Origin of the sequence: Planotetraspora phitsanulokensis (genome assembly GCF_016863295.1) — a bacterium.
GTDB classification, from domain to species: domain Bacteria; phylum Actinomycetota; class Actinomycetes; order Streptosporangiales; family Streptosporangiaceae; genus Planotetraspora; species Planotetraspora phitsanulokensis.
In genome coordinates this window covers 1-56,362 of the sequence record NZ_BOOP01000055.1, presented here as the reverse complement: position 1 = coordinate 56,362, position 56,362 = coordinate 1, and the positions used below count along the sequence as shown (strand labels likewise).

51 protein-coding genes (1 of these 51 cut by a window edge) are annotated in these 56,362 nt (G+C 70.5%); 22 read left to right on the top strand and 29 right to left on the bottom strand.

Features of this window, described 5'->3' with window-relative positions:
- From Pph01_RS41125 to Pph01_RS41095, 7 genes are all read left to right on the top strand, one after another.
- Positions 1-833, top strand: partial view of a helix-turn-helix transcriptional regulator gene (locus tag Pph01_RS41125; protein WP_204078689.1) — the 3' portion only. The gene continues 136 nt to the left of window position 1, outside the view; the window shows 833 of its 969 coding nt (coding positions 137-969); its start codon lies off the left edge, out of view; it ends in the stop codon at positions 831-833.
- 7 nt (positions 834-840) lie between these two features.
- Positions 841-1,794 (top strand): helix-turn-helix transcriptional regulator, encoded by a 954-nt coding sequence (locus tag Pph01_RS41120; RefSeq protein ID WP_204078688.1) that lies wholly within the window; start codon positions 841-843, stop codon positions 1,792-1,794.
- Between the two features lie 85 nt (positions 1,795-1,879).
- Positions 1,880-2,035, top strand: coding sequence for a hypothetical protein (locus Pph01_RS41115; RefSeq protein ID WP_204078687.1), 156 nt, complete (start codon positions 1,880-1,882; stop codon positions 2,033-2,035).
- 106 nt (positions 2,036-2,141) lie between these two features.
- On the top strand, positions 2,142-2,471 hold the full coding sequence (gene tatA / locus Pph01_RS41110) for a Sec-independent protein translocase subunit TatA (protein ID WP_204078686.1): 330 nt from the start codon (positions 2,142-2,144) through the stop codon (positions 2,469-2,471).
- 49 nt (positions 2,472-2,520) lie between these two features.
- Entirely contained in the window at positions 2,521-3,396 is an 876-nt protein-coding gene (tatC, locus tag Pph01_RS41105; RefSeq protein ID WP_204078685.1) for a twin-arginine translocase subunit TatC, read from the top strand.
- An 80-nt stretch (positions 3,397-3,476) separates the two neighbouring features.
- Complete coding sequence (locus Pph01_RS41100) at positions 3,477-4,397, top strand: diacylglycerol/lipid kinase family protein (RefSeq protein WP_204078684.1); 921 nt, start codon at positions 3,477-3,479, stop codon at positions 4,395-4,397.
- A gap of 320 nt (positions 4,398-4,717) precedes the next feature.
- Positions 4,718-7,432 (top strand): DEAD/DEAH box helicase, encoded by a 2,715-nt coding sequence (locus Pph01_RS41095; protein WP_204078683.1) that lies wholly within the window; start codon positions 4,718-4,720, stop codon positions 7,430-7,432.
- Positions 7,433-7,492: 60 nt separating this feature from the next.
- Here the strand turns inward: Pph01_RS41095 and Pph01_RS41090 are convergent, their stop codons facing one another.
- Genes Pph01_RS41090 through Pph01_RS41080 form a run of 3 tightly spaced genes read right to left on the bottom strand, consistent with a single transcriptional unit; the run spans position 7,493 to position 11,266 of the window.
- Positions 7,493-8,947, bottom strand: a complete 1,455-nt coding sequence (locus Pph01_RS41090; RefSeq protein ID WP_239117390.1) for an RNB domain-containing ribonuclease — start codon at positions 8,945-8,947, stop codon at positions 7,493-7,495.
- A gap of 46 nt (positions 8,948-8,993) precedes the next feature.
- Positions 8,994-9,890: a 5'-3' exonuclease gene (locus Pph01_RS41085; protein ID WP_204078696.1), complete on the bottom strand. Its 897-nt coding sequence runs from the start codon at positions 9,888-9,890 to the stop codon at positions 8,994-8,996.
- Positions 9,891-9,937: 47 nt separating this feature from the next.
- Entirely contained in the window at positions 9,938-11,266 is a 1,329-nt protein-coding gene (locus Pph01_RS41080; RefSeq protein ID WP_204078681.1) for a PP2C family protein-serine/threonine phosphatase, read from the bottom strand.
- Between the two features lie 300 nt (positions 11,267-11,566).
- On the opposite strand from Pph01_RS41080, the gene Pph01_RS41075 reads away from it, so the two are divergent.
- Together Pph01_RS41075 and Pph01_RS41070 are read left to right on the top strand one after the other, a co-directional pair.
- Positions 11,567-12,673: a M24 family metallopeptidase gene (locus Pph01_RS41075; RefSeq protein WP_204078695.1), complete on the top strand. Its 1,107-nt coding sequence runs from the start codon at positions 11,567-11,569 to the stop codon at positions 12,671-12,673.
- Positions 12,674-12,817: 144 nt separating this feature from the next.
- Positions 12,818-13,969 (top strand): acyl-CoA dehydrogenase family protein, encoded by a 1,152-nt coding sequence (locus Pph01_RS41070; protein ID WP_204078680.1) that lies wholly within the window; start codon positions 12,818-12,820, stop codon positions 13,967-13,969.
- Positions 13,970-13,999: 30 nt separating this feature from the next.
- On the opposite strand, the gene Pph01_RS41065 is transcribed toward Pph01_RS41070, so the two are convergent.
- On the bottom strand, positions 14,000-14,680 hold the full coding sequence (locus Pph01_RS41065) for an alpha/beta fold hydrolase (RefSeq protein ID WP_239117393.1): 681 nt from the start codon (positions 14,678-14,680) through the stop codon (positions 14,000-14,002).
- 154 nt (positions 14,681-14,834) lie between these two features.
- Between Pph01_RS41065 and Pph01_RS41060 the strand changes: the two genes are divergently transcribed.
- On the top strand, positions 14,835-15,308 hold the full coding sequence (locus Pph01_RS41060; RefSeq protein WP_204078678.1) for an Lrp/AsnC family transcriptional regulator: 474 nt from the start codon (positions 14,835-14,837) through the stop codon (positions 15,306-15,308).
- Positions 15,309-15,336: 28 nt separating this feature from the next.
- On the opposite strand, the gene Pph01_RS41055 is transcribed toward Pph01_RS41060, so the two are convergent.
- From Pph01_RS41055 to Pph01_RS41030, 6 genes are all read right to left on the bottom strand, one after another.
- On the bottom strand, positions 15,337-16,389 hold the full coding sequence (locus tag Pph01_RS41055) for an N-acetylglucosamine kinase (protein ID WP_204078677.1): 1,053 nt from the start codon (positions 16,387-16,389) through the stop codon (positions 15,337-15,339).
- Positions 16,386-17,648 carry a 6-phospho-beta-glucosidase gene (locus Pph01_RS41050; protein WP_204078676.1) on the bottom strand — a complete coding sequence of 421 codons (1,263 nt, stop codon included), beginning with the start codon at positions 17,646-17,648 and terminating at the stop codon, positions 16,386-16,388. The genes Pph01_RS41055 and Pph01_RS41050 overlap by 4 nt, the downstream gene beginning before the upstream one ends.
- An 86-nt stretch (positions 17,649-17,734) precedes the next feature.
- The gene (locus Pph01_RS41045) at positions 17,735-18,619 is read right to left on the bottom strand and encodes a carbohydrate ABC transporter permease (protein WP_204078675.1); all 885 of its coding nucleotides are present in this window, start codon (positions 18,617-18,619) and stop codon (positions 17,735-17,737) included.
- Positions 18,616-19,581 (bottom strand): carbohydrate ABC transporter permease, encoded by a 966-nt coding sequence (locus Pph01_RS41040; RefSeq protein ID WP_204078674.1) that lies wholly within the window; start codon positions 19,579-19,581, stop codon positions 18,616-18,618. Before Pph01_RS41040 ends, Pph01_RS41045 begins: the two co-directional genes overlap by 4 nt.
- Before the next feature lie 3 nt (positions 19,582-19,584).
- Positions 19,585-20,910: an extracellular solute-binding protein gene (locus Pph01_RS41035; RefSeq protein ID WP_239117389.1), complete on the bottom strand. Its 1,326-nt coding sequence runs from the start codon at positions 20,908-20,910 to the stop codon at positions 19,585-19,587.
- Between the two features lie 29 nt (positions 20,911-20,939).
- On the bottom strand, positions 20,940-22,220 hold the full coding sequence (locus tag Pph01_RS41030) for an ROK family transcriptional regulator (RefSeq protein ID WP_204078673.1): 1,281 nt from the start codon (positions 22,218-22,220) through the stop codon (positions 20,940-20,942).
- Positions 22,221-22,714: 494 nt separating this feature from the next.
- On the opposite strand from Pph01_RS41030, the gene Pph01_RS41025 reads away from it, so the two are divergent.
- From Pph01_RS41025 to Pph01_RS41010, 4 genes are all read left to right on the top strand, one after another.
- Complete coding sequence (locus tag Pph01_RS41025; RefSeq protein WP_204078672.1) at positions 22,715-24,961, top strand: HelD family protein; 2,247 nt, start codon at positions 22,715-22,717, stop codon at positions 24,959-24,961.
- 673 nt (positions 24,962-25,634) lie between these two features.
- On the top strand, positions 25,635-27,197 hold the full coding sequence (gene lnt, locus Pph01_RS41020) for an apolipoprotein N-acyltransferase (protein ID WP_204078671.1): 1,563 nt from the start codon (positions 25,635-25,637) through the stop codon (positions 27,195-27,197).
- The gene (locus Pph01_RS41015) at positions 27,197-27,943 is read left to right on the top strand and encodes a polyprenol monophosphomannose synthase (protein ID WP_204078670.1); all 747 of its coding nucleotides are present in this window, start codon (positions 27,197-27,199) and stop codon (positions 27,941-27,943) included. Before lnt ends, Pph01_RS41015 begins: the two co-directional genes overlap by 1 nt.
- A 104-nt stretch (positions 27,944-28,047) precedes the next feature.
- Entirely contained in the window at positions 28,048-28,566 is a 519-nt protein-coding gene (locus Pph01_RS41010) for an FxsA family protein (RefSeq protein ID WP_239117392.1), read from the top strand.
- A 213-nt stretch (positions 28,567-28,779) separates the two neighbouring features.
- On the opposite strand, the gene Pph01_RS41005 is transcribed toward Pph01_RS41010, so the two are convergent.
- From Pph01_RS41005 to Pph01_RS40970, 8 genes are all read right to left on the bottom strand, one after another.
- Complete coding sequence (locus Pph01_RS41005; RefSeq protein ID WP_203882305.1) at positions 28,780-29,124, bottom strand: RNA polymerase-binding protein RbpA; 345 nt, start codon at positions 29,122-29,124, stop codon at positions 28,780-28,782.
- Between the two features lie 124 nt (positions 29,125-29,248).
- Positions 29,249-30,670 (bottom strand): MFS transporter, encoded by a 1,422-nt coding sequence (locus tag Pph01_RS41000; protein ID WP_204078669.1) that lies wholly within the window; start codon positions 30,668-30,670, stop codon positions 29,249-29,251.
- A gap of 13 nt (positions 30,671-30,683) precedes the next feature.
- The gene (locus tag Pph01_RS40995; RefSeq protein ID WP_204078668.1) at positions 30,684-31,481 is read right to left on the bottom strand and encodes a glycerophosphodiester phosphodiesterase family protein; all 798 of its coding nucleotides are present in this window, start codon (positions 31,479-31,481) and stop codon (positions 30,684-30,686) included.
- A gap of 59 nt (positions 31,482-31,540) precedes the next feature.
- Entirely contained in the window at positions 31,541-32,095 is a 555-nt protein-coding gene (locus tag Pph01_RS40990) for a TrmH family RNA methyltransferase (protein ID WP_204078667.1), read from the bottom strand.
- Positions 32,092-32,685: a class I SAM-dependent methyltransferase gene (locus tag Pph01_RS40985; protein ID WP_204078666.1), complete on the bottom strand. Its 594-nt coding sequence runs from the start codon at positions 32,683-32,685 to the stop codon at positions 32,092-32,094. The genes Pph01_RS40990 and Pph01_RS40985 overlap by 4 nt, the downstream gene beginning before the upstream one ends.
- A 91-nt stretch (positions 32,686-32,776) precedes the next feature.
- Positions 32,777-33,724, bottom strand: coding sequence for a VWA domain-containing protein (locus Pph01_RS40980; RefSeq protein ID WP_204078665.1), 948 nt, complete (start codon positions 33,722-33,724; stop codon positions 32,777-32,779).
- A complete protein-coding gene (locus Pph01_RS40975; RefSeq protein ID WP_204078664.1) occupies positions 33,721-34,644 on the bottom strand; it encodes a DUF58 domain-containing protein in 924 nt (307 codons plus the stop codon). The genes Pph01_RS40980 and Pph01_RS40975 overlap by 4 nt, the downstream gene beginning before the upstream one ends.
- 7 nt (positions 34,645-34,651) lie before the next feature.
- A complete protein-coding gene (locus Pph01_RS40970; RefSeq protein WP_204078663.1) occupies positions 34,652-35,701 on the bottom strand; it encodes an AAA family ATPase in 1,050 nt (349 codons plus the stop codon).
- A 361-nt stretch (positions 35,702-36,062) separates the two neighbouring features.
- Here Pph01_RS40970 and Pph01_RS40965 point away from each other — a divergent pair, with 361 nt between their 5' ends.
- The 3 genes from Pph01_RS40965 to Pph01_RS40955 all read left to right on the top strand — a co-directional run bounded on the left by Pph01_RS40965 (position 36,063) and on the right by Pph01_RS40955 (position 38,739).
- Positions 36,063-36,965 carry an SDR family oxidoreductase gene (locus Pph01_RS40965; protein WP_204078662.1) on the top strand — a complete coding sequence of 301 codons (903 nt, stop codon included), beginning with the start codon at positions 36,063-36,065 and terminating at the stop codon, positions 36,963-36,965.
- Positions 36,966-37,129: 164 nt separating this feature from the next.
- On the top strand, positions 37,130-37,894 hold the full coding sequence (locus Pph01_RS40960; RefSeq protein ID WP_204078661.1) for a hypothetical protein: 765 nt from the start codon (positions 37,130-37,132) through the stop codon (positions 37,892-37,894).
- Between the two features lie 83 nt (positions 37,895-37,977).
- On the top strand, positions 37,978-38,739 hold the full coding sequence (locus Pph01_RS40955) for a sulfite exporter TauE/SafE family protein (protein ID WP_204078660.1): 762 nt from the start codon (positions 37,978-37,980) through the stop codon (positions 38,737-38,739).
- Here Pph01_RS40955 and Pph01_RS40950 read toward each other — a convergent pair.
- On the bottom strand, positions 38,721-39,959 hold the full coding sequence (locus Pph01_RS40950; protein ID WP_204078659.1) for an MFS transporter: 1,239 nt from the start codon (positions 39,957-39,959) through the stop codon (positions 38,721-38,723). The genes Pph01_RS40955 and Pph01_RS40950 overlap by 19 nt on opposite strands.
- Before the next feature lie 188 nt (positions 39,960-40,147).
- Positions 40,148-40,912, bottom strand: a complete 765-nt coding sequence (locus Pph01_RS40945; protein WP_239117388.1) for a DeoR/GlpR family DNA-binding transcription regulator — start codon at positions 40,910-40,912, stop codon at positions 40,148-40,150.
- Between the two features lie 71 nt (positions 40,913-40,983).
- On the opposite strand from Pph01_RS40945, the gene Pph01_RS40940 reads away from it, so the two are divergent.
- Positions 40,984-41,976: a helix-turn-helix transcriptional regulator gene (locus Pph01_RS40940; protein ID WP_204078658.1), complete on the top strand. Its 993-nt coding sequence runs from the start codon at positions 40,984-40,986 to the stop codon at positions 41,974-41,976.
- Positions 41,977-42,065: 89 nt separating this feature from the next.
- Here the strand turns inward: Pph01_RS40940 and Pph01_RS40935 are convergent, their stop codons facing one another.
- Positions 42,066-43,043 carry an aldo/keto reductase gene (locus Pph01_RS40935; protein WP_204078657.1) on the bottom strand — a complete coding sequence of 326 codons (978 nt, stop codon included), beginning with the start codon at positions 43,041-43,043 and terminating at the stop codon, positions 42,066-42,068.
- 289 nt (positions 43,044-43,332) lie between these two features.
- On the opposite strand from Pph01_RS40935, the gene Pph01_RS40930 reads away from it, so the two are divergent.
- Positions 43,333-43,812, top strand: a complete 480-nt coding sequence (locus tag Pph01_RS40930) for a pyridoxamine 5'-phosphate oxidase family protein (protein ID WP_204078656.1) — start codon at positions 43,333-43,335, stop codon at positions 43,810-43,812.
- 69 nt (positions 43,813-43,881) lie between these two features.
- On the opposite strand, the gene Pph01_RS40925 is transcribed toward Pph01_RS40930, so the two are convergent.
- Together Pph01_RS40925 and Pph01_RS40920 are read right to left on the bottom strand one after the other, a co-directional pair.
- Entirely contained in the window at positions 43,882-44,655 is a 774-nt protein-coding gene (locus tag Pph01_RS40925; protein WP_204078655.1) for an SDR family NAD(P)-dependent oxidoreductase, read from the bottom strand.
- A gap of 30 nt (positions 44,656-44,685) precedes the next feature.
- Entirely contained in the window at positions 44,686-45,219 is a 534-nt protein-coding gene (locus Pph01_RS40920) for a MarR family winged helix-turn-helix transcriptional regulator (protein WP_239117387.1), read from the bottom strand.
- A gap of 129 nt (positions 45,220-45,348) precedes the next feature.
- Between Pph01_RS40920 and Pph01_RS40915 the strand changes: the two genes are divergently transcribed.
- From Pph01_RS40915 to Pph01_RS40905, 3 genes are all read left to right on the top strand, one after another.
- Positions 45,349-48,582: an efflux RND transporter permease subunit gene (locus Pph01_RS40915; RefSeq protein ID WP_204078654.1), complete on the top strand. Its 3,234-nt coding sequence runs from the start codon at positions 45,349-45,351 to the stop codon at positions 48,580-48,582.
- A gap of 115 nt (positions 48,583-48,697) precedes the next feature.
- Complete coding sequence (gene purB / locus Pph01_RS40910; RefSeq protein ID WP_204078653.1) at positions 48,698-50,125, top strand: adenylosuccinate lyase; 1,428 nt, start codon at positions 48,698-48,700, stop codon at positions 50,123-50,125.
- Positions 50,122-50,874 (top strand): GNAT family N-acetyltransferase, encoded by a 753-nt coding sequence (locus Pph01_RS40905; RefSeq protein WP_204078652.1) that lies wholly within the window; start codon positions 50,122-50,124, stop codon positions 50,872-50,874. The genes purB and Pph01_RS40905 overlap by 4 nt, the downstream gene beginning before the upstream one ends.
- Here the strand turns inward: Pph01_RS40905 and Pph01_RS40900 are convergent.
- From Pph01_RS40900 to Pph01_RS40875, 6 genes are all read right to left on the bottom strand, one after another.
- Entirely contained in the window at positions 50,811-51,644 is an 834-nt protein-coding gene (locus tag Pph01_RS40900; protein ID WP_204078651.1) for an HAD family hydrolase, read from the bottom strand. The genes Pph01_RS40905 and Pph01_RS40900 overlap by 64 nt on opposite strands.
- Positions 51,645-51,762: 118 nt before the next feature.
- Positions 51,763-52,521, bottom strand: coding sequence for a MerR family transcriptional regulator (locus tag Pph01_RS40895; RefSeq protein ID WP_204078650.1), 759 nt, complete (start codon positions 52,519-52,521; stop codon positions 51,763-51,765).
- 74 nt (positions 52,522-52,595) lie between these two features.
- Positions 52,596-53,681 (bottom strand): hypothetical protein, encoded by a 1,086-nt coding sequence (locus Pph01_RS40890; RefSeq protein ID WP_204078649.1) that lies wholly within the window; start codon positions 53,679-53,681, stop codon positions 52,596-52,598.
- A gap of 58 nt (positions 53,682-53,739) precedes the next feature.
- Positions 53,740-54,780, bottom strand: a complete 1,041-nt coding sequence (locus Pph01_RS40885; protein WP_204078648.1) for a tyrosine-type recombinase/integrase — start codon at positions 54,778-54,780, stop codon at positions 53,740-53,742.
- A 30-nt stretch (positions 54,781-54,810) separates the two neighbouring features.
- Complete coding sequence (locus Pph01_RS40880) at positions 54,811-55,752, bottom strand: alpha/beta hydrolase (protein ID WP_204078647.1); 942 nt, start codon at positions 55,750-55,752, stop codon at positions 54,811-54,813.
- Positions 55,753-55,809: 57 nt separating this feature from the next.
- Complete coding sequence (locus Pph01_RS40875) at positions 55,810-56,247, bottom strand: hypothetical protein (protein ID WP_204078646.1); 438 nt, start codon at positions 56,245-56,247, stop codon at positions 55,810-55,812.
- Positions 56,248-56,362 lie beyond the last annotated feature (115 nt).

Here is a 56,362-nt window from a genome sequence, read left to right as displayed (position 1 = left end):
TGTTCGAGCGGGACAAGACCGAGCTGCGCGAGATCGGCATCCCCATCGAGGTCCACAGGGACCCGTGGGAGGACGATCCCGGCTACCGGATCGTACGGCAGGCCTACGAGCTTCCCGAGATCACCCTGGAGGCGGACGAGGCCGCGGTGATCGGCCTGGCCGCCCAGGTGTGGCAGCGGGCCAGCCTCGCGGAGGCGGCCAGCGGCGCTCTGATCAAGCTCCAGGCGGGCGGAGCGCCGGCCGACCTGGCGGAGAGCCCGCTCGAGTTGCGGCTGGACACCCGCGACCCCGCTTTCCCCGCACTGTGGGAGGCCGTACGGGACCGCCGCGCGGTCACCTTCGCCTACCGGTCGGCGGGCAGCGAGTCCGTCCTCACCCGGGTCGTCGAGCCCTGGGGAGTGGTGAGCCGGGGCGGCCGGTGGTACGCCGTCGGCCACGATCGTGACCGCGACGCGCCCCGGGTCTTCCGGCTGAGCCGGATCGCCGGTCCGGTGTCGCCCGTGGGACGGCCGGGAGCCGTCACCGTCCCCGAGGGCGTCGACCTGCGGTCCATGGTCGGCTTCCAGGAGGCGCCCAACGAGAGGGTCGCCCTGATCAAGGTGCGGCAGGGCACCTGCGCCGGCCTCCGGCACGCCGCCCGCGAGGTGCGGACGGGGCCGGGCGAGTGGGACGAGGCGGACGTCACGTTCGCCGACCCCGAGCGGCTGGCCGGGTGGATCGCCAGCCTCGGCTCCGACGCCGAGGTCATCGACCCCCCCGACGCCCGGGAGGCCGTGATCCGCCGCCTGAAGGGCGCTTTCCAGACGGCCGGCGACCCGAACTGCGAGAGGTGAGCGTTCGATGAGTTCCGACCGGCTGCCGAGGCTGCTCGCGCTGGTGCCGTACCTGATGTCGCATCCGGGTGCGGAGGTGCCGGAGGTGGCGCGGCTGTTCGGCCTGTCCGAGAAGCAGCTCATCGACGATCTCCAGCTCGTGTGGATGTGCGGCCTGCCGGGGCACACCCCCGGCGACCTGATCGACGTGTCGTGGGACGGCGGCGAGATCACGATCGAGAACGCCGACACGATCGCCCGGCCGCTGAAGCTGGGCGTGGACGAGGCGAGCGCGTTGCTCGTCGCGCTGCGCATGCTCGACGAACTGCCCGAGTTCGAAGGCCGCGACGTGCTGGCCCGCGTGATCGCGAAGCTGGAACAGGCGGCGGGCGACGGCGCGGCCACGGTCAGCAGCCAAGTTCAGATCGAGGTGGGCGCCGCTCCCGGGGCGCACTCGGTGATCGCCGACGCGACCCGCAGGGGCAGGCGGCTGTCCCTGCGCTACTACGTGCCGGGACGTGACGAGATCACCCCCCGTGAGGTCGACCCGCTGCGGGTCGTCATGGTCGACGGCCGCCACTACATCGAGGGCTGGTGCTACCGAGCCGAGGCCATGCGGATGTTCCGGCTCGACAGGATCCTCGACGTGGAGGTCCTCGACGTGGCCGCGGACCCGCCGGCGGAGGCCGAGCCGATGGACGTCACCGAAGGCGTCTTCCGGCCCTCGGACAGCGACGAGTTGGTCGAGCTGGAGCTCACGCCCGCGGGCCGCTGGGTCGCCGAGTACTACCCCTGCGAGGAGGTCGTGGAGCTGGGCGAGGGCCGCCTGCGGGTCTCGCTCCGTGCGCGCGACCAGTCCTGGCTCGTACGGCTCGCGCTGCGGCTGGGCGACAGCGGCCGGGTGTCCTCGCCGGCGTCGCTGGCCGACCGCGTCAGGGAGACGGCAGAGCAGGCGCTCGCCAATTACGACTCCGTGGCCTGACGGCAACAACTTGGCGTCACCCGCCGGCGTCACGGTCCGGAGGCGGTGCGCCCGCGGAGGCGAAAGGCCCGTTAGCATGGCGGGCATGTTCTGGATCTTCGCGGCGGTGGGTCTCGGGATGGCGGGGCTTGTCGTGCTGGGATTCCTGTCCGTCCGGGTCCTGGTCGCCGCACGGGGGCTGACCCGGGAAATCGACCGCAGCCGGCAGCGTCTGGCATCCTCATCCGATCGTCCCCGGTGAATTCCACATGGCCATCGGCGCAATCGAGGACGGGCGCGGGTAACAGCGCCGCCAGTTGCGCGTACGATCGGTCTTGAGGAACGACCCCTGCGCTTAAGGAAACATAATGGGTGGACTAGGTGCGCCTGAGCTGATCATTATCGGCGTGGTTTTGATCTTGCTGTTCGGAGCCAAGAAGTTGCCGGACACGGCGAGAGCTCTTGGGCAGTCGCTGCGCCTGTTCAAGAAGGAGACGACCAGCATGCGGGAGGACGGCGAGCCGGTGGTCGTCAAGGCCGAGCCCGTGCCGCCGCAGCAGGTCACCGCGGCCGGCCCGTCGGTCGAGGAGCGCCTGCGCCTCCTGGAGGAGGAGAACCGCCGCCTCAAGGCCACCTCCGAGCCCACGGTGAATGGTGCGCCCGCCGCGCAGCCGCAGAACGACCAGAGGTCCAGCTGATCGTCAGGGCCCTGCCCTTGGCCCCCACCCCCGGAGCAGGATCACTGACATGGCGCTGCTGAAGCGGGCGAGCTCGAAGTCTCCCACCGACGACGACGGCCGGATGTCGCTCATGGACCATGTCCGCGAGCTGCGCAACCGGGTGGTCAAGATGCTCTTGGCCGTGATCGCGGGCACAGTGGTCGGGTTCATGTTCTTCGACCCGATCTGGCGGTTCATGACCGGGCCGTTCTGCCGGCTGCCGGCGGCCTACAGGATCACCAGTGGGGAAAGCTGCACCCTGGTGGTCAACGGCGTGCTGGATGGTTTCTTCATCAACCTCAAGGTCGCGATGATCTTCGGCGCGGTCGTGAGCGCGCCGATCTGGCTGTACCAGATCTGGGCCTTCGTCACGCCCGGGCTCTACAAGAACGAGCGGCGTTACTCGCTGGGCTTCCTCGGCCTGGCGGTTCCGCTGTTCGCGGCCGGTGCCGCGCTGGCCTATCTCACGATGGACCGAGGGCTCGCCCTCCTGTTCAGCTTCGTGCCCAGCAACGCGATCCCGCTCATCAACGTGGACGACTATCTCGGGTTCCTGATCCTGATGCTCGTCGTCTTCGGCGTCTCGTTCCTGATGCCGCTGCTCATGGTGTTCCTCAACGTCATCGGCGTGCTGCGGTACTCGGTGGTGTCCAAACACCAGCGGATGATCATCTTCCTGCTGTTCGTCTTCGCCGCGGTGGCGACGCCCAGCCAGGACCCGTTCACCATGCTGGCCCTCTCGGCTCCCATGGTGGTGCTGTTCTTTGTCGCGGAGATCTTCATGTACTTCCACGACAAGAAGAAGGACGTGGCCGAGGCGGAGCGGTTGCGGGCGCTCGAAGAGGAACTCGACGGACCGTCGGCGCCCACTGGCTCCGCGGATTCGGTCGACACGAGGGAGTAGCTCCAGGAATCCGGCGCAGACGCTGTCACAGATCGGCAGCGGGGCTGTTGCGCGCCGGATTCCTGCATTAGGTTCCGGACATGTCCGGAGAGATCGTCGTTCTCGTGAACCCCGCCGCCCGAGGCGGCCGCACGATGCGACTGCTGGACCCCGTCGTCCAGCGGTTGCGGGCGGGCGGGCGTCCCGTTTCGGTGATCGTCGGCACGTCGCCGGAGGACTCCCTCGAGCGTGCTCGTTCCATCGTCGCGGACGGTCCGGAGGCGCTCGTCGCCTTCGGGGGCGACGGGCTGGTCCACCTGGCTCTGCAGGCGGTCGCCGGAACAGACGTTCCCCTTGGCATCATCCCGGCGGGAACCGGCAACGACATCGCCGGCGCCCTGGGGATCGCCCGCCGCGATCCGATGGCCGCCGCGGACGTCGTGACCGCGGGGCACCACCGTGTGATCGACGCCGCCAGGCTCAGCACCGGCGAAGGCCACGGTGATGGTCACGGTGACGGCGGAGGAGAGTGGTTCGCCGGGGTCATGGCCTGCGGATTCGACTCCCGCGTCAACGAACGGGCCAACGAGATGACCCGCCCGCCCGGCATGGCCAAATACGTGGTCGCCCTCGTGCGGGAACTGCGCTCCTGGGCGCCGATCCCCTTCAGGATCACGCTGGACGGTGAGGTCGCCGAACAGGAGGCCGTGCTGGTCGCCGTCGCCAACACCTCCTCGTACGGCGCGGGCATGCGGGTCTGCCCCGACGCCCGTCCCGACGACGGCCTGCTCGACGTGCTGACCCTGGGGGCGATGTCCCGTGGGGAGTTCCTCCGTACGTTTCCGCGCGTCTACCGGGGCAGCCACCTCAACCACCCCGGTGTGACGGTCAAGCGCGCCCGGAGCGTGACGCTGGAGGCGCCTGACGTGGTCGCCTACGCCGACGGAGAGCGGGTGGGCTCCGCTCCGGTGTACTGCGCCGTCGTGCCCGGAGCCCTCCGTGTCCTCGTTCCCGCCGAATGATGGACCGAGTCGAAAAATACCCCCGATCAATAATTGCATTCGAACCAAATATCGACTTGGTATGATCATCGGGTGAGCGGCGGCCTGAGGGAGTGCGAGAACTCCAGGGTCATCCGCATGTCCGGCCTCCGGCCTCCGGCCTCCGGCACCGCAGCGAGCAGATGCCGCCGGCGGACGGAATCGGCGATTACGGCGCGTGGTGACGAGCGGTCCGGAATCCCGATATCGGTAGGGTTGACTCATGAACGAGCGGACCGAACGAGACGACGGAGATGGACAGTCCCTGAACACTCGGACGAGCCGCTAATCGAGGAGAGAGTATGAGCACGCCAGCGGAACGCTACGCCGCATTCCGCCAGGAGCAGACCGGGCAGGGGCCCGCTCTCGCCTCGTTCCGCGGACTGTACGACTTCGATCTGGACGAGTTCCAGATCGACGCCTGCGAGGCGCTCGAGGCGGGAGACGGCGTCCTGGTGGCGGCTCCGACGGGGTCGGGCAAGACCGTCGTCGGCGAGTTCGCCGTCCACATCGCCCTCGAGCAGGGCCGCAAGTGCTTCTACACGACGCCGATCAAGGCTCTGTCGAACCAGAAGTACAACGACCTCGTCAGGCGGTACGGCGCGGCCAAGGTCGGCCTGCTGACCGGCGACAACAGCGTCAACGGCGAGGCCCCGATCGTGGTCATGACCACCGAGGTCCTGCGCAACATGCTCTACGCGGGGTCGGCCACGCTGGCCGGCCTCGGCTACGTCGTGATGGACGAGGTGCACTACCTCGCCGACCGGTTCCGCGGCGCCGTCTGGGAAGAGGTGATCATCCACCTGCCCGAGTCGGTCCGCGTGGTCGCCCTGTCCGCCACCGTCAGCAACGCCGAGGAGTTCGGCGAGTGGCTCGGCGAGGTCAGGGGCGACACCACGGTGATCGTCGACGAGGTCCGGCCCGTGCCGCTCTGGCAGCACCTGATGGTCGGCAACCGCCTGTACGACCTGTTCGTCAACGAGGGCGACGACACGCTGCGGATCAACCCGACGGTCATGCGGATCTCCCGCGACGAGATGCGGCTCGCGCAGATGCGGGGCAAGCGGGGCTACACCCGGCCGGGTCGGGCCAACGGCTCAAGCAGGTCGGACGTGATCGAGAAGCTCGACGCCGAAGGCCTGCTGCCGGCGATCACGTTCATCTTCTCCCGGGCCGGCTGCGACGCCGCGGTCATGCAGTGCCTCACCGCCGGGCTCCGGCTGACGACCGACAGCGAGCGGCACGAGATCCGCCAGATCGTCGACGAGCGGACCGCGCACCTGCCCGACGAGGACCTGGCCGTCCTCGGTTATCTGGAGTGGCGCGACTGCCTCGAACGCGGCCTCGCCGCCCACCACGCCGGCATGCTCCCCGCGTTCAAGGAGGTCGTGGAGGAGCTGTTCACCAAGGGTCTGGTCAAGGCCGTGTTCGCGACCGAGACCCTGGCGCTGGGGATCAACATGCCCGCCAGGTCGGTCGTGATCGAGAAGCTCGACAAGTGGAACGGCGAGACGCACGCCGACCTGACCCCGGGCGAGTACACCCAGCTCACCGGCCGGGCAGGCCGGCGCGGCATCGACGTCGAGGGCCACGCGGTCGTGTTGTGGCAGCCGGGCACCGACCCGCTGAGCGTGGCCGGGCTCGCCAGCACCCGCACCTACCCGTTGCGGTCGAGCTTCCAGCCCTCGTACAACATGGCGGTCAACCTGGTCGGGCAGGTCGGCCGGGAGCGGGCCCGGACCCTCCTGGAGGACTCCTTCGCCCAATTCCAGGCAGACCGGGCCGTCGTCGGGCTGGCTCGGCAGCTCCGCAAGTCGGAGCAGGCCCTCGAAGGCTACGCCGAGGCGATGACCTGCCATCTCGGGGACTTCCAGGAGTACGCGGCGCTGCGCCGCCGCCTGTCCGACCGGGAGGCCGAGCTGTCCCGCCAGCGCGGCGCGGCAAGGAGGGCGCAGGCCGTGCAGTCGCTGGAGGCGCTGAAGCCCGGGGACGTCATCCGTGTGCCCGGAGGGCGGCGGGCGGGCCTCGCCGTCGTCCTGGACCCCGGGACGAGCATGCGCGGCGAGGGGCCGTCGCCGCTGGTGCTGACCATCGGCAAGCAGGTGAAGAAGTTATCGCCCGCGGACTTCCCTGTGCCGGTCGAGCCCGTCGACACGATCCGGATCCCGAAGAACTTCAACGCCCGGTCGCCCAAGGAGCGGGCGAACCTGGTCTCCACGCTGCACGCCAAGCTCGGTGATCGCGACCTCGGCAAGCCCGCCAGGGCGCGCGACCACACGACCGAGGACGAGGAGATCGGCCGCCTGCGGGTGGAGCTGCGCCGCCATCCGTGCCACGGCTGCGACGAGCGGGAGGACCACGCGCGCTTGGGGGAGCGCTACCACAAGCTGTACCGGGAGACCGAAGCGCTCAGGCGCCGGGTCGAGGGCCGCTCGCACGTGATCGCCCGCACCTTCGACAAGGTGTGCGGCGTGCTCGACCAGCTGGGATACCTCGAAGACGAGAGCGTCACCGAGGAGGGCAGGCGGTTGGCCAAGCTCTACACCGAGCTCGACCTGCTCACCGCGGAGTGCCTGCGCGCCGGCATCTGGGAGGCTCTCGACCCGGCCGAACTCGCCGCCTGCGTGTCGTCGCTGGTCTACGAGTCGCGGCAGTCCGACGACGCCCGCAGCCCGAAGATCCCGGCGGGGGCGGCCAAGGAGGCGCTGGCCGCGATGATCCGGCTGTGGGGCGAGCTCGAGGGCATCGAGCAGGACCACGGGCTGTCCTTCATCAGGGAGCCCGACCTCGGTTTCGCCTGGTCGGCGTTCCGCTGGGCCCGGGGGCACACCCTCGACGCGGTGCTGACCGACGGCGACATGGCGGCCGGCGACTTCGTCCGCTGGATCAAGCAGCTGCTCGACCTGCTCGCGCAGCTCAAGGACGCCGCGCCGAAGGGGAGCAAGGTCCGCGCGAACGCGGTGAAGGCGATCGACGCCATGCGCCGGGGCGTGGTCGCGTACTCCTCGGTGTCGTGAGAGTGCTCGTGAGGGTGGTCGTGACCGTGGTCGTGCCGGGCGCCCCGGCGGTGCCGGGACTCAGGCGAGCGCGAACCTGACCTCGCGGGTCGCCGGGTCGGCTCGCGTGAGCCGTACCCGGACCCGCTCGCCGAGAGGCAGACGGTCGCCGTCGCAGCGTGCGACGACGGCCGGATCGGTCACCTGCACCTGCCCGCCGGGCCTGCCCTCGTCGACGTCGATGACGACGGCGTCGAACGACTGCCCGAGACGGCGGTGCAGCACGGCCGCCTCGACGAGGTCGACGCACGCGCGCTCGACCCCGCTCGCGCGCCTGCCCGCGACCGACATCTGCTCGGGCAGCACGGAGAGGGCCTCCTGGACCTGCTCGGTCACCGGCTCGCCCGCGGCGACGGCCACGCACACCTCGGTGGCGTAGCGGTCGACCAGGCGCCGCAGCGGCGCCGTCACATGCGTGTACGGCGCGGCCACGGCGGAGTGCCCGGTGACCCGCGGCGGCGCGCCGTCGAAGGCGGTGTACGCGGCGCCCCGGAGCAGGATCGTCGACTCGCGGAGGAACGCGGCGTGGCCGGGGACCTTGGGATCGAGATCGTGGACGACGTCTCCGTACGACGCGTTCTCGGGCCAGGGGACGCCGAGCGCGGCCGCCACCCGGCGGGCCTTCACGATGTCGCGCGGCGCGGGCGGGGGCAGCACGCGCAGCACCCCGATTCCGGCGTCGAGCATCAACTGCGCCGCCGACATGCCGGTGAGCAGGGAGATCTGGGCGTTCCATGCCTCGCAGGGAAGAGTGGCGCGAAACTCCAGCGCATAGCCGTCGCCGTTGTGGACGACCTCCTGCTCGGGGGTCGGGAGGCTGACTCCACCGCGCGCCCGCTCGAGGGCGAGCCGCAGGGGACCCACCTTGGAGAGCAGCTTGAGGGTGCCCTCCGCCCTGCCCGCGTCGACGGCCGCCTGCACGGTCGCGTAATCGAGCCGCTCGCGGCTGCGCACCATCGCGCGCCGCAGGTCGACGCCGACCAGCTCTCCGTCCGAGTCGAGATCGACGCACCACAATGCCGCGGGGCGGACCTGGCCGGGCAGCAGGCTGGCCGCGCCCTCGGACAGGACCGTGGGGTGCAACGGGACGCGGGAGTCGGGCAGATACACGGTCTCGCCCCGGGTCCTCGCCTCCAGGTCCATCGCCCCACCTGGGCGGACGAACGCGGCGACGTCGGCGATGGCGTACCAGACCCGGTAGCCGCCCAGGCGCTTCTCGATGCACAGAGCCTGGTCGAGGTCCATGGATCCGGGCGGGTCGATGGTGACGAACGGCAGGTCGGTCCGGTCCTCATCGGGGACTGCCAGGCTCCGGGCGGCCTGCTGGGCCTCGTCCAGGACGGCCGGCGGGAAGTCCCCAGGCAGGCCGAACTCGTGGCGGATGCGGGCGAGTCCGGTCGCGAGGTCGTCACCGTCCGGACGGCCTGCTCGTTTTCCCGCCTGCTCGCCGGAGAGGCGGATGGTGGTGTGCGGCACGCGGGTCAACCTACTCCTGAGCGAGCCGTACGCGCAGTGGCCGGCGTCACCGGTCGGCGAGCGTGGCCAGGAGCCGGTTGAGGGGGCCGTCGAGGCCGTACCGGTCGGCCAGGGCGACCAGGCGCTCGGGATCCCGGGGTTTGGCCGGGCAGGTCAGGTCGAGATCGGGGACGGGCGCGTCGCGGGCGACCTCGACCACCCCCGGCGCCACGGAGAGATAGTCGCGGGCGGCGGCGAGCTTGGTGCGCGCGCCCGCGGGGAAGCCGTCGGTCACCCCGGAGTCGAGCGCGGCCATCAGCGCCGTGAGCGAGCCGAAGCGGGTGATCAGGGCGGCGGCCGTCTTCTCGCCGATTCCCGCGACGCCGGGGAGGCCGTCGCTGGGGTCGCCGCGCAGCGTGGCGAAGTCGGCGTAAGTCCGGCCCGGGATGCCGTATTTGTCGGCGACAAAAGCCTCATCGACCATTTGAAGGTTACGAATCCCCCTTACTGTGTAAAGGGCCCGGCACGGTTTCGCGTCGTCGACGAGCTGGAAGAGGTCGCGATCGCCGGTGACGATGTCGACCGCGCCGGACGCCTTGGTCGCCAGCGTGCCGATGACGTCGTCGGCCTCGTATCCGGGGACGCCGATCCGGGCGATGCCGAGCGCGTCGAGGACGTCCTCGATGACCGGCACCTGGGGCACAAGCGTGTCGGGCACGGACTCCTCGTTACCGGAGGCCACCCGGTGGGCCTTGTACGTCGGGATGGCGGCCACCCGGAACGCCGGGCGCCAGTCGGCGTCCATGCAGGCCACGAGCTCGGTGGGGGAATGTTGCCGGACCAGCGTGGCGATCATGTCGATGAGCCCGCGGACCGCGTTGATCGGCATGCCGTCGGGTGCGGTCATCGACTCCGGGACGCCGTAGTAGGCGCGGAAGTAGAGCGACGGGGTGTCGAGAAGCATCAGCACCCGTCCATTGTCACGCCTCCGTGACATCCCGCGCCCGGGATCTACTCGAGGACGCCGACCGCGAGGAGGCACGTGTCGTCCTCCGGGTTGGGGCCGCCGATCTCCTCGATCAGGCGGTCGAGGCCCGCGTCGAGGCCGTCGCCGTGCCGGGGGATCGCTCCGGCCGCCTTGAGGGTCAGGGCGAGCCCCTCGCTGATATCCCGCGAGCGCCGCTCGATCAGGCCGTCGGTGAACATCAGCAGCAGGTCGCCCGGCTCCAGCCGGATCTCCGCCACGCCGTACGGCTGGCCCGAGACGGCCCCGAGGACGACTCCGTGCGGCGGCGTGAGCTGCTCGGCCGCGCCGTGCCGTACGAGGATCGGGGCGAGATGGCCCGCCTGGGCCCAGGTGAACAGCCGGGTGGGCGGGTCGAAGTAGCCGCAGACCACGGTGGCCGTGGTGTCGTCGAGCCGGTTCAGGACGAGCGCGTTGAGCCACGCGAGAAGCAGATCGGGCGAGGCGGTGGTCATGGTCAGCCCGACCAGCGCGTGCCGCAGCTGCGCCATCTCCGCCATGGCGGGAAGCCCGTGGCCGGAGACGTCGCCCACCGCGAGGAACATCCGCCCGCCGGGCAGCGGGGCGGCCTCGTACCAGTCGCCGCCGAGGCTCGCGGCGTTCTCGGCGGGCACGTAACGCACCGAGATCCGCGCGTAGGGCAGGGAGATGGACGCGCCGGGCTGGGGGAGGATCGCGTCGCGCAGTGCCAGCGTCACATGGCGCTCCTCCTCCGCCCGCTCGCGTACCTCGAGCAGCTGCCGCTGGGACTCCGCCACGATCCGCTCGGCCTCGAGCCGCGCGGTGACGTCCTGGACGACGCCGTGGACCCCCGTGGCCGCGGGTTCCAGGACCGCCCGCAGATTCCGTACGCCGTCGTCGGCCCGGACGCGGAACTCCGCTTGAACAGGCTCGGAGCCTTCGGCCACCCGGGAGACCACGCCGGCGAGCGTCTGCCGGTCGGCGGGCTCTGCCAGCGTGGGCAGGTCGTGGAGGCGCACGGGACCCTGCGCCGTGTTCCTCCCGAAGATCGCGTACATGTGCTCGGACCAGGAGGTCTCACCGGTGACGAGGTCCCACTGGCTCCAGCCGATCCCGCCCAGCCGCTGGGCGTGCGCGAGCTGCTCGGGAGAGGGCTCCGCGGGAGCCGGCTCCGCCGACCGGTCGGCCTGCTGCGGCAGACGAGGCGGTTCGAGCGCGCCGCCGATCCCCGCGTCCGACAGGTCGTCCATGACGTCGCCGATGGCGCCGTCGAGTGCGGCGCAGGGTGGGGCGCCGAGGTCGCGGCCGTCCGCGGGAGGGAGGGGCGGCTGTGGGCCACCCGCTACGCCGACCATGTGACTCGCTCTCAAAGTGCTGATCAAAAGTGCTGATCAAGGTGCTGATTTAACGTGCTGATTAACGTGGTAATTCGGGACATTCTGGATGCGGACAGTAAGCGTCCTAGCGCGGAGCGTAGCAGTCCTCTCGACCGCTCGGGTGAGGTTTTCTTCTACGCGGAGGGAGAAGAGCCACGCGGCTTCGGACACGCGCCGGGCGGCGTGCCCGGTGTGCGGCGACAGGGCGGCATGTCGCTCCGGCGGACCCGGGAGACCCTGGGTGTCTCTCCGGCTCGTTAGATTGGGCCCGTGACAACGATGCCCACTGACCTGTATCCCGTGACCCGCCTTGCCGAGGTCCGCGAGGCCACCGAGCGTTCCGGGCTCGGCGCGCTGCTGCTGACGCCCGGCCCGGACCTGCGCTACGTGACCGGCTATGACGCCATGCCGCTGGAGCGGCTGACCTGCCTCGCCGTCCCGGCCTCCGGGGAGCCCTTCCTCATGGTCCCGCGCCTGGAGCTCCCGGCCGCCGAGCACTCGCCCGCGGCCCGGCTCGGGATCGAGTTCGTCCCGTGGGACGAGACCGATGATCCGTACGCCCAGGTGGCGGCTCGGCTCGGCTCGGTCGCCTCAGTGGGGCTCGCGGACCGGATGTGGGCGATGCAGTCGCTGCGGTTCCGCGACGCGATGCCGGGCGCCGAGCAGAGCCTGGCCGGCAGCGTGCTGCGTGAGCTGCGCATGCGCAAGTCCCCCGCGGAGGCGGCCGCGCTCGCCGAGGCGGGGGCGGCGATCGACTCCGTGCACAACCAGGTCGCGGGCTTCCTCAAGCCGGGCCGCACCGAGCGGGAGGTGGGCAAGGACATCGCGGAGGCCATCATCGCCGCGGGTCACGAGCGCGTCGACTTCGTGATCGTCGGCTCCGGGCCGAACGGCGCGAGCCCCCACCACGAGCTGTCCGACCGCGTCATCCAGGCGGGCGAGCCCGTCGTCGTCGACATCGGCGGGACGATGCCGACCGGCTACTGCTCCGACTCGACCCGGGTCTACTCCCTGGGCGAGCCGCCCGCCGAGTTCGCCGCCTACTACGCGGTGCTCAAGCGCGCCCAGGAGGCGGCCTGCGCCCACGTGCGCCCGGGGGTGACGTGCGAGTCCGTCGACGCGGCCGCGCGCGAGGTGATCGAGGAGGCGGGCTTCGGCGACCGCTTCATCCACCGGACCGGTCACGGGATCGGCCTGGAGACCCACGAGGAGCCCTACATCGTCTCCGGCAACACCGAGCTCATCGAGCCGGGATTCGCGTTCTCCGTCGAGCCGGGCATCTACCTGCCGGGTCAGCACGGCGCGCGGATCGAGGACATCGTGATCTGCGGCGAGACGGCGGGACAGCTGCTGAACAACACGACCCGGGAACTCGTGATCATCTGAATTCTCCGCGTGATGCTCGTATGACAGGTCTGTCCAACGGATGCGGCAAGGTGTAACAATCAGGGCGGCCGGCGACCCCGGCCGCCCTTTTTGTTTCGACCTGTTCTGCGACAGCCGTACCCCACCGGGTAGGAGAGCATTGCGATGAGCGTCGACCGTATTCTGCCCACGCCCGAGGCCCACGACCTGCTCGATCTCGTTCGTGAGCTGGCCGCCAAGGAGATCGCGCCGCGAGCCGCGGCCGATGAGGCGGCGGGGCGGTTCCCCCGTGACCTGTACACCCTGCTGGGCTCCTCCGGGCTGCTCGGCCTGCCGTACGCCGAGGAGTACGGCGGCGCCGCCCAGCCGTACGAGGTGTACCTCCAGGTGATCGAGGAACTGGCGGGCGCCTGGCTGGCCGTGGGGCTGGGCGTCTCCGTGCACACACTGTCGTGCTTCCCCGTCTCCGCGTACGGCGGCGCCGGGCAGCGGGCGGAGCTGATGCCCTCGCTGATCGGCGGGGAGCTGCTGGGGGCCTACTGCCTGTCGGAGCCCCAGTCGGGGTCTGACGCGGCCGCGCTGAGCACCCGCGCGGCGGAGGACGCCGACGGCTACCTGGTCGACGGGGTCAAGGCGTGGATCACCCATGGCGGCGTCGCCGACTTCTACACGCTGATGGCGCGGACGTCCGGGGAGGGCGCCAGGGGGGTGTCCTGCTTCCACGTCCCCGCGGGTCTGGACGGGCTGTCGTTCGGCGCCCCCGAGCGGAAGATGGGCATGCGGTCCTCCCCGACCGCCCAGGTCCGCTTCGACGGCGTACGGCTCCCGCGGGAGTCCCTCATCGGCTCTCCCGGGCAGGGGTTCCGCATCGCGCTGGCCGCACTGGACGGCGGGCGGCTCGGCATCGCGGCGTGCGCGGTCGGCGTGGCCCAGGCCGCCTTCGACGTCGCCTCCGCCTACGCGCGCGAACGCCGCCAGTTCGGCTCCCGCCTGGTGGACTTCCAGGGCCTCGGCTTCATGCTGGCGGACATGGCCACCTCGATCGCCGCGGCGCGGTCCCTGTACCTGGAGGCGGCGCGGCTGCGCGACGCCGGCCGTCCGTACGGCACGCGCGCGGCGATGGCCAAGCTGTTCGCCACCGACATGTGCATGAAGGTCACCACGGACGCGGTCCAGGTGCTCGGCGGCTACGGGTACGTGGAGGACTTCCCGGTGGAGCGGCACATGCGGGAGGCCAAGGTCCTGCAGATCGTCGAGGGCACCAACCAGATCCAGCGCCTGGTCATCAGCCGGGCCGTCGCCCGGGGCAGCGCCTGATAGGCGCCCGGCAGAAGCGGGGCAAGTCGCTCAGCCGCCCAGGAAGCCGGTGACGGCCGCGAGGAACTCCTCCGGCCGGTTGCCGTGGATCTCGTGCCCGCCGCCGACGGTGACGAGCCTGGCGCCGGGGATCCGCGCGGCCAGCTCCGTGACATCGGTCTGGGGGATGTGGCTCTCCGGGCCTCCGGCCAGGGCCAGAGCCGGCGAGGTGATCGCGGCGAGGCCGTCCAGCCAGGCGGGGTCGGGATCGCGCCGCTGCAGGGTGGTCTGCTCGACCATCTCCCAGTCGTACGGCAGGGCGCCCGCGGGCCGGTCGGGCACCTGGACGTCGGCGGGCCACGGGGCGGGCACGTCCTCGAGGATCAGGCGGCCGACCAGGCCGGGGCGCCTCTGCGCGACCAGGCACGCGACGACGCCGCCCAGGGAGTGGCCGATGAGGACCACCGGTGGTGTCCCCAGCGCGTCGAGCAGGCCGATGACGTCGTCGCGCATCGCCTCCAGCCGGTAGGACCCCGGCCACTCGCTGCGGCCGTGGCCGCGCAGGTCGGGTGCGAGGATCCGCCACGACCCGGCGAGGCCACCGGCGACGGTCTCCCAGTCGGTGTGGTCGAACCCGCGCCCGTGTAGGAGCACCACCGGCGGCGCCTCGTGGTCGCCCGCCGTGCCGTACACCAGGCGGATCCCGTTCACATCGGCGACGCTCGTCATCATCACGGGTAAATGATGCTCCTCGCCAGGTTCGCGATCCTTCCTGATTCGCTGTCAGCGTCAGTCCGTTTTCATGTATGTTCCACGAATTGGGATGGAATCATGCCGTGACCACTTACGGACACGGCGTGGTTTTCGCGGCGCTACCGTTGCAGGGGTGGAAGAGATCGATCGCCGAATCGTGACGCTGCTGGCGACGGACGGCCGGATGAGCTTCACCGATCTGGCCAAGGAGACCGGGCTGTCGGTCTCGGCCGTGCACCAGAGGGTGCGGAGGCTGGAGAAGCGCGGAGTGATCCACGGCTACCGGGCCCTGGTGAACTACGACGAGATCGGCCTTCCCCTGACGGCGTTCGTCTCGATCAAGCCGAACGACCCGTCCGCGCCGGACGACGCGCCGGAGCGGCTCAGCCACCTCGACGCCATCGAGGCGTGCCACAGCGTGGCGGGCGAGGAGAGCTACATCCTCAAGGTCCGCGTCGCCTCGCCGCTCGCCCTCGAGGAATTGCTGCAGCAGATCAGGGCTTCGGCCAACGTCAGCACGCGGACCACCGTCGTTCTCAGCACGCCCTACGACTACCGGTCGCCCGGTACGGACGCGGGCGTGGAAGACGAGGACGCCGAGCGCTGAGCCGCGCCCGGCGTCCCCGCCGGATCTTTCAGCCCGCCTGAGCGGGCACGGGCGGGTCGATCTCCTCGTCCTCCCGCGGAGAGCCGAGGAAGTACGCCCGCACCCGCTCCCGCGCCTCGGCGGAGGCGCCCAGCCGGTCGAGGCCGAGCAGAGCCGCCCCGACGATGGGCGGCACGTCCGCGACGACGAGCCGGGCGTGGGGCGCCTGGTCGGCGTAGCGCTCCGCGATGAGCGACATCAGCAGGTCGTCGCCCGCCGTGAGGACGCCGCCGCCGAGCACGACCTCACACGGCCCACCGAGCAGGTCGAGCCGCCGCATCGCGACCATCCCGAGCACGGCGACCTCGTCGGCCAGCCGTTCCACCAGGGACCGCGCGACCGCGTCGTGGCGGGCCGCCACGAGCAGGGGCGGCACCAGCGCGTGCAGCCGCGCGATCGGCAGGTGGCCGAAGTGCAGCCCCACAACGGCCTGCTCGACCGTCGCCGTGCCGAAACACCTGCGCACGACGTCGGTCAGGACGGTGGCGGGGCCCCGGCCGTCCTCGGCGCGCACGGCATGCCACAGGGTCTCCTCGCCGAGCCCGAAGCCGCCGCCCCAGTCGCCGCTGAGACGGCCGAGCGCCGGGAACCGGGCGACGCCGCCGGAGGGGGACACGCCCACGGCGTTGATCCCCGCACCGCACACCACGGCCACGCCCCAGGCCGTGCCCGCTCCGGCCCGCAGCAGGGCGAAGGTGTCGTTGCCGACGACCGCGTCCCGGCCGTATCCCCGGGCCAGCAGTTCGTCGCGGAGCCGCTCCTCCTCGATCGGCAGGTCGGCTCCCGCGACGTAGGCCGCGATGTGGTCGGCGTACGGAGGGTCCACGGGCGCCCCGGCGTCCCGCAGGGCCTGCCGTACGGCGTCTCCGACCACGTCGATGGCGGCCGCGACGCCGGCGCTCTGCGGGATGAAGGCCGCGCCGCGGCCGGTCGCGAGGACGGCTCCGTCCTCGCGGACCAGGGCCACGTCGGTCTTGCTGTTGCCCCCGTCGACCGCGAGGATCGTGCGGAGGCGCTGATCCGAGCCCTCGGCAGTGGTCACCGGGACTCCGCCCAGGGCAGGAACGCGCGGTTGGCCTCGATCAGCCGCCGGGCGAGGTCGCCGGAGAGCGAGGCCTGGCCGATCAGCGGGTGGCACAGCAGGGCGTCCTTCACGCGCTCCTCGCCGCCCCGCAGGGCCGCGTCGATGGCCAGCGTCTCGTACGCGGAGACGTGGCCGATCAGGCCGCGGTAGAGCGGCTCGACCGGAGCGACCGGCAACGGCGTGGCTCCGTGCGCGCCGATGGTGGCGGGCACCTCGATGACGGCGTCGTCGTCGAGGAACGGCAGCGTCCCGTCGTTGCGGGTGTTGACGACCTGGACGTCACCGCGGTCGTTGACGAGGGAGGCGATCAGCGCGACCGCCGCCTCGGAGTAGAACGCGCCGCCCCGCTTCTCCAGGAGTTCGGGCTTGGTGTCGACCGACGGGTCGCCGTACATCTCCAGCAGGGTGGCCTCCATGGCCGCGACCTCGGCGGCCCGGGTCGGCTTGGTCCGCTGCTCCTCGACGACGAGGTCGTGCTCGTAGAAGTACCGCAGGTAGTAGGACGGGATGACGCCCAGGTGGCGGAGGAACTCGACCGGCAGGCCGACGCTGCCGGCGATCTCCTCGCCGTGCTCGTCGAGGATCCTCGGCAGCACGTCGACGCCGTCGAGCTCGACGGAGCGCTCCCAGGTGAGGTGGTTGAGCCCGACGTGGCCGAGGGAGATGCGGTCGGGGGTGACGCCCAGGCCGGCGGCGAAGCGGCGCTGGAACCCGATCGCCACGTTGCACAGGCCGATGGCGCGGTGACCGGCGTCGAGCAGCGCCTTGGTGACGATGCCGACGGGGTTGGTGAAGTCCACGATCCAGGCGCCGGGCGCGTGCTCGCGGACCTTCTCGGCGATGTCGAGCACGATGGGGACGGTGCGCAGGGCCTTGGCCAGTCCGCCCGCGCCCGTGGTCTCCTGCCCGATGCAGCCGCACTCGAGCGGGAGCGTCTCGTCGACGTTCCTGGCGGCCTGGCCGCCGACGCGCAGCTGGAGCAGCACGGCTCCCGCGCCCGCGACCCCCTCCTCGACCACGGTGGTCGTGCTCACCTTGGCCGGGTGGCCCGCGCGGGCCAGCATGCGCCGGGCCATCCCGCCGACGAGCCCCAGGCGGCGCTCGTCCGGGTCGACCAGGGTGATCTCCGATAGGGGCAGTTCGTCGCGCAGGCGCGCGAAACCGTCGATCAGTTCCGGTGTGTAGGTGGAACCGCCCCCGACAACGGCGAGTTTCATAGCGTGTGTGGCGGCCCGGCCTCGCAGTAGGCCGGGACGCCATCCTCCTTCCAAGGATTGAGACGTGACGATGTGTGGCTGCGGAGCTATTTGACGCCCGTGAGCTTCACTCCTTCGATGAAGACCTTCTGGGCGAAGAAGAACACGACGATCACAGGGGCCATCGCCAGGATGGTCGCGGCCATGGTGAGGTTCCACTGGGTGCTGTGCTGCGATTTGAACGCCGCCAGCCCCAGGGACAGGGTCCAGTGGCTCTGGTCGGTCCCCGCGTACAGGAGGGGGCCGTAGTAGTCGTTCCAGCAGAAGAAGAACTGGAACAGGCCCACTGCGGCGATTGCGGGCCGCGCCATCGGGAGGATCACCCGGATGAGCGTACGGAACTCGCCGCACCCGTCCACCCTGGCCGCGTCGGAGTACTCCCGCGGGATCGTCACCAGGAACTGGCGGAGCAGGAAGATCGAGAACGCGTCCCCGAGGAGCATCGGGATGATCAGCGGCCACAGCGTGCCGGTCAGGTGGAACCGTGCCCAGACGAGGTAGATGGGCACGGCGACGACCTGGGGAGGCAGCATCATCGTGGTGATGACCAGCAGGAACGCCAGCTTCCTGCCGCGGAAGCGGAACTTCGCCAGCGCGTACGCCACGGGGATCGACGACACGAGCATGAACGCGGTGGCGAGCACCGAGTACATGACCGTGTTGCTGATCCAGGTCAGCAGCGGCGCCTTCTCGAAGATGTCCGCGAAGTTGCTCCAGTTCCAGGTCTGGGGCCACAACTGCGACGTGAGCGCCTGACGGTTGCTCATGAACGCCGTGAGGATGATGAAGACCAGCGGCCCCAGGAACATGATCGACAAAGCCACGGCGATCGCGTGCTTGGCGATCCAGTAGAGCAGCGCGCGGCCCCGGGGGGAGCGCGTGCTCGCCGCGGGTCGCCGGGCGATCGTCTCGGGAGCGAGCGTCGCGGTCATGCCTCCTCCTCCGAGAACCCCCGGAACTGCCGCAGCAGGATCAGGGTGAAGATCATCGAGACGGCGAACAGGATCAGCGCGAGGACGCAGGCGTACCCCATGGCGAAGTCCCGGAAGCCCTCCTGGAACAGCCATTCGGGAAAGGTCAGCGTCGACCCGTCGGGGTAGCCGGGGGTGAACACCGAGCCCGCCGAATCGGTGGCGCCCGATGCGACCCGTGCCGCCACCATCGCCTGGGTGAAGTACTGCAGGGTCTGGATCACCCCGGTCACGGCGGAGAACATCACCACCGGGCGGATGACCGGCAGGGTGATCCGCGTGAACTGCTGCCACGCGCTCGCCCCGTCGAGCGCGGCGGCCTCGTAGAGCTGTTTCGGCACGTCGAGCAGGGCGGCCATGAAGATGACCATCAGGTCGCCGACGGACCACAGAGCGAGCAGGGTGAGGCCCCACTTCGACCACGCGGGGTCGCCGAACCAGTCCGGCGACGGGATCCCGACCGCGCCCAGGATCGCCTGGACCGGGCCGGTGCCCGGGTTGAGCAGATAGACGAAGCCGAGCGTCCCCGCCACCAGGGGCACGAGCGACGGCAGGTAGAAGATCGTGCGGAAGACCCCGGCGCCGGCCTTGAGCTTGGTGACCAGCTGGGCCACGCCGAGGCCGAACACGACCCGCAGCGGGACCATCACCACGACGAGCCAGAGCGTGTTCTTGATCGAGGTCCAGGCGGCGTCGTCCCGCAGGAAGTACTTCCAGTTGAGCAGCCCGACGGGCTCCAGCGTGAACATGTCATAGCGCTGGAAGGAGAAGTACACCGTGGAGATGAGGGGGTAGGCGAAGAAGACGCCGAACCCCACGATCCACGGGGAGAGGTAGAGCAGCGCGCGGAGGTTGGCGCGGCGCCGTTCCCTGGTGCGGAACGGCGCCGCCTTCCCCCGACGCCCGAGCGTCGCGGTGGCCATCGATCAGTCGCCCGCCGTGAGCTTCAGCTTCTCGTTGATCGTCTTGTCCACCCCGGCGAGGAGCGCGTTCAGGTCGGGCGCCCGGCCCGACTCCCACTTGATCTGGGCCTCCTGCAGTGTCTGCTGGTTGAAGGCCGAGTTGATGTGGGCGGGCAGCGTGGTGCTGTTCGGGTTGGCGAAGATGTCGAGGAAGGTCTGGAAGTTCGTGTCCTTCTTGAGGTCGGGCGACTGCAGCGCGGGCAGCGTGCTCGGCACGTTGCGGATCGCGTTGGACAGCGTGACCAGGGCGTTCGTGTCGGTGGTCAGGTACTTGACCAGGTCCCAGGCCGCCTCGGGGTTCTTGGCGCCGCGCGGGATGCCGATGACCGTGCCGGCGATGAAGCCCGCGCCGTAGCGCTGCGCCTGGTCGTCGGCGACCGGCATCGGGGCGGTGCCGTAGTCGAGGTCCGGGGCGTCCGCGGCGAGCATGGCGTTGCGCCACTCACCGTCGACGGCCATCGCGACCTGGCCCTTGTTGAACGGGTTGTCCGCCGACCACTCGTCGCCGAAGCTCTTGCGGAACTTCTCGATCTTGTCGTAGCCGTACCAGTCGGTGAGATCCTTCTGCCAGGTCAGCAGCGTCTTCCACTGGGGGTCGGCGCCGATCGCCGAGGTGCCGTCCGGGTTGGTCCACTTGGCGCCGACCATCACGCCGGTGTGGATGGGCGCGTTCTCGTACATCTGGCTGGTGGGGACGAAGCCGGCGACCTTGATGTCGCCCTTGGAGTCCTTGACCGTGAGCTTCTTGGCGAGGTCGGCGAGCTCGCTCAGGGTCTTGGGCGGCTCGTTCCCCTTCATCAGCTTCTTGTTGTAGTAGAGGCCGTAGGTGTCGGCCAGCATCGGCATCACGCACCGCTTGCCCGCGTACTGCGTGTACTCGTCGATGACCTTGGGGAACAGCGTGCTCGCGTTGATCTTGCTGGCGGTCAGGTACGGGTTCAGGTCCTGGAAGATGTTGGCCTTGCAGAACTGGGCCACGCTGTCGGTCGTGAACGACAGGGCCACGTCGGGCGGGTTGCCGCCGCGGACCGACTGGATGATCTGGTCGTCCTGGACGGCCTTGGTGGCGTTGACGGTGATCCAGGGGTACTGCTTCTTGAAGCCTTCGAGGGTGTCCTGGAAGGCCTTGAGCTCGTTGTCGGCGCTGAAGCCGTGCCAGAACTCGATGGTGACCGGCTCGTGGCTGGTGGAGCTCGCATCGATCTTCGGCGCGCTCGTCTCGGTGCCGGCCGTACAGGCGGTCATGAGGAACAGGCCGGCCGTGGCCGACAGGACCAGCAGTCGTTTCACGGGGATGCCTCCCAGGTGCGTGGTGGATGTCAGGAGGGGATGGATGGGTGCCTGCGGTCGTGCTCGCCGCGGGTCCGGTCGTGCGCTTCGCGCCGGGAAGTTGTCTCGGGACGGTGGACCGCCCCGAAGGTCTCGTCTCTGGCGATGCCGAGGGCGAGGTCGAGGGCACCGGCGAGGACGGGGTTGCCCTCCACGGTGGACAGCCGCAGAGGCGGCCGGGGGATGGTCAGGGCGTGCAGCTCCTGCTCGATGAGCTCGCGCAGGATCTCGCCGCCCGACAGCAGCACGCCGCCCGACAGGACGACGATCTCGGGGTCGACGACAGCCGTGATCGCGGCCAGGCCGACCGCGAGGCGGCCGGCGAGCTCGCGCAGCGCCTCACGTGCCTTCTCGGCCTGCGCGCCGCCGCCCTCGACCGCCTTCACCGCGTTCCGCACGGCCGCGGGGGGTGTCGCCCCGCGCAGCCCGTGCGCCCGCAGGATCCTCAGTACGGCGGGGCCACCGGAAAGGGCCTGGAAGCCGTGGTCGGCCCGCTTGCCGACGTCCCGGGCGATCGGCGCCCCGAGGACCGGCATGTATCCGACCTCGCCGGCCCCGCCCGTGGCGCCCCGGTGCAGCCTGCCGCCGAGCACCAGGGCGGAGCCGAGGCCCTCGTCGGCCCACAGCAGCACGTAGTCCTGGTGGCCCTGGGCGGCCCCGCGGGCCTGCTCGGCCTGCGCCACCAGGTTCACGTCGTTCTCGATGTCGACCGGCACGCCGATCCCGTCGCGCAGGGTGCCGACGAGGTCGGGGATGTGCCAGCCGGGGATGTGCGCGGCGTAGCCCAGCCGTCCGGTCGAGGGGTCGATCGCGCCCCCGATGCCGATCACCACCCGGCTGAGGGCCGCGAGGTCGAGTTGAGCGTCCGCGCATGCCCCCGCGAGCGAGTCGCGAACCCTCTCGACGACGTCGCCCGCGGTGCGGCCGGGGGTTGCCAGCCGGTGCTCGGCGACGACCGTGCCGGTGATGTCGGCCAGGGCGACGTCGATCCGGCCGGGGGTGACGTCCAGGGCGGCCACGTGCGCCGCGCGGGGGTTGATCCGGTACAGCTCGGCGGTGCGGCCGGGAAGCCCTTCACGGATGCCGTCGAGGACGACGAGGCCCGCCTCCTGAAGGCGTGCCAGCAACTGGGAGGCGGTCGGCTTGGACAGGCCGGTCAGCGCGCCGAGCTCGGGACGGGTGAGGGGCCCCCGCTCGAGGAGGACCATCAGCGCGGCGCGGTCGTTGATGGCGCGCAGAAGGCTCGGCGTCCCAGGCGTGGGCTGGCTCAACGGCACGTCCTTCCGCGGCGAGTTAGGAAAGTTTCCTAACTTGTGGAGGGACGGTAAGTAATCGTCTTCACGCACGTCAAGGCCCCGTAAGTCCTCGAAATCGACTCGTGACCGTAATCGCCCCTTATTCGTTGCCCCTCCGCCGTGATCATGCACGGGTTCGGTAAAAGCGCCGCCGACCAGCCGTTTCACGTTTCGTGATCATGCACACATTCGTGCTTTCATGGCCCCACCTGCGGCTTCGCCGTACGCGATCCTGCACGGTTTCGTGGTTGTGCGGCCCTTCCTGCGGCTCCGCCCTAGGCGATCATGTAGTGCGTCGCGGCGTGCCAGATCACGAATAGAATCGCAGCAGGTCGGAGGCGTTGATCACGAATCTGTGCATGATCACGTCTGGGGAAGTCGCAGGTCACACCCCCTCCTTCCGAATCTGTGCATGATCACGCCCCTTGGCTGACGGGTGGGGGGACACGCGACGTAGAATCTGGCGGCCTATGTCTGAGTCAACGGCGGGCGAGCTGGCCCGGGAGCAGAAGTACGTCGCCGCGCTCTACGAGCGCCTCGACGTGTTGCGGGTGCGCACGCGCGGACAGCTCGACGACGTGCTGGCCCAAGGGGCCACGGGCACCCATCAGAACCGGTCCGAGCGCGACTCCTTCGCCGGCATGTACGCGCAGCGGCTCGCCCGGCTGTGGGCGGTGGAGAACAGCCTGTGCTTCGGCCGTCTCGACCACGCCGACGAGACCCGCCTCTACATCGGCCGCCTCGGCCTCTCCGACGACGACCAGCAGCGCCTGCTCATCGACTGGCGGGCGCCCGTCGCCCAGCCTTTCTACCGCGCCACTCCGGCCGCCCCCATGGGCGTCACCCGGCGCCGCCACCTCCACACCAGAGGCCGCACTGTCACCGGGGTCGACGACGACCTCCTCGACCTCGACGCCCTGAGCGACGCCGACCGGGCCTCCCTGAACGGAGAGGCCGCGTTGCTCGCCGCGCTCGGCGAGAAGCGCACCGGCCGGATGCGCGACATCGTGGCGACGATCCAGTCCGAGCAGGACAAGATCATTCGAAGTGATCTGAACGGCGTGCTCGTCGTCCAGGGCGGGCCGGGCACCGGCAAGACGGTCGTGGCCCTGCACCGGGCCGCCTACCTCCTCTACACCTACCGGGAGCGCCTGGAACGGAGGGGCGTCCTGATCATCGGGCCGAACCCGACCTTCGTGCGCTACATCGAACAGGTGCTCCCCTCACTGGGCGAGACCGACGTTCTGCTGTCCACCGTGGGCGAGCTCTACCCCGGAGTGAAGGGCACCCGGCAGGACCCGCCCGAGGCGGCGGTCGTCAAGGGGTCGATCCGGATGGCCGAGGTGATCGCGAAAGCCGTACGGGAACGGCAGCGGGTCCCGAGGAAGCCGCTGGAGATCCGGCTCGACAAGTTCACCCTCAAGCTCGACCGCCAGACCTTCGACGCCGCCCGATCGCGGGCGGTCCGCTCGCGGAAGGCGCACAACCAGGCGCGTGCCGTGTTCGTCCGGCACCTGCTGAACGTCCTGACCCGGCAGGCCGCCCGGCACCTCGGCCGGAGCATGCTCGACGACGCCGACTTCGCCGAGCTGCGGGAGGACCTACGGACCGAGGAGCCCGTCCGGGCCGCGCTCAACCGGCTCTGGCCGTACCTGACGCCGCAGCAGCTGCTGATCGGCCTGTACACCTCCAAGGAGCGGATGGCGGAGGCCGGCCTGTCGCCGGAGGAGCAGGGCCTGCTGCTGCGGGAGCCGCCGCGGCCGGGCGAGAACTGGTGGAGCGCGGCCGACGTGCCGCTCCTGGACGAGGCCGCCGAGCTCCTCGGCGAGATCGACGAGGGAGTGCTCAGAGCCGCCCGCCGCGCCGAGCAGGAGCGTGAGGAGCGCATCGCCTACGCCAAGGAGGTCCTCGAGCTGACCGGCATGGCCGACATCCTGGACGCCGAGCGCTTCGCCGAACGCCAGCAGGCCGACGAGGTCTATCTGACGACGGCGGAACGCGCCGCGGGGGACCGCACCTGGGCCTTCGGCCATGTGATCGTCGACGAGGCGCAGGAGCTGTCCGAGATGGCGTGGCGGACCGTCATGCGACGCTGCCCGAGCAGGTCGATGACCATCGTCGGGGACATCGCCCAGACCGGGTCGGCGGCGGGAGCGGCCAGCTGGGGCCGGGTGCTCGAGCCGTATCTCCAGAAGCGCTGGCGGGAGGCCGCGCTCAGTGTGAACTACCGCACGCCCTCCGAGCTGATGGAGGTCGCCGCACGGGTGCTCGAGCTGGTCGGGCCGGATCTCAAGGCGCCGGAGTCGGTGCGGGAGACCGGCGAGCACCCGTGGGCGACGCGGGTGGACGACCTCGTCGCCGAACTGGGGCGCGTCGTTCAGGACGAGGTCGTCGACGGCGGGCGGCTCGTCGTGATCGTCCCCTCCTCGGACGAGGCCCGGCTCGGCGCGGCGGTCGCGGCCGAGGTGCCGGGCGCGGTGACCGGCGCGGGCCCCGCCGCCCTGGACGCCCCCGTCTCGGTCATGTCGGTGGCGGACGCCAAGGGTCTGGAGTTCGACGCCGTGATCGTCGTCGAGCCGGAACGGATTCTCCGCGAGTCCCCGCGCGGCCCAAGCGATCTTTATGTGGCGCTGACCCGGGCCACGCGACGGCTTGGCGTGATCTACACCGGCGGACTGCCAGCCGTTTTGACGCCCCTTGATCAGCGGGTCCGGTGATGGGGGAATAGCGGGAGGTGGCACGATGTGGGGGACATCACTGGAAGACCCCGGATCGACACCGCTCACGGAGCCTGTCCTAGCTGCGAAAACTTGGTATTTTCGCTGATCGGGACACGGTTGACATCTGCGCTGAGGTCGGTAGTTTGCTGCGCAGTCCAGCACGGGACTGACTGGTTGGCCGTCTCAAGACATCACCGGATTCTGCGTCCGTGACGGAGCGTGACTCCGTCTGCACAGCCAGGCGCAGGTCGGCGTTCCGTCGAGTCGGGGCACCCCAACCGGCCGGGGGGTTGGACCCGGGGAGGGGTCCGGACACCCAGTAGACAACGGAACTCCGCGCCCGCCGCCGACGGGACGGGAACCGGTCCGAAGGGCCGTCCGGGCCCCCTTCCGCCGTGCGCGGCGAAACCCGTGCGTGGAGACACGCCAGGTGGTCCTTGGGTCCTCCGCGAGGGACTCAAGGATCACATCGGCCCGTGCGAGCCGCCGGGCCCGCTCGTGAGCGCCCCTCGGCGCCGTCCTCATCTCCAGCGGCCCGGCCGAAATCGGCCTCTTGAATTGGCGCTGTTCAGCGGGATCTGGGAAGCTGTCCGCACTGGCCGGTACAGGACTTCGCGTCGCGTGGACCGGCGCCGGGAGGGCACACTCACGCACGAGGAGACACCGCCCCGTGGCACTGGAAGTCAAGGACGAGGCACCGCTCCCCGCGCCCGAGAGGCGTACGGCGTTGCCGGTGGGGCATCCGTTGCTCCGTCTCGGCGCATCGGTCGTGGGCGGCCTGGTGCTGTTTCTGGCGTTTCCCCCGATCGGTCTGTGGTTCCTGGCGCCGCCGGGTGTCGCCCTCCTCGCGCTCGCCCTGTACGGCGTCCGCCTGCGCCGGGCGGCCTGGCTCGGGTACGCCGGAGGCCTCGCGTTCCTGATGCCCACGCTGGCCTGGGTGCGCCCCATCGGCTATGACGCCTGGCTGGCCCTGTCGGCGATCGAGAGCCTCTTCTGGGCCGCCCTGGCGTGTCTGGCCGTGCTCGTCATGCGCCTGCGGCTGTGGCCGCTGTGGGTGGCCTGCCTGTGGGTCGCCCAGGAGTGGGCGCGCGGACTGTTCCCGGTGGGGGGCTTCCCCTGGGCGAGGCTGGCGTTCAGCCAGGGCGAGTCGCCCTTCACGCCCTACGCCGCACTCGGCGGCGCGCCGCTGGTGAGCTTCGCGGTCGCCCTGTCCGGCGCCCTGCTCTGCTACCTGGTCGTCCGGATCGGCCGCGGGTTCCGGCGGGACCGCCTGGTCGCCGGGACGCTCCTGGCCGCCGTGGCCGTGCCCGTGCTGGGGTTCGCGGTGCCGCGGCCGGGCGACGCGGGCAAGACGGTGACCGTCGGCATCGTCCAGGGCAACGTGCCCGGCCGGGGGATGGACTTCCTCGGCGACGAGCCCTCGATCGTGCTCCGCAACCACGCCGACGAGACCCACAAGATGGCCGAGGCGGTCCGGGCCGGCAAGCTTCCCAAGCCGGACATCGTGGTCTGGCCGGAGAACTCGACCGACATCGACCCGTACCGCAGCGCCTTCGCGAGCGGGATCATCGACGCCGCGGCCAAGGACATCGGCGTGCCCATCCTCGTCGGGGCGGTCGTGAACGTCGGGGACGCCAACCGGGCGACCCGGGGGCTCGTGTGGGACCCGGTCACCGGTCCCGGCGCCTACTACGACAAGCGCAAGCTCGTGCCGTTCGGGGAGTACACGCCGTTCAAGAGCATCGTGCTGGCCCTGTCGAAGCGGGCGAACCTGGTCGGCCGTCAGTCGATCGCGGGCGACGTCCCCGGGGCGCTGCGGATGGGCCCCGTCACGGTCGGCACCGTGGAGTGTTACGAGGTGGCCTTCGACGACGACGTGCGCAGCACCGTCAAGGCCGGGGGGAGCCCGCTGGTCGTCCAGACCAACAACGCCACCTACGCGCTGACCAACCTCCCCGCGCAGCAGCTCGCGATGTCGCAGTTGCGGGCGGTGGAGCACAACCGGGCGGTCGTGACGGCCGCGACTACCGGAATTTCGGCGTATGTCTCTCCAGATGGCAGGGTGGAGTGGCGGACCGATGAACTCGTCCCGGCCATGAACGTGCTCAAAGTCCCGGTACGGACGGAGAACACGCTGGCCACCGAGGTAGGTGCGCTACCGGAGTGGGTTTTGATACTGATGGGGGCCGGAGCCGTGGCGGCGGCGTCGTTTGCGGCACGGAGGAAGAGCTGATGGAGCGGACCCCCGGGCGGGTTCTCGTGATCGTTCCTACGTACAACGAACGTGAGAACCTGCCGTTGATCGCCGCGAGGTTGCGCGAGGCGCTGCCGGAGGTGCATCTGCTCGTCGCCGACGACAACAGCCCCGACGGGACCGGCGAGATCGCCGACCGGCTCGCGGAGCAGGACGACCACATCCACGTGCTCCACCGTCCCGGCAAGCAGGGTCTGGGCTCCGCCTACATCGCCGGATTCCGCTGGGGCCTGGCCGAGGGCTACGACGTCCTCGTCGAGATGGACGCCGACGGCTCCCACCAGCCGGAGGAGCTGCACAAGCTGCTCAACCGGGTGGCACGCGGGGCCGACCTGGCGATCGGCTCGCGCTGGGTGCGGGGCGGCCGCGTGCTCAACTGGCCGGCCTCCCGCCAGATCCTTTCGCGGGGCGCGAACATCTACGTGCGGTGGATGCTGGGCATCCCGGTGCGCGACGCGACCGCCGGGTTCCGCGCCTACCGGGCCGCCACGCTGGACAAGATCGGCATCGACGACGTCGAGTCCCAGGGGTACTGCTTCCAGGTCGACCTCACCCTGCGGACCGTACGGCACGGCCTGCGGGTGGCCGAGGTGCCGATCACGTTCGTGGAGCGGACCATCGGCACGAGCAAGATGAGCCGCGCCATCATCCTGGAGGCCTTCGGGCGGGTGGCCGTCTGGGGCGTCGACGGGCTGCCCGAGCGGCTTCGCCGCAGGCGGCGATAGCCCACCGCGGGCGGCGGCGACCCGGTGCGGGCCGGCGAGGAACCAGGACCGCCACGGAAGCGTTGACGGGTTTGTACGGCTGTCGCGGCGAGTGAGGCAAGTTGATGTTGCGTATCGGGCTCTTCCTGGCCTTCCTGGTCGTCCCGGTTCTGGAGATCTGGCTGCTGATCAGGATCGGATCCGTGATCGGCGGCTGGCAGACGGTCGCCCTTCTCATCGCCGACAGCATCGTGGGGGCCTGGCTGGTCCGCCGTGAAGGCCGGCGGGCGTGGGCGGCCCTGCAGAGCGCCGTCCAGTCGGGCCGGATGCCGGATCGCGAACTGGCCGACGGCGGGATGGTCGTCGCCGGAGGGGCGCTGCTGCTGACCCCCGGGTTCCTGACCGACGTCCTGGGGTTCATCCTCATCCTGCCGTTCACGCGGCCCATCGCCCGGCGGGGGCTGTCGTGGTTCCTGCGGCGCCGGGTCCAGGTGCTGGCGGCCCGCTCGCCGTACGGGCCGATGTTCACCCCCGGAGGCGGGTTCCAGCGTCCGGACGGCGGAGCGCGCGGGCACGTGATCGACGGTGAAGTGATCGAGGGTGAGGTCCTCGACGAGGAGCCCCGGCGGCGCAAGGAGGCCTGAAGGGCCTGAGCGCTCTTTGGGGCGCCTGTGGCACTTCGGGGCGGTCAGACCCTCCTGGGGTCCCGGAGGCGCTCAGAGAGCGGCTGGAAGGCCCCTTTTGCTCCCTGAACAGAGCTGCGCCTCAACAACTGGCCCGTGAACCACTGACCCCGGAACAACGAGAACGCCCCCGTCGGCCTGCCGGCCATCCGGGGGCGTCTTCACACCTGCCGTCTACGCGCTCTTGCGTCGCTGCGCCCTGAGGATCGCGAGCCGCTCGTTGAGCACCTCTTCGAGGTCCTCGATGGAGCGGCGCTCCAGAAGCATGTCCCAGTGCGTACGCGGCGCCTTGGACTTCTTCTGCTGGGGCTCCTCGGCGTCCACCCGCAGCGCGGGGGCGCCGCAGCTGCGGCACTCCCAGTTCGTCGGGATCTCCGCCTCAGCGGCGAGGGGCACGGTGGTGAGATGGCCCTTGGGGCAGGTGTAGGACACCTCCTGGCGCGGAGCCAGATCGGTGTTGCGGTCGTTCTCGTAGCTGGTCGCCCCGAGCCGGGTACCGCGAAGTGCACGCTCGCCCATGTTCTAAGCCTCCTGAGGTCCCCGCCATGAGAGGGGTTTGTCTCCACCGCGTACAACGCCTGATACCGTTTGTGGATTCCCACCAGAGACCTGATCCAATCGCGCTTTTTACGGCGCGCACGCCTCAGAGGTGCTCTGGAACCTCATTTCCTGCCGCACGGATGGCCTTGGGCAGGTTGACGGACAGCAGCATCACGAAGCCGACCACGAAGAACACCACGAGCGACACGATCGCGATCCGGTAGCTGTTGGTGAACTGCACCGCGAGGGTGATGGTGAGCGAGCCGATGAACGCCGATCCCTTGTCGCTGATCTGCAGAAGGCTGAAGAACTCCGCCTCCTTGCCCCGGGGGATGACGTGGGAGTAGAGCGACCGCGACAGCGCCTGGGTGCCGCCGAGGACGATGGCGATGGCGAAGCCGAGGGCGTAGAACTGCACCTGGGCGCCCTCCGAGAGGAATACGGCCACCACGACGATCACGATCCACACGACCAGGCTGGCGAGCACGGTCCGCTTGGTGCCGTACCGGCGGGCGAGCCTGCCGAGCAGCAGCGCGCCGCCGAACGCGACGAACTGGACCATCAGGATCGCGGTGATCTGCACGCTGGTGTCGAGCTTGAGCGCCTCCGAGGCGTAGGCGGCCGAGTTGCCGATCACCGTCTGCACACCGTCGTTGTAGATCAGGTAGGCGACCAGGAACAGCAGCGTGCCCGGGTAGCGGCGCAGCTCGGCGATCGTCCGGCCCAGCTGGCGGAAGCTGCCGCCGACTGAGCGCAGCGCGGTGCTCTCATGCGCGGGGACGGGCCGGTTGCGCAGCCTGAGGAGCGGGATGATCGTGAAGATGGCCCACCACAGGCCCGCTGACATCATGCAGATGCGCACGGCCATGCCCTCGGTGACGCCGAACGTCTCGTGGCCGAGGTAGAGGACGAGGTTGAGGGCGAGCAGCAGGAAGCCGCCGAGATAGCCGAACGCCCAGCCGCGGGAGGAGACCTTGTCGCGCTCGGAGGGAGCCGAGATCTGCGGCAGGAAGGAGTCGTAGACGACGACCGACGCCCCGTAGGCGACGTTGGCCAGGATGAACAGGCCGCCGCCGAGCAGGTAGCGGTCACCCTCCAGGAAGAACAGACCCACGGTCGCCAGCGCGCCGACGTAGGCGAAGGCGCCCAGCAGTTCCCTCTTGCGGCCCGTGTGGTCGGCCAGCGCGCCCGCGACGGGCAGCAGGACGATCTGCAGCAGCGTCGACACCGTGAGGATCAGCCCGAAGTAGGCCGCGGGCCGGATGTCGAAGCCGAGCACGTCGACGTAGCCGAGCTGGGAGGTGGTCAGCTTGTCGAAGTCCCTGGTGCACACGTCGATCGGCGTGGACGCGAAGTCCTGCTCGCAGGCGGCCGTCTTGGCGATCGGGATGAGGTACGGCCCGAGGAACACCGAGATGATCGTGGTGTAGAAGGCGGAGTTCGCCCAGTCGTACCAATACCAGCCGCGCCGTTCTCGCCCCTGCGCCCGGGGCGTCTCTTCGATGGTGACCGGGGGGGAGGTCATGGTGTCTCCTCGCCTAGCTGCTCGCCGTACCGGGGTGCCACTGGCCACGCCTGTCGAGGACGTCGCGCAGGCCGGTGATGTTGTCGGTCATGATGCCGTCGACGCCGAGGTCGAGCAGGACCTCCATCGTGACGGGGTTGTCGATCGTCCAGACGTGCACCTGCATGCCGATGGCATGGGCCGTGCGGACGAAGGCGCGGGTGGTGACCCGCAGACCGCGGAACCCGATGGGGACCTGGGCGCAGGGGACGCGGGCGCGGGCCAGCCCGCTGAGCAGCCGGCCGTACCCGCCCGCGAGCGCGGCGGCGCGCAGGGCGGCGATGCCGCGCGGGCCGAGAGCCGAGCACACCTCGCGGCCGATCGCCTTGCGCGCCCCCTCGAGCCGCAGGTCGGAGAAGGAGGTGAGGCAGACGCGGTCGTAGGCGTTGGTGCGGCGGATCGCGCGGGCCAGCGGCACGATGGCCGGGCTCTCCTTGACGTCGATGTTCAGCCGGACGTCGGGCCAGGTGCCGAGCAGGTCCTCGATGAGCGGGATCTCGTCCTTGCCGCCGATGCGCGCCTTGCCGACCTCCCGATAGGGAAGCGCGGAGATCCGTCCCGTGCGGTCGGTGACCCGGTCGAGGGTGTGGTCGTGGAACGCCAGCAGCACCCCGTCGGACGTCGCGTGCGCGTCGGTCTCGAGATAGGTGTAGCCGAGGTCGACCGCCCGGGAGAAGGCGGCCATGGTGTTCTCACGGCCCTCCGCCGCTCCGCCGCGATGGGCGAAGGCGAGCGGCCCGGGAAAGTCGAGGAACGGATAGCGGCGTTGCACGAGGAGGAGTATGCCGGTTACGGAGCCGGACCGTCACCGAGCGGAAGTGAACATTTGCGTCACGAGTCCCCCTTCGACGCCCATTCCTGGCGCCGTGACTCGGCGATCACGATGGCGGCGGCGACCGACACGTTGAACGAGCCGACCCTGCCGACCTGAGGGATGTAGACGACGGCGTCGGCCGCCTCCAGCGAGGCGGGGGAGCAGCCGTGGTCCTCGCTGCCGACCAGCAGGCAGACGTCGCCGGTGAGGTCGGCGGCGTGCAGGGGGACGGCGTCTCCGGTGAGTTCGACGGCGACGACCCTGAAGCCCTCCTCCTTCGCGGCCTTCACGGCGTCGGAGACGGGGACGGGTTCGTGCCATTCGACCAGGCGGTCGGTGCCGAGCGCGGTTTTCTGCACCTTTGGGTTGCTCGGCGGGGTGGCGTTCCCGGCCAGCCAGACCGTGTTCACACCGAACGCCGCGGCGCTGCGGAAGATCGAGCCGACGTTGAACGGGCTGGTCACCGACTCCAGGATCAGCGCCATGCGGCCGGTGGTGGCGCGGCGCCAGTTCCGGTTCAGCCGCTTCACGTCGGTCGGCCGCAGTTGCCTGCGCGGGTTGGGCGTGGTCATCGGGCGTTCACTTTCAGGATTCGGTAGGCGGCGCGGGAGGCGAGCCGGGAGGTGGGCAGACCCTGGTCGTTGAGCCAGCGCTGCAGGGAGTCGGAGCCGAGGTGCTTCTGGACGACCAGGTACGCCGAACCGCCGTGCGCGAGGCGGCCCAGCCACCGGGTGAGCATCTCGTGGAGGGCGGCCTTGCCGATGCGGATCGCGGGATTGGACCAGATGGCCTGGAACCGCACGTCGTCCGGCACCTCGTCGGGAAGAACCGGCCTTACTTTGTCAAGGCCGGCGCTCTTGGCGTTCCGCTCGCACAGCTCCACGGAACGGCGGTTGACGTCGACGGCCCAGACCGTCGCGCCGGGCGCCCTCGACGCCATGGTCAGCGCGATGGGGCCGTACCCGCAGCCGAGGTCGAGCAGGTCTCCGCCCGCGGGCGGCGGTGGCACGGTCTCCAGCAGCACCCGCGTGCCGGAGTCGATCCGGTCGGGGGAGAACACGCCCCGGTCGGTCTCCAGCCGCAGATGCAGGTCCGGGAGGACCAGGTTGACCACGCCGGGACGGCTGGCCGCCTGGGGGCTTTCCTCGAAGTAATGTGCCACGTGCACAAACGTACCAACGCCTGACAGCGGTGATCGCCGGTCGCCGCTGTCCACAGGTCTGTGGACAGCCTGTGGACAGCGCTGGGGGCATTCACGGTATGCGCGAGCCCAGGAGCATCGCCGACGCCGCCACGAGGATCCCGGCGATGATCGCCCCGATGAGGAACCGCTGCGTGATCTCCTCGTGGACGACGCGGTACCCGAGCGACGTGCCGATCTGGGAGTACACGTCCCGCAGCTCGCTGCCCGACTCCGCGGTGTACGCGCGGCCGCCCGTGCCGTCCGAGAGCGACTTCAGCGTGGTCTTGTTGACCGGGACCTGGACCGGCCGGTTGTCGATGTTCACCGTCCCGTCCGGCGTGCCGTACGCGATGGTCGAGACCGGCACCTTGGCGCCGACGGACGCCTCGATGGCCTCGTTGACCGACCGGCCGGAGGTGTTGTCGCCGTCGGAGAGCAGCACGATCGCGGACGGGGGCGGGTCGGTGACCGCGCGCTGGTCGAAGGACCTGATCGAGTCGAGGGAGTTGAAGACGGCCTCGCCGATCGCGGTGCCGGGCCGCGTGGTCAGGTTGGAGATCGCGGTGGTGACCGCCACGTGGTCGGTCGTGGGGGAGATCACCACGGCCGCCGACCTGGCGAAGGCGACCACGCCGACGTTGAACCGCTCCGGCAGGTCGTCGACGAACTGCTGGGCCGCCTGCTTGGCCGCGATCAGGCGGGTGGGCGGGACGTCCGCGGACTCCATCGACAACGAGATGTCCACGGCGATGATGATGGTGGCGCGGTCGCGGGGCACCCGTACGGCGTCGGCGGGTCTGGCCGAGCCCAGCACGAGCAGGATCAGCATCAGGAGGAACAGCAGGGCGGGCACATGCCGGCGCCAGGCCGGGCGCTCGGGGGCGACCAGCGACAGCAGCGCCAGGTTGGTGAAGCGCATGGCGTAACGACGGCGGGTCAGCTGCACCAGCACGTAGCCGACGGCGAGCGCCGCGACCAGGGTGAACAACCACAACCAGCCAGGAGACAGGAAGATCACTTTGCCGCCCCTCTGGTGGAGGCCGACCGGCGCATCAGGTAGGCGGTCCGCCGCTGCCGCAGGACGAACTGCGCGATGTCGAAGACCCAGTCCCGGTCGGTCCGCAGCACCAGATGGGAGGCGCCGCTGCGGCGCAGGGCGATCCGGTTGGACTCACGCTGCGCGGCGGCCGCTTCGGCATACCTCTGCCGGATCTCCCTCGACAGGTAGATGTCGCGGCTGCGGCCGGTCTCGGGGTCGGCGAGGGTGACCAGGCCCACGTCGGGCAGTTCGAGCTCGCGCGGGTCGATGATCTCGACGGCGAGCACCTGGTGGCGGGAGGCGAGCCGGCGCAGGGCGGGCTCCCAGCCGTCCGGGTCGTCGAGGAAGTCCGAGACGATCACGCGCAGGCCGCGCTTGCGGTGGGCGGCGGCCATCATCTCGATCGCGGGGCCCAGCTCCACCGAGCCGCCGGACGGCGGGGCGCTCAGCAGGGAGTGCAGCAGCGCGTAGAGCGGCGGCCGTCCCGGCCGGGCCGGGTAACGGTGGACGTCGTCACCGTGCAGGATGTACGCGCCGAACCGGTCGCCGACGCGGCTGGCCAGGAATCCGATGGCGCCGACGGCGGAGATGACCAGGTCGCGCTTGGCGACGTCGGCCGTGCCGAAGTCCATGCTGGCCGACAGGTCCGCCAGCGCCCACGTCTCCAGCTCCCGGTCGGCGATGAGGTCGCGCACGTGCGGGGTGGTGGTGCGGGCGGTGACGGCCCAGTCCATCCGGCGGATGTCGTCCTCGCCCGGCACGTAGACGCGGGTGTCGCCGAGTTCGCTTCCCGGGCCGGGGATCAGGCCCTGGTGGCCGCCGTGCAGCAGGCCGTCGAGCCGCCGTACCACGGTGAGCTCCAGGCGCCGCAGCGCCTGGTCGGGCGTGGCCGGGCTCATCGCCCGATCACCGGGGACCCTGGTTGTTCCACACGACGAGAGGCGGCGGCACGGCCATCAGGATCTGGCGCACCACGCCCTCGGCGTCGACGTCGTCGGCCAGCGCGTCGAAGGTGAGCATCAGCCGGTGCGACATCACGTCGACGGCGACGTCCCGCACGTCGTCGGGCAGCAGGTAGTCGCGCCCCCGGAGGAGGGCGAGGGCGCGCCCGGCCGCGATCAGGCCGAGGGTCGCCCGGGGGCTGACGCCGATCTCGATGACCTCCCCCAGCTCGCGCAGGCCGTAGTCGGAGGGCGTGCGGGTGGCCATGACCAGCCGTACGACGTAGTCGGCGACGAGCTGGTGCACCGACACCTCCTCGGCCATCTCCTGCAGCCGCAGCAGCCGCTCGGGGTCGAGCACCGGCGCGGCCACCGGCGGGCGGACGCTCATCCGCTGCAGGATCTCCAGCTCCTCGTGGGCGCTCGGATGCGACACCCGGACCTTGAACAGGAACCGGTCCCGCTGCACCTCGGGAAGCGGGTAGACGCCTTCGGACTCGATGGGGTTCTGCGTCGCCAGCACGATGAACGGCCGCGGCAGGGTGTGGGTCCGCCCCGCCAGGGTGACCTGCCGCTCGGCCATGACCTCGAGGAGAGCCGACTGGACCTTCGCCGGCGCGCGGTTGATCTCGTCGGCCAGCAGGAAGTTGACGAACACCGGCCCGAGCTCGATGTCGAACCGTTCGGTGCTCGGGTGGTAGACGCGGGTGCCGACGATGTCGCTCGGCACGAGGTCGGGGGTGAACTGGATCCGGGCGAACGTGCCGCCCACGACCGTGGCCAGCGTGGACGCGGCGAGGGTCTTGGCCACGCCGGGCACGCCCTCGAGCAGGCAGTGTCCTCGCGCGAGCAGGGCCACCAGCAGCCGCTCCACCATGTGGTCCTGGCCGACGATCACACGTCGCACCTCGTCCAGGGCGTCACGGAGGAGCCCGACGTCCGCCGGGCCGGCGTCCGCCTTGGCCGCGATCGCCTTGCCCGGCTCCGGGTCACTGAGTTCATCGGCAACGCTCATGCACGTTATTCAATCGTGACTCGGGAGGAGAATCCATTTCTCTCCCATTTGGGATGTGACAAATAGCTGCATCGTCCCGATTCGCGATGCCAGGTGGACGACCGCCTCACGCCGGTCCCGGGTCCCGTGGATGCGTCTCGTCTGGTTTCGTGTGATCTCGGTGTGGTGTGCCTGCGGTCTCGTCGCCTCGTGGAGATGGCCACCTTGTCTTCTGCTCCGTTTGCGCGTCGGCAAACAGCGGTGACCCCCTGCCGCCGCCCGCCGGGTTCCGGGCCGCCGCCGCCCTTGTCTCCCTGTAGGGCGAATGTAATGCTCAACGTGGATTCCGTACGGCCCGGCGTAATGGAATGGAAGCGGCGCCATGAACGAGTGGACCGGTGTCAGCGGGAAATACGTGGTGATCACCGGTGCCACCAGCGGCATCGGGCGCGCGGCGGCCGTCGAACTCGCCGCGCGCGGCGCGAGGCTCGCGATCGTGGCGCGTGACGAGGCCAAGGCGAACGAGGTGGCGGCCCAACTCGCCGGGGCAGCCGACGGCTCGGCGGTCGCCGGTGTGTTCGTCGCGGACCTGGCTTCACAACGGTCTGTCCGCCGGGTGGCGGACGAGATCCTCGAGCGGTGTCCCAGGGTGGACGTCCTGGTCAACAATGCAGGCGCTCTCCACTATCAGCGCCAACTGACCGAGGACGGGCTGGAGATGACGTGGGCGGTCAATCATCTGGCGCCGTTCCTGCTCACCTCGTTGCTGCTCCACCGGCTGAAGGAGAACGCGCCGGCCCGGATCATCACCACGTCGTCTCACGGGCACAGAGCCGCCCGGAAGGGGATCGATTTCGACGACCTGAATGGTGAGCGCCTCTACGGCCGCCGCACGTTGGTGGGGGGCGGGTTCATGCGTTATGCCGAGACCAAGCTCGCGAACATCCTGTTCACCGCCGAACTCGCCCGGCGGTTGCGGGGGAGCGGCGTCAGCGCGTACTGCTTCGATCCCGGCCTGGTGGCCACCGGCTTCGCCATGAACAACGGCGCGCTGGTCCGGTGGAACATGGTCGTCAGGCGGCCTTTCTCACGCAGTCCGGAGAAGGGCGCGGAAACGCTGGTGTGGCTCGCCGATTCCGCGGACGTGGCCGAGGACGACGGAACCTATTTCGGCGACATGCGACCGAAGGCCCCCTCCGAGGCCGCCCGGGACATGGACGCCGCACGCCGCCTCTGGGAAGTGAGCGAAGAGCAGGTCGACGACTCATCCTCTCGTGAGGGCTAGAGGATGTCCGGCGAGTCGGCGCGGCGAGGCACAAGCGGAAGCCGGCGAGGCGCCGCGCGAAGCTCCATGAGGCATGACCGGGCGGGATCTGAACGTGCGCCGACGCGATTCACAGGTGCGGGCCCGGCCGCGGACCGGCGCGACCGCCGCCCGCGTGTGTTTTCATGAGGATGATGGTCACTCCGCTGCAGTACGGCGACCCGCCCCACCTGGGGCCTTTTGTGTTGCAGGCGAGACTGCGCACGGCGCCTGCCGGGCTCGTCTATCTGGGACAGGCCCCGGACGGCCGCGCGGTGTCCGTCGCCGTCCTCACCAGCGGCGCGGCACTCGACGCCGCCGCGCGGGACAGGTTCGTGACCGCCATCAGGGACGCCGAGCAGCCACGCGCCGGCGTCCTCGGCTGGGGCGCCACGCTGCTGCACCGGGTCCGCGGGCATGCCCCCGCCGACACGCCTCCCGTCGTCGCCATGCACGACGGGCGGGCTCCGTGGGTGGCCGTGCCGTACGTGCCGGGCGGGCCGGGGGCCGAGCGGTTCCTCGACCCGGTCATGGTGTCGGGCACGCTGATCGGCAGGCGGCAGGGGCCCGAGTTCGTGCCGCACTGGCTGGGCGACCGCAGTCCCGCCTTCCCCGGGCCGCCGCCGCCGCCTCCGCCGCCGGTCGGCACGCGGCGTCAGGTGGTGCTGGCCTCGGCGCTGCTGGCCACGCTGACCCTGCTGCTGCTGGTCATGTTGTGGCTACTGGTCTTCCGCGGCGACGAGGAACAGGAGCCGGCGCGGCCGCTGCCCGCGACGAACTTCGTTCCGACGCCGCCGCCCGTTCCGACGTCGCCGGAACCGCAGGAGCCCTCGCCGACGCCGTCGGAAGGCGGTTCGGGCAGCCAGAGTCCGTTGCCCCGGAGCAGCGACAACGGGGGAGAGGACATCTGACCGACCCCTGTGACGTGCTGATCTTCCCTGCCGCTACCCTCGGCGTTGCCGAACGCTGACGAAACGTGGGGGATGCGCCGCAAATGCACGCCGGGACGATCGTGCTGCTGCTTCTGGCGGCGGTGGCCGCGGGGTGGGTCGACGCCGTCGTGGGCGGAGGAGGACTGCTCCAGCTTCCGGTGCTGATCCTCGCGGGCCTGTCACCAGTGCAGGCGCTGGCCACCAACAAGTCCGCCGCCATCTTCGGCACGGCGTCCGCCGCGGTGACGTACGTGCGCGGGACGAAGCTGGACCGGGCGGTCGCCCTGCCGGCGGGCCTGCTCGCGGTGGTCTTCGCGGGAGTCGGCGCCGCGTCGGCCGCCCTTCTCGACGCCTCGATGCTCAAGCCGCTGGTCATGGTCGTGCTGCTGGCGGTGGCGGCGTTCGTGACGTTCCGTCCTGCTTTCGGCAGGCTGCCGCATCCTCATCTCCGGACGACGGCCCGGGTGGTCGGCGCGGTCCTGGTCGCGGGCGTCGGGATCGCGTTCTACGACGGCATCGTCGGCCCCGGTACGGGGACGTTCCTGCTCATCGCGTTCACCTCGCTGCTGGGGATGGACTTCGTGCACGCCTCGGCGACCGCGAAGGTGATCAATACGGGGACGAACCTCGGCGCGCTGATCGTGTTCGGCTCGCAGGGGCACGTGATGTGGGCGCTCGGCCTGTGCATGGCCGTCTGCAACATCATCGGCGCCCAGTTGGGTGTGCGGATGGCGTTGCGGCGCGGCGCCGGGTTCGTCCGCGTGGTTCTGCTGTGCGTGGTGGCCGCGCTGGTCCTGAAGCTCGGCTACGACCAGTTCGCCTGAGTGGGCACGGCGGCGGCGTCCGTTCCACCGGTTCGCGCCGGCCGTACGGCGGGGGCGGCCAGGGCGACGAGAAGCGTGAGCAGGGCGGGGATCAGCAGGGCCCTCGGCAGCGTCACGAGTTCCGCGAGGGCGCCGATGATCACCGGCCCGGCGAGGAAACCGGTGTATCCGAGGCTCGCCACCACCGCGAGCGCGCGCCCGGACTGCGCGGGGTCGCGGTGCCCGGCGGCGGAGAAGACCTGCGGGATGACGCAGGAAAGTCCCGCGCCGAACAGCGCGAACCCGACGACCCCGGCGACCGGTGTGCCGATGAGGAGGTTGACCGCGAGGCCGGCGGCGCCGAGCAGACCGCATCCGCGCACCAGGGCCACCGGGCCCAGCCGGGCGGCGAGCCGGTCGCCGGCGAAGCGCCCGGCGGTCATCATGACCGAGAAGGCGGCGAACGCGGCGGCCGCGAATCCGGGGGAGGAGCCGAGATCGTCGTGGAGGTAGACCGAGCTCCAGTCGGCTGAGGCTCCCTCGCCGATCAGACCGCAGAAGGCCAGCACGCCGAGGAAGAAGGCGCCTTGCGGCAACCGGCGCCGGGGCGCGGCGGTCCGATCGGCGATGCCGGTTGCGGGGGTCTCCGGCTCCCGGGGGTGCGGGGTGTCGCGCAGGGCCCAGCGGGCCGACAGCACCGCGACGACCAGGATGAGCGCCCCGGCGACCGCGAAGGTGACGGCCGGGTCCACGTCGGCGCTTGCGAACACCCCGCCCAGCGCCGACCCGGCGAAGCCGCCCACGCTGAACACGGCGTGGAAGGCCGACATGATCGGCCGGCCGTACGCGCGTTCGACGGTGACGGCGTTGGCGTTCATCGAGACGTCGAGTGTGCCGTTGACGACGCCGAACAGGAACAGGGACAGCGCGAGCACCGGCAGGTCGGGGGCGAGGGCCGGGAGCACCAGGACGGCTCCCTGGGCGAGCGCCGCCGGGATCATGACGCGGTCGCTGCCGTACCGGTCGACGAGACGGCCGATGACCAGCATCCCGGTGATGGCGCCCGCCGCGATGCCGAGCAGCGCCAGGCTCAGGCGCCCGTCCGAGAGAGCGAGGTCGTGCTTGATGGCCGGGATGCGGGCCGTCCAGGTGCCGATGGCCATCCCGGCCAGCAGGAACAGTCCGAAGACGGCGAGGCGGGCGCGCCGCAGGGACGGCCGGGCGGTGGCGAGTAGCGCCATGAGGCAGGGCTCCAACGGTGAGGAAGGCATGATCACGGAGAGGGTTCGGCCAGGTGAGCGGTGATGCGGCCGAATCCGTGCATGGTCACGAATCGGGAAGGCGCAGGTGAGACGGGGTCCTCACGAACGTGCGCATGATCACGCGGGAGGGGTCACACGCGGTCACGCGGGAGGGGGCGCGGGCGTGGTCACGGGGAGGGGATGCGGACGGTGACGCCGGCGGCGGTCAGGGCGTCGTGCTGCTCCTGGGGGATGCCCTCGTCGGTGACGACCACGTCCAGCCTGTCGAGCGCGCAGACCGAGCCGAACGCCGTGCGGGAGAACTTCCCCGAGTCGCAGGCCACCACGACGCGGCGGGCGGAGGCGATCGCGGTCTGTTTGATCGAGACTTCCGGCAGGTCGTGGGCGGTCAGGCCGTGCTCGGCGGACAGGCCGCAGCAGCCGATGACCGCGGTGTCGAACCGCAACGACCTGATGGAGGCCTCGGTCAGCGGGCCGACGAAGTTCATCTCGCCGTGCCGGACCTCGCCGCCGGGAAGGACGAGGCGGATCCGCGGAGCCCCGGCGAGCTCCTGTGTCGCCTGCAGGGCGAGCGGAAGCACCGTGAGCCGGCGATCGTGTATCGCCCTGGCGACCTCGAGCACGGTCGTGCCGCCGTCGAGCAGGACGGCCTCGCCGTCCGCGATCAGGCTCGCCACCTCCGCGCCGATCCGCTGTTTGGCGGCGACCGCCTCGCGCTCGCGGACGCCGAAGGGCGGTTCCTCGCCGCGCAGGAGCAGGCTGAGCGCGCCTCCGCGGACCCGCCGCACCACGCCCTGCTGCGCCAGCTCGTCGAGGTCGCGGCGGATGGTCATCTCCGAGACGCCGTGCAGAGCGGCGAGCTCGGCCACCGAGACGCTGTCGGAGGTCCGCAGCTCGTTCATGATGGCGCGGATCCGGTCGACACTTTCCATGCGTTCATTTGAACACCATCGATGTTTGAAAGCAAATAAATCTACATTGTAAAGGTGGCAGACTGGACGGCATGCGCGCGAGCCGACTGCTCTCCCTCCTGCTACTCCTCCAGACCCGCGGCAGGATGACCGCGCCCGAACTCGCCGTGGAGCTGGAGGTCTCGGTGCGGACGGTCTACCGCGACGTGGAGGCCCTGTCGTCGGCCGGAGTGCCGGTGTACGCCGATCGCGGCCCGCTGGGGGGATACCAGCTGCTCGACGGATACCGCACCCGGCTGAACGGGCTGACCGCGGAGGAGGCCTCGGCGCTGTTCCTCGCGGGGCTTCCCGGGCCGGCCGCCGAGCTCGGCCGCGCCGACGTCGCCGCCACGGCCGAGCTGAAGCTGCTCGCCGCCCTCCCGCCCGAGCCCCGTTCGCGTGCGGCCCGGATGCGTGAGCGGTTCCATCTCGACGTGCCCGGCTGGTATCGGAGCAACGACGACGTGCCGTTCCTGATGGACGTGGCGGAGGCGGTATGGGGCGACCGCGTCGTCCGGTTGCGTTACCGCCGGTGGGGCCCGGCCGAGGTGGAACGGGTCGTCCACCCGTACGGTCTCATCCTCAAGGGAGGTTCGTGGTATCTCGCGGCGTCGTGCGAGGGCAGCGTCCGCACGTACCGGGTCAGCCGCATCGTCACGGCCGAGGTGCTGGACGAGACGTTCACCCGGGCGCCCGACTTCGACCTCGCGGCCTTCTGGCGGGAGTTCGCCGTGGAGTTCGCCGCGCGGATGTACACCGCCAAGGCGGACATCCGGGTCGCGCCGGGAATGGAGAGCCTGCTGCGCTACACCATGGGCGCGGACGTCACCGACAAGGCCCTGGCGGACGGGGTGGCCGACGCGGAGGGGTGGACGCGCATCACCCTGCCGATCGAGTCGGTCAACCACGCGGCGTGGCAACTGCTGCGGCTGGGTTCCTCGATCGAGGTGCTGGGACCGGCCGAGGTGCGGGACCGGATCGCGAGGACCGTGGCCGAGCTGTCCGTCATGTACGGCGAAGCCGGCGACGAGCTCCCGCTTAGTTGATCTACATTGTAAAGGCGCCGGGTTCGGCGAGGTGGTGGCACTCGCCGAACCCGCAAATCCGCGCCGAAACGACACGCGGCTCCCGGTCGTCAGCGGTTGACCCCGGACATCTGCGCGGCGTTGTAGCGCGGGCCGGACACCTGGGCGGCCAGCGACTCGAGGGCCTCCGCGTCGGCGGAGCCGAGCTCGATCCCGGCGGCGGCGGCGTTCTCCTCCAGGCGGCCGACGCGCTTGGTGCCGGGGATCGGCACCACGTCCTCACCCTGGGCCAGCACCCAGGCGAGCGCGACCTGCGCCGGCGTCGCGCCGGCGCCTGACGCCACCTCACCGAACTTCGCCGCGAGAGCGTGGTTGGCGGCGAAGTTGTCACCCTGCCAGCGCGGGTGCGTGTGACGGACGTCGTCGGCCGCGAGATCGCCCGGCCCGCTGAACGCGCCGGTCAGGAAGCCGCGGCCCAGCGGGCTGTAGGCGACGAGCCCGATGCCGAGCTCGCGCAGCGTCGGCAGCAGCTCGCTTTCGATGTCCCGGGTGAACAGCGAGTACTCGTACTGTCCCGCGGTGATCGGGTGGACCGCGTGGGCTCGCCGTACGGTCGCGGGGGCCGCCTCGGAGATGCCCAGGTGGCGGACCTTGCCGGCCTCGACCAGTTCCTTGAGCGCTCCCCAGGTGTCCTCGATTGGGACGTCCGGGTCGATCCTGTGCTGGTAGTAGAGGTCGATGTGGTCGACGCCGAGCCGTTCGAGGGAGGCGTCGCAGGCCTTGCGCACGTAGTCCGGCCGGCCGTTGTGCCCCAGCCGGGTGCCGTCGGGCAGGCGCTCGATGCCGAACTTGGTGGCGAGGACGGCCTCGTCGCGGCGGTCGCGGACGGCCGCACCGACGAGCCGCTCGTTGGTGAAGGGCCCGTACGCGTCGGACGTGTCGAGAAAGGTGATCCCCAGATCGAGCGCGCGGTGGATCGTGGCGGTCGACTCGGTGTCGTCGCCGGGACCGTAGAAGTCGCTCATCCCCATGCAGCCGAGTCCGAGCGCGGACGTGCGCAGGCCCTGGCCGAGTGTGCGCTGCTTCATTGCTCCCCCATCATCGGGTGCGTGCGTCGTGTCGTGGTCGTGTCGTGGTCGTGTCGTGGTCGTGTCGTGGTCGTGTCGTGGTCGTGTCGTGGTGGCCGGTCGCGGGGGTGGCGCCGCGATCTCCGAGATCAAGTCTTCTCCTCGGGGCGTGCCCCGTGCGAAGCGACCCCCGGATCGGCGGTGCGAGGACCTTCGCGGGTGTCTGGCCGGGGGAGCCCGGTCAGACGGCGGGGCGGGCCGGGACCTGCCGTTTCTGGAAACTGTCGGTGGGGGCGGGCACCATGGCGGCATGGCTTCATGGCAGGAGATCGAGAAGGAGATTCCCGACCTGGCCGCGCGCGTGCTGGCGCTCATGGGGGAGCGCAAGCACAAGACGATGGCCACGCTCCGCAGGGACGGATCGCCGCGGATCAGCGGGATCGAGGTCGAGTTCAAGGACGGCGAGGTGTGGCTGGGCTCGATGGCCGGCGCGGTGAAGGGGCGCGACCTGAAGCGGGATCCACGGGTGGCGATCCACGGCACGTCGGACGACCCGGACGAGTCGGATCCGGGCGCGTGGGGCGGCGACGCGAAGCTCGCGGGCACGGCGGTCGAGATCACCGATCCGGCGGTGCTCGAGCGGTTCGGCGGGCCGCCGGAGGCGGGCTCCGACCTGTTCCGGGTGGACGTCACCGAGGTCGTGCTGACGAAGGTCGACGCAGCGGGGGAGCACCTCGTGGTCGAGATGTGGCACGAGGGTGAGGGACACCGGGTGGTCCGCCGCAAGTGACCGGCCCGTCGGCCAATGCGGGGGCGGCCGGCGTGCGTGGACGGCCGACGTGCGGGCAGCCGTTGCGCCTCAGTGCACGCTGAAGCCCCCGTCGACGCGGATTTCCTGACCGGTGACATACGCGGAGGCGTCACCGGCCAGGAAGACCGCGGCGCCGGCGAAGTCGGCGGGGACGGCGTTGCGGCCGGTCATCGAGCGGGCGGCGAGTTTCTCCACGCGGCCGGGCACGGCCTGGGCCTCCTCGGTCAGAGGAGTGAGCACGAAGCCGGGGATGATCGTGTTGCTCGTGACCCCCGACGCCGACCACGCCTCGGCCTGGGAGCGCGTCAGCCCGCAGATGCCCGCCTTGGAGGCTCCGTAGGCGCCGCTGTCGCCGAAGGCGCTGATCGACTGCTGGGAGCCGATGTTGATGATCCGGCCCCAGCCGCGGGCGGCCATGCGCGGGCCGAAGTGACCGCCGAGCAGGAAGGGCGCGGTGAGGTTGACCGCGATGGTCTGGTCGTAGTCGTCGACGGTGAGCTCGGCCATGGGCAGCCGGATGTTGTTGGCCGCGTCGTTGACGAGGATGTCGATGTCGCCGAAGAAGCGGGGCGCCTGTTCGCACACCCGGGCGACGGCGGCGCGGTCGGCGAGGTCGGCGCTGATGGCGGCGGCGCGGACACCGTGTCCTTCGAGGCGGCGGACGGATTCGGCCAGCTCCCGCTCGCGCCGGGCCACGATGACGACGGCGGCGCCCGCCCGGCCGAGTGCCTCGGCGATGGTGGCGCCGATGCCGGAGCTCCCGCCGGTCACCAGCGCGACGCGGTCAGCGAGAGAGAACAGCGACTCGAGATATGCCGACATGTGGCGGAAAGCTATCAGTGCTGATCATCGTCAGTGTGAGGGGGAGTGTTCTTCCGCCGCCATGTCCCGCATGGCCTGCTGTATCTTCCGCATGACGGTCTCCATCGTCCGCAGCGTCTCGGTGTCGAGATGCTCGAGGAGCCGGCGGTAGCCGGTGGTCCCGGCGTCGATGATCTCGGCGGTGAGCCGCTTGCCCGCGTCGGTGAGCTCCACCCGGCGGATGCGGCGGTCGTTCGGGTCCTCCCGGCGGGTGGCCAGGCCCTGGGCGACGACGCGGTCGACGATCCCGGTCACGGTTCCGAGGCCGACGTGGAGGTGGCGGGCCAGCTCCTGCCCGGAGGTCGACCCGTGGAAGGACAGGAACATCACGACCTTGAGCTGCTGCATGGTCAGGTTGGAGGCCATGATGGGCAACGACCGGTCACGGGCGAAGAAGCGGCCCATGCCTCGCTGCAGTTCGGCGAGCCGGGTGATGATCTCGTCCCGCTCGTCGGCCTGGTCCTGACCGGGGCCCTGCGTGCCGACGTCCGCGCCGCCGGGCCGCCCTGTTCGACAGTCGTTCACGTTCACCTCTCGCCGGGAGAGGTTACCAGAAGTTAATGCCAGGCTAAATGTTCGTGCTAGGCGAAGTGTTATCGTTGGGCAAAGCACTTTAATGAGTTACCCCGATATCACGCTTAAGGAGCTTGCCAGATGACCTCCCTGGCCAGGCTGAGTCTGGCCAACCGCAGTCTGGTGATCATGATTGCGGTTGTCCTCGGCCTTTTCGGCGCCTTCGCGATCCCCTCGCTGAAGCAACAGCTTTTCCCCTCGCTGGAGTTCCCGGCGGCGTTCGCTGTGGCGAGCTATCCCGGCGCCTCGCCCGAGATTGTCGAGGAACAGGTCACCAAGCCGATCGAGAGCGGCTTCCAGGGGCTGCCCGGCGTGACGGAGATCACCTCCACCTCGAAGGAGGGGGTGGCCCAGATCCAGGTGGCCTACGAGTTCGGCACCGACATCGACGACGTCGTCGGCAAGATGCAGCAGGCGATCACCCGGGTCAAGCCGCAGCTCCCGCAGAACGTGGACCCGCAGGTGGTCGCCGGCAGCACCGACGACATCCCCGTCATGGCCATCGCGGTCGACGACGCGGGCGACAAGCACGGCACGTTCGAGAAGCTCGAGCGGGTCATGGTGCCCAAGCTGCAGTCGATCACGGGCGTCCGCGACGTGACCGTGAGCGGCGCCGGTGAGAAGCAGGTCGTGGTCACCCCCGACGCACGCAAGCTCGCATTCCTCGGCCTGTCCGCCGCCTCGATCCCCGACCTGCTCCGATCGAACGGCGCGCTGATCCCCGCCGGCAGCCTCACCGAGGACGGCAAGTCCCTCACCGTGCAGACGGGCGACCGCCTGCAGAGCGTCGACGACCTCAAGAACCTCTACCTCACCCCCGCCATGCCGTCCGCCGGAGCCGGCCGGCCCGGAGCGCAGGGAGGCCAGGCCGTACCGGCCGGGGGAGCCCGCACCGGGCAGCCCGACGCGCCCCAGGGCAACGCGCAGGCACGGCTGCGGCCGGTCAAGCTGGGCGACATCGCGACCATCGACATCAAGGACGCCCCCGCCACCACGCTGACCCGGACGAACGGCAAGTCCAGCCTCGGCGTGTCGATCACGATGACGCCCGACGGCAACGCCGTGCAGATCTCCCACGACGTGCGCGACGCGCTGCCGGAGCTGACCCGCTCGCTCGGCGACGTCTCCCAGTTGACCGTCGTGTTCGACCAGGCGCCCTACGTCGAGCGCTCGATCGAGGACCTGACGACCGAGGGCCTGCTCGGACTGGTCTTCGCCGTCCTGATCATCCTGGTGTTCCTGCTGTCGGTGCGGTCGACGCTGGTGACGGCGGTCTCGATCCCGATGTCGGTGGTCATCGCCCTGATCGCGTTGTGGATCGGGGACTACTCGCTCAACCTGCTCACCCTGGGTGCGCTGACCATCGCCATCGGCCGCGTGGTCGACGACTCCATCGTCGTGCTGGAGAACATCAAACGGCATCTGGCGTACGGCGAGCCGAAACGCCAGGCCATCCTCGGCGCCGTACGCGAGGTCTCGGGGGCGGTCACCGCCTCCACGCTGACGACGGTGGCGGTGTTCCTGCCGATCGCGTTCGTCGGCGGCCTGGTCGGCCAGCTCTTCAGCCCCTTCGCGATCACGGTGACGGTGGCCCTGCTCGCCTCGCTGCTGGTGGCGCTGACCGTGATCCCGGTCCTGGCGTACTGGTTCCTCAAGACGCCGAAGTTCACGCCGCAGGAGGCAGAGGCGGCACGTGAGGACGCCGAGCGCAGGGAACTGCGCAGCCCGCTGCAGCGCATGTACCTGCCGGTGCTGCGGTTCGCGACCAAGCGGCGCCTGGTCACCCTGCTGATCGGGGTGGTCGTCTTCATCGGCACCATGGGGCTCGCCCCCAACCTGAAGACCAACTTCATCGACTCCTCGGGCAACGACACCACCCAGATCAGCCAGCGGATGCCGGTCGGCACCGACCTCGCGACCACCGACGCCGCGGCCAAAAAGGTCGAGGACGTCCTGTCCTCGGTCAAGGGCATCGCGTCCTACCAGGTGACCGTCGGCGGCGGCAACCAGTTCCTCGCGGGCGTGGGCGGAGGCGCCGACCGCGCGTCCTACTCGATCACGCTGGCCCAGGGCACCGACACCCCGACGCTCGAGCAGGCGCTGCGCGACCGGCTCAAGCCGCTGACCGGCGTCGGCGAGATCACCGTCGGCGGGGGAGGCGGCGGCTTCAACTCCAACCAGGTCCAGGTGGTCCTCCAGGGTTCCGACGCCGCCGAGCTGAAGACGGCCGCCACCACCGTGCGGGACGCGATGGCCGGGATCGACGGGCTGCGTGACGTGACCTCCAACCTCGAGGACAGCGCCCCGCGGGTCGAGGTCCACGTCGACAGGGAGAAGGCCGCGGCCAAGGGACTGACCGAGGCCGCGATCGGCCAGATCGTCGCGCAGTCCTTCCGCGGAGCGCCGATCGGTTCGCTCGACATCGACGAGCGCTCGAGCGACATCGTGCTCCGCGTGGGCGACGCACCCGACGACCTCGACGCGATCAAGGCGATCCAGCTGCCCACGCCCACCGGGCTGGTCAAGCTGAGCTCGGTCGCCGAGGTGGCCAAGACCGACGGGCCGACGCAGATCACCCGCCAGGACGGCGACCGGACCGCGACGGTCTCCGGCGCGGCCGACGCCTCCGACCTCGGCGCGATCACCACCAAGGTGACCGACAAGCTGGACACGCTCACCCTGCCCGCCGGCGTGACCTACGAGATGGGCGGCGCCAGCTCCGACCAGCAGGAGGCGTTCTCCAGCCTCGGCATCGCGATGTTGCTCGCGATCGCGATCGTCTTCATGATCATGGTCGCGACGTTCCGCAGCCTCGTGCAGCCGCTGATCCTGCTCGTGTCGATCCCGTTCGCGGCGACCGGCGCGATCGGACTGCTGCTGGCCACCGACACCGCGCTCGGCGTCCCCGCGCTCATCGGCATGCTCATGCTGATCGGCATCGTGGTCACCAACGCGATCGTGCTCATCGACCTGATCAACCAGTACCGCGCCAAGGGCCTCGGCATCACCGAGGCGGTCATCGAGGGCGGCAGGCGCCGCCTGCGCCCGATCCTCATGACGGCCATCGCGACGATCTGCGCGCTGACCCCGATGGCGCTCGGCGTGACCGGCTCGGGCGGCTTCATCTCCCAGCCGCTGGCGATCGTCGTGATCGGCGGACTGATCTCCTCGACCCTGCTCACGCTGGTCCTCGTGCCCACCCTCTACACGATGGTCGAGCGGACCAAGGAGCGCATGCGCCGTACGCCCAAGGCCCCGTCGGGCGCCGGCGACCTCAAGGTCTACGAGAAGGAGGCCCTCACCCCGGCCCCCTGAGCCGCCCCCGTACGGCGGGACCGCGCGACGAGCGGCCCCGCCGTACGGGCACCGGGACCCGCTGCGGCGGGGCGGCGGGGCAGCAGGCCGCCCGGTCTCAATAGACTGACCCAACGTGAGTGCCAAGCCGCGAATCCCGAATGTCCTGGCCGCCCGCTACGCGTCAGCGGAGCTGGCCCGCCTGTGGTCCCCCGAGCACAAGGTCGCGCTGGAGCGCAGGCTCTGGCTGGCCGTGCTGAAGGCCCAGACCGACCTCGGGATCGACGTGCCGCCGGACGTGGTCGCCGACTACGAGAAGGTCGTCGACCAGGTCGACCTCGGCTCCATCGCCGAACGCGAACGAGTCACCCGCCACGACGTGAAGGCCCGGATCGAGGAGTTCAACGCCCTGGCCGGGCACGAACACGTCCACAAGGGCATGACCTCGCGCGACCTGACCGAGAACGTCGAGCAACTCCAGATCCGGGACAGCCTCCTGCTCGTCAGGAACCGCGTCGTCGCACTGCTCGCCCGCCTTGCCCGCCTGGCCGCCGAGCACTCGCCGACGGTGATGGCCGGCCGCTCGCACAACGTCGCCGCACAGGCCACCACGCTCGGGAAGCGCTTCGCCACCGCCGCCGACGAACTGCTCGTCGCCTACGAACGCCTCGAGAACCTGCTCGACCGGTACCCGCTGCGCGGCGTCAAGGGCCCCGTCGGCACCGCGCAGGACATGCTCGACCTCCTCGGATCCGGCGACCGCCTCACCGAGCTGGAGGACCGCGTCGCCGGGCACCTCGGATTCACCCGCCGCTTCACCAGCGTGGGACAGGTCTACCCGCGCTCGCTCGACTACGACGTCCTCACGACCCTGGTGCAACTGGCCGCCGCTCCGTCGTCGCTGGCCAAGACCATCCGCCTGATGGCCGGCCACGAGCTCGTCACCGAGGGGTTCAAGGAGGGCCAGGTCGGATCCTCCGCGATGCCGCACAAGATGAACACCCGCTCCTGCGAACGAGTCAACGGCCTCACCGTCATCCTGCGCGGCTACGCGTCCATGGGGGCGGAGCTGGCAGGCGACCAGTGGAACGAGGGCGACGTGTCCTGCTCGGTCGTGCGCAGGGTCGCCCTGCCCGACGCGTTCTTCGCCTTCGACGGCCTCGTGGAGACCATGCTCACCGTCCTCGACGAGTTCGGCGCGTTCCCCGCCGTCATCGAGGCCGAACTGAACCGTTACCTCCCGTTCCTCGCCACCACCAAGATGCTCATGGCCGCGGTCCGCGCCGGGGTGGGCCGTGAGACCGCCCACGAGCTGATCAAGGAACACGCGGTCGCGTCCGCGCTCGCCATGCGCTCCGAGGGCAGGGCCAACGAACTCCTCGACCGGCTGGCCGCCGACACCCGGTTCCCGCTCGGCAGAGCGGAACTCGACGCGCTGCTCGCCGACCGGATCTCCTTCACCGGCGCCGCGCCCGAGCAGGTCACCCAGATCGTCGAACACGTCGGGCGGATCACCGCCGCTCACCCCGCGGCCGCCGCCTACGCGCCCGGCGCGATCCTTTGAGGGAGCTCACCCGTACGGCGGAGGTCGTGGACGCCTCCGCCGACGACGACCTCATCGTGTGGGCCGCCCAGGGCATGAAGCGCGGCGTGCGGGCATGGGCCGCCAGCGACGCGGTGGCCGTGGCCAGCCCCCGGGCGTCCCGCCGCGACCGGCTGGCCGTCTGCGGCGGCTCGACCAACGCCGCCCGGCTGGTACGGCACGCCCTGGCCGAGATGGGCCCGGAGTTCCGGCCGTTCGGCGACGTCCACCTCATCCGCGAACTGTCGGAGAACATCGACGAGCTGGAGTTCAGCGGTTCCTTCTCCTGGATGGTCACCACCACCTCACCGCCGCCGGCCCAGGCCCCTGGCGTGGTTCAGGACGCCGCGTGGCTCACCCCCGAGGAGGAACCGGACGTCGCCGACCTCCTCAAGGCCGCCAACCCCGACTCGTACGCCGTTCCGGGCCTCCCCGAGGTCCGCCGGTGGGCGGGCATCCGGGACACGGGCGGCGAACTGCTCGCCGTCGCCGCCGACGCATGGTCGGCGCCCACCGTGGGCCTGCTCGCCGGTGTCGCGACAGCCGTACAGGCCAGAGGACGCGGGCTGGGGGAGCGGATCTGCCGCTTCGTCACCCAGGCCCTGCTGGCCGAGCACGACCGGGCGGCACTGATGGTGGACGACGGGAACCACGCCGCGCTCGGCGTCTACGAGCGTCTGGGCTTCGCCCGCCGCCTCGTCGGCGCCGCGGCCGACATGCGCCTCGCCTGACCGGCCCGTGCCGAACGTCGTGGGGGAGCGGCGGCCCCGGACCCGGCGTCGAGGGGGCGCAGGACGCCGGGCAGCTCGTTCAGCGACCTGATCGTCGCGATCTTCGCGTTGGTCTCGGGGCCGGGCGTCGACGCGGCCGCGGGCGAGCTGCCGTAACGGTCGAGCCAGACTCCGTGCATGCCGACCCTGGCCGGGCCGACCGCGTCGAGCTGAAGGTTGTCACCGACCAGGACGACCTCCTGCGGCCGCAGCCCCAGCTTGGCGGCGGCCCGCAGATAGCACTCCGCCGACGGCTTGAAGTTCCCGCCGAGCGAATCGGGCGTCAGGACCGGGTCGAGGCGGTCCATCAGCCCGATTCGGCGCAGCTTGGCCTCCTGCTGCACGGGAACCCCGTTGGTGAGCACCCCCAGAGTCAGCCCGCTGCCCGCCAGCGCGTCTATCACCTCGGCCGCGTCGGGGAAGGCGGCCCAGGCGGCCTCGTAGTGCACGAGGAAGTCCGCATAGGCCGCGTCCAGGTCCGGCGGTACCCGAAGCCCCATCCGGCCGCAGAAGTCCCTGAGCCTGCACCGCCGCTGCTCGGCGAACGAGCACTCGCCGGCATGCCACGCCGGAAGATGCCTGTTCTCCAGATCCAGCCACAACGCGGGCGTCTCCATCACCAGGGGATGCCCGGGGGAGACCGACTCCGTCCAGCTCGTCGCGGCGTACGCGACGGCCCGGCGATGATCGAAAAGGGTCTCGTCGAGGTCGAACAGAATGGCCCTGATCATCAAGCCATCGTGACCGGCCGGTGTTTCACCCGGATTTCCTCGGGATGAAAGCCCGTGACCGGCCTCTTCAGGCGCCGGCCGGGGACGGCCCGGCTGGCTCGGCGCCTATTGGCGCCGGTCAGGAACGCCGCTCCGCGTTCGCGTGCACGGCGTCCCGTATGTACGCCGCCAGCCCCTCCGCGACCTGCTCGTAGTTCGCCGCGAACCGGGGATCGGCGACGTACATGTCGCTCAGACCCCTGTGCATCTCGAGGGAGCAGTTGTAGAACCACCGGCTGATGTGCTCACGATGCCGCTCGGCCACGTCCATCGCCTGCGCCCCGTCGGCCGGAACGCCGCCCTCGAACGCCGCGGCGAAGTCCCGCACCACCGCACCGGCCTCCTCCTGGATCTTCAGCCAGTCCTCCTTCGTGTACGCGGCGGTGCGGCGGCGGCTCTGCTCGAACGCGTCGGTGCCGCCCCACCGCTCCTCGGCCTCCTGTGCGTGCTCGTCCGGATCGAAGTCGCCGAACACCTCGAACCGCTCCTGCGGGGTCAGCGAGATCCCCATCGTCTGTGCCTCCATCGCCTTCTCCACCGCCGCCACCATCTCCTGGAGCCTGCCGATCCGCCGCAGCAGCAACTCGTGCTGCCGACGCAGATGCGTCACCGGCTCGGAGCCCGGCTCGTCCAGGATGGTGGCGATCTCCTCCAGGGAGAACCCGAGCTCGCGGTAGAACAGGATCCGCTGCAACCGGTCGAGATCCGGCTCGGCGTACCGCCGGTAACCCGCCCTCGTCCGCTCACCCGGCGACAGCAGCCCGATCTCGTCGTAATGATGCAGCGTGCGCACCGTCACGCCGGCGAACGCGGCGACCTGCCCGACCGAATAGCCCATGGGTTCACCCCCTTTCAGGATCCAGCGTGTGGCCTGACGTCACGTGAGGGTCAACCCGAATACCCGCCGGTTGATCAGCGGGCCCGCCAGAACGCCCCGTTCGCGGACGGATCATCGGGATCACCCTGCGGCACCGTGAACCCCGCGCCCCACGTCGTGGCCGTGCCCGGTATCCGCGCGATGGACGACAACACGGCGTCCGTCCCCGGCTTGCGCGGCAGCGGCGTGCTCTTCCACCCCGACCCGGTGACATGCCACAACGTGGCGTTCCACGCACCCTGCACGATCCAGACCCCACCCGTGCCGTCGGGCGTCACCTGGGTGTACGGCTGGCCGCCGGTCTTACCCACCATCGTCGTCCACTTCGTGCCGTTCCAGTGCATGAGAAGCGTACGGCTGAACGTGACGTCGTCACCCTCCTCGTTCGCCCCCTCCCAGCTGATCCCGCCGACCGCCCAGACGTTCTTGGGCCCGATCACCAGGATGTCCCGGAAGCCCACCTCCGCGTCAGGCGAGGGCAGCGCAATCGGGGGAAGGGGGACGGGTTTCCACGAGGAACCCCCTCTCCACCGCATGATCGACGGTTGTGACCCGTTCAGGCCCGCGGCCCAGACGTCGCGCGCCTTGTAGATGTCGACCGCACTCGCCTGACCGGGGAGCGCGAAGCTGCGCCAGGACGTGCCGTTCCAGTGCCGGGCGGAGGCCATCTGGGCCCCGACGGCCCAGACGTCCTTCACGTTCAGCGCGTCGGCGTCGGCGGTCGCGAACCGCTTGCCCAGCGACCGGGTGGTCCAGGACTTCCCGTTCCACCGGGACGCCTTGCCCTGCCCGAACACCCACACGCTCTTCGGCGAACTCGCGGCTATGGCCGTCAGATCGAGCGCCGGCACGCCGGGCAGCAGCGTCCACTTCTTGCCGTCGAACCGCTCGACGATGCCCTTCACCTTGCCGTTCACCACCCGGTGGCCCGCCGCCCAGACCGAGCCGTTCTTCAGCGTGGCCACGTCGTTGAGCACGTCGTCCCTCGGCAGGGTGTTGACCTTGACCAGCTTCCACACCGGCGGGGCCTGAGTCGCCGATCCCGCCCCGGCGGGCGGCGCGACGACCACCACCCCCGTCAACCCGAGAACCGCTGCTCCCGCCACCAGCACGTACCGCATGCGCCCTCCCTGTTTAACAGGTTGGACGCCAACTCGGCGGGATTCGTTCGCGGTCTGTTCACCTGTTCGGCGCGGTTTCGCCGTCGTGGCCGTTCATGTCACGCAGGAGCGGATGCGAGCGCATCGCCACCTCCAGCTCTCCGGGAAGCTCGTCCCGGTAGCGGCCGAGCGTGGACAGGTCGCTGTGCCCGAGAACCCGGCGCACCGCGTCCATGTCCGTGCCGTCCGCGAGGAGATGCGTCGCGGTGGTGTGGCGTAAGCCGTGCGGCGTGACGCTGCGCCGCCGTCCAGGATCGACCCGCTGCTGCACCCGGTCGATGACGGCCTGGACGTCGCCCCGCGCGAGCCGGCGGCCACGCCACGACAACAACAACGCCTTGTCCCGCTCCTGCGCCCGCACGGCCAGGTAGGCGTCGAACACCTCGGCGACGTCACGGGGGAGCGGCACGTCCCTCGTCTTGCCGCCCTTACCGAAGATGCGCCAGTAACGAACGCCGTCGTTGGTGTAGAAATCCTCCACGTTGGCCCTGACCAGCTCGGACACCCGCGGCCCCAGCGTCGCGAGCAGCAGCACGATCAGGGCGTCCCGGACGTCGGTCCGCTGGTCGCTCCTGCGCGGGGGAGCCGGCGCGGGGGAGCGGGCCGCCCCGATGAGGCCCTCCGCCTGCTCCTTGGTCAGCGCACGACGCTCGGCCCGCAACCCACCGCGTTCCCGCGCCGTCACCGACGCCGTCGCCATCGGATTCAGCTGCACCCAGCCCACCGAAGCGGCGTGCTTGAACAACGCCGACACCGACCGGCGGAACCGGGCCTGCGACGCCGCGCTCTGCACATGAGCCTGCTCCCGTGGGCCGTCGGCCCGGCGCCGCTCGTCGGGTTTCCTCGCGAAGGCCAGGAGCACCGCGTCGACGTCCTCACCCGTCAGGTCGTCGAGCACCCGGCCGGGGCCTGCCAGCCGTACGAAGGTGGTGACATCACGGGCGTAGACCTCGGCGGTGGCGGGGGACAGCGCCCCGGTCACGGTCTTGGCCCTGACCAGATCGACGTAGCGGTCGGCGGCCTCCTCCACGGTCAGCCGGTTCACCTGAGCGGGCAGCATGATCGAAACCGTACCGGTGGCCACCGACATTTAGGCAGGGCCGTGGAGGAGGTCCGCCATCCGGGCGAAGAGCCTGTCTCCCGCCGCCGCGGCGGCCGGAGAGACCGCGTCGAGCGTGAGGAACCCGTGGACCATCTTCGCCTCACAGTGGTGGTCCACCGGAACGCCCGCCGCGGCGAGGCGCCGGGCGTAGGCGTCGCCCTCGTCCCTGAGCGGATCGTGCTCGGCGGTGACCACGAGCGCCCGGGGCAGACCGCCCAGATCGGGCGCGTGGAGCGGGCTGACCCGCGGATCGGCCCACATCGACGCGTCGGGGACCCACATCTCCGCGCCCCAGGCGACGGCGTCCGCGTCGAGGCCCCACCCGGTGCCCTTCTCAAGAACGCTGGGCTGCGACAAGGTCAGGTCGGTGTTCGGATAAATCAGGATCTGTGCCAGGGGAGTGGGGCCACCCTCGTCACGCAGGCGCAAGCAGGTGAGCGCCGCGAGGTTGCCGCCCGAACTGTCACCCGCGACCGCAGGCGTCCCGGCGGTTCCCAGCAGGGTCCGGTGCTGATCGGCCCACCGGACGGCGGTCACCGCGTCGTCGACCGCGGCCGGCCAGGGGTGTTCAGGGGCGCGGCGGACGTCCACGGCCAGGACCGCGACCTCGGCGGTGGCGGCGAGGCGGCAGCGGGCCCGGTCATGGGACTCGAGGTCGCCGATCGTCCACATGGCGCCGTGCAGGAGCACCACAAGCGGGAGAGATCCGGACGCGGGCCGATAGAGCCGCACAGGCAGATCGTTGATCGGGAAGTCGTCGACCAGGGGGAGCGACGGACCCCGGGGTGCGGTCATGACGCGACGGCGCTGGGCGTCGCGCAGAGCGGCCGGGCCGATGTCGCGGGCAGGAGGACCGGGATGCGCGCGAATGGTGCTGATGAAGTCCGCGAGTTCGGCGTCGGCGAGGTCGCTCATGAGGTGGTCGTGCATGTACGAAGCCTGCCACTCCCATACCGGACAGAATTCACCTTCTGTCCGGTATGGGAGTTATAACGCATTAATGAATGCTTCTGCCTCTTTTTGTCCCATTCCGGTCTCGTCGCGGACGAGCATGACGGCCTGCTGCGTATGGCCGGACGCCTTGAGTTCGCGGGCACGCGAGGCCAGGTCGGCCGGAGAGGGGTCTCCTGGAAGCGGTCGTCCCGCGGCGATGGCGTCCACGACGCTCTTGCCTTCTCTGGGACTGATCCCGGTTTCCTCTCTGACCAGCTGGACGGCTCGAGCCTTCCGGCCTTCGGCGAGCAGAGCGCGCACCCGGTTCTGCAGATCGGCGGAGATCGGCGGTGGAAGACCGGGCGAACGCCAGCCGAGTGATGTGCTGGGCCGCGCGCCTGCCCGGATGGCGGCCACCACCACCACGAGTATGGCCACCGCGAGAAGCGCGGCGAGCACCACCACGACGACGCCGATCTTGAAGCCGAACATGCCGTGATAGTACGGCTTCGCCCACCCGATACCCCAGCCCTCCCTGCCAGATTGGAGAGGCCGGTTCGGGAGGCCAGATTGGAGACGGTCTGGCACCTCTCATGAGGGTGATGGT

Excerpts from the sequence above, each read along its gene's own strand:
- Pph01_RS41080 (WP_204078681.1), bottom strand. The coding sequence starts at position 11,266 with ATGGTCGGCGTAGCGGGTGGCCCACAGCCGCCCCTCCCTCCCGCGGAC.
- Pph01_RS40950 (WP_204078659.1), bottom strand. The coding sequence starts at position 39,959 with ATGGCGCTACTCGCCACCGCCCGGCCGTCCCTGCGGCGCGCCCGCCTC.
- Pph01_RS41085 (WP_204078696.1), bottom strand. The coding sequence starts at position 9,890 with ATGCTTCTCGACACCCCGTCGCTCTACTTCCGCGCCTACTACGGCGTC.
- Pph01_RS41005 (WP_203882305.1), bottom strand. The coding sequence starts at position 29,124 with ATGGGCGAGCGTGCACTTCGCGGTACCCGGCTCGGGGCGACCAGCTAC.
- Pph01_RS41050 (WP_204078676.1), bottom strand. The coding sequence starts at position 17,648 with ATGAAACTCGCCGTTGTCGGGGGCGGTTCCACCTACACACCGGAACTG.
- Pph01_RS41100 (WP_204078684.1), top strand. The coding sequence starts at position 3,477 with ATGTCCGGAGAGATCGTCGTTCTCGTGAACCCCGCCGCCCGAGGCGGC.
- Pph01_RS40915 (WP_204078654.1), top strand. The coding sequence starts at position 45,349 with ATGACCTCCCTGGCCAGGCTGAGTCTGGCCAACCGCAGTCTGGTGATC.
- Pph01_RS41025 (WP_204078672.1), top strand. The coding sequence starts at position 22,715 with ATGTCTGAGTCAACGGCGGGCGAGCTGGCCCGGGAGCAGAAGTACGTC.
- Pph01_RS40890 (WP_204078649.1), bottom strand. The coding sequence starts at position 53,681 with ATGCGGTACGTGCTGGTGGCGGGAGCAGCGGTTCTCGGGTTGACGGGG.
- tatC (WP_204078685.1), top strand. The coding sequence starts at position 2,521 with ATGGCGCTGCTGAAGCGGGCGAGCTCGAAGTCTCCCACCGACGACGAC.
- Pph01_RS40935 (WP_204078657.1), bottom strand. The coding sequence starts at position 43,043 with ATGAAGCAGCGCACACTCGGCCAGGGCCTGCGCACGTCCGCGCTCGGA.
- Pph01_RS40925 (WP_204078655.1), bottom strand. The coding sequence starts at position 44,655 with ATGTCGGCATATCTCGAGTCGCTGTTCTCTCTCGCTGACCGCGTCGCG.
- Pph01_RS40965 (WP_204078662.1), top strand. The coding sequence starts at position 36,063 with ATGAACGAGTGGACCGGTGTCAGCGGGAAATACGTGGTGATCACCGGT.
- Pph01_RS40975 (WP_204078664.1), bottom strand. The coding sequence starts at position 34,644 with ATGAGCCCGGCCACGCCCGACCAGGCGCTGCGGCGCCTGGAGCTCACC.
- Pph01_RS41040 (WP_204078674.1), bottom strand. The coding sequence starts at position 19,581 with ATGGCCACCGCGACGCTCGGGCGTCGGGGGAAGGCGGCGCCGTTCCGC.
- Pph01_RS41120 (WP_204078688.1), top strand. The coding sequence starts at position 841 with ATGAGTTCCGACCGGCTGCCGAGGCTGCTCGCGCTGGTGCCGTACCTG.
- Pph01_RS41000 (WP_204078669.1), bottom strand. The coding sequence starts at position 30,670 with ATGACCTCCCCCCCGGTCACCATCGAAGAGACGCCCCGGGCGCAGGGG.
- Pph01_RS40990 (WP_204078667.1), bottom strand. The coding sequence starts at position 32,095 with ATGACCACGCCCAACCCGCGCAGGCAACTGCGGCCGACCGACGTGAAG.
- Pph01_RS41095 (WP_204078683.1), top strand. The coding sequence starts at position 4,718 with ATGAGCACGCCAGCGGAACGCTACGCCGCATTCCGCCAGGAGCAGACC.
- Pph01_RS40885 (WP_204078648.1), bottom strand. The coding sequence starts at position 54,780 with ATGCTGCCCGCTCAGGTGAACCGGCTGACCGTGGAGGAGGCCGCCGAC.
- Pph01_RS41065 (WP_239117393.1), bottom strand. The coding sequence starts at position 14,680 with ATGATGACGAGCGTCGCCGATGTGAACGGGATCCGCCTGGTGTACGGC.
- Pph01_RS41070 (WP_204078680.1), top strand. The coding sequence starts at position 12,818 with ATGAGCGTCGACCGTATTCTGCCCACGCCCGAGGCCCACGACCTGCTC.
- Pph01_RS41075 (WP_204078695.1), top strand. The coding sequence starts at position 11,567 with ATGCCCACTGACCTGTATCCCGTGACCCGCCTTGCCGAGGTCCGCGAG.
- Pph01_RS40875 (WP_204078646.1), bottom strand. The coding sequence starts at position 56,247 with ATGTTCGGCTTCAAGATCGGCGTCGTCGTGGTGGTGCTCGCCGCGCTT.
- tatA (WP_204078686.1), top strand. The coding sequence starts at position 2,142 with ATGGGTGGACTAGGTGCGCCTGAGCTGATCATTATCGGCGTGGTTTTG.
- Pph01_RS40945 (WP_239117388.1), bottom strand. The coding sequence starts at position 40,912 with ATGGAAAGTGTCGACCGGATCCGCGCCATCATGAACGAGCTGCGGACC.
- Pph01_RS40970 (WP_204078663.1), bottom strand. The coding sequence starts at position 35,701 with ATGAGCGTTGCCGATGAACTCAGTGACCCGGAGCCGGGCAAGGCGATC.
- Pph01_RS41045 (WP_204078675.1), bottom strand. The coding sequence starts at position 18,619 with ATGACCGCGACGCTCGCTCCCGAGACGATCGCCCGGCGACCCGCGGCG.
- Pph01_RS40955 (WP_204078660.1), top strand. The coding sequence starts at position 37,978 with ATGCACGCCGGGACGATCGTGCTGCTGCTTCTGGCGGCGGTGGCCGCG.
- Pph01_RS40960 (WP_204078661.1), top strand. The coding sequence starts at position 37,130 with ATGAGGATGATGGTCACTCCGCTGCAGTACGGCGACCCGCCCCACCTG.
- Pph01_RS41010 (WP_239117392.1), top strand. The coding sequence starts at position 28,048 with ATGTTGCGTATCGGGCTCTTCCTGGCCTTCCTGGTCGTCCCGGTTCTG.
- Pph01_RS41015 (WP_204078670.1), top strand. The coding sequence starts at position 27,197 with ATGGAGCGGACCCCCGGGCGGGTTCTCGTGATCGTTCCTACGTACAAC.
- Pph01_RS41115 (WP_204078687.1), top strand. The coding sequence starts at position 1,880 with ATGTTCTGGATCTTCGCGGCGGTGGGTCTCGGGATGGCGGGGCTTGTC.
- Pph01_RS40940 (WP_204078658.1), top strand. The coding sequence starts at position 40,984 with ATGCGCGCGAGCCGACTGCTCTCCCTCCTGCTACTCCTCCAGACCCGC.
- Pph01_RS40900 (WP_204078651.1), bottom strand. The coding sequence starts at position 51,644 with ATGATCAGGGCCATTCTGTTCGACCTCGACGAGACCCTTTTCGATCAT.
- Pph01_RS40895 (WP_204078650.1), bottom strand. The coding sequence starts at position 52,521 with ATGGGCTATTCGGTCGGGCAGGTCGCCGCGTTCGCCGGCGTGACGGTG.
- Pph01_RS40880 (WP_204078647.1), bottom strand. The coding sequence starts at position 55,752 with ATGCACGACCACCTCATGAGCGACCTCGCCGACGCCGAACTCGCGGAC.
- Pph01_RS40930 (WP_204078656.1), top strand. The coding sequence starts at position 43,333 with ATGGCTTCATGGCAGGAGATCGAGAAGGAGATTCCCGACCTGGCCGCG.